Raw genomic sequence first — 57,671 nt, 5'->3', positions numbered from 1 at the left:
TGTTGTAGACCATGACCACGCAGAACGTGGCGTGGCCCACGGCGATGGTCCAGAAGTTGGGGGACACGTCCGCCAGCCGGAACGCGGACAGCAGGGCGATGCCGGTGATGATGCCGGGCAGGGCAATGGGCAGGATGACCAGCAGGTTGAGGGCCTCCTTGCCGAAGAAGCGGCGGCGGTAGAGCGCCCCGGCCAGCAGCGTGCCCAGCACCAGCGCCACCGCCGTGGAGGCCAGGGCCACCCGCAGCGACAGCTGGATGGCGGCCAGCACGTCCTCGCGCTCGGCGGCCGCCCGGAACCAGCGCAGGGTGAGCCCCTTGAGCGGGAAGCTGAAGGCGCTCTCCTCCGTGTTGAAGGCGTAGAGCCCCACCATGAGGATGGGGAAGTGCAGGAACACCAGCCCGCCGTAGGCCAGCACCCGCAGCCACACCGGCGCCCGGGGGCCGTCGTCCCGCCGTGCCTCAGAGTGCATCGAACGCCCCCAGCCGGCGCGCCACCGCCAGGTACAGGCCGATGATGACGATGGGCACCACCGTGAAGGACGCCGCCATGGGCATGTTCCCGATGGAGCCCTGCATCGTGTAGACCATGTTGCCGATGAAGAGGCCGGGCGGGCCCACCAGCTGGGGAATGATGTAGTCCCCCAGCGTGAGCGAGAAGGTGAAGATGGAGCCCGCCACCACGCCCGGGAAGGCCAGCGGCAGCAGCACGGTGCGGAACGACTGCGCGGGCCGCGCCCCCAGGTCCGCCGCCGCCTGCAACAGGTTGCCGGGCACCCGCTCAATCGCCGCCTGGATGGGCAGAATCATGAACGGCAGCCACACGTAGGTGAAGACGAGGAAGCGGCCGAGGTTGGAGGTGGACAGCGACGAGCCGCCCACGCCCGGCACGGACAGCACCCACTCCAGCGCGGACAGCAGATAGAGCCGCTCCACCAGCCAGTAGACGATGCCGCCCTTGGAGAGGAGGACCGTCCACGAGTAGGCCTTGACGATGTAGCTGGCCCACATGGGGAGCATGACGGCGATGTAGAAGAAGCCCTTGCGCCAGCCGGTGGCATACCGGGCCATGTAGTACGCCACGGGGAAGCCGAGCACCGCCGAGGCCACCGTCACCGCCGCCGCCATGCCCAGCGTGCGCAGGACGATGTCGTGGTTGGCCGCGTCCAGCAGCGCGCGGTAGTTCGCCCACGTGAAGTCGGACGTCACGCCCATGGTGAAGTCGTCGAAGGTGTAGAAGCTCTGCACCAGCAGCGACAGGAGCGAGCCCAGGTACACCACGCCGAACCACAACAGCGGCGGCGTCAGCAGCAACAGGAGATAGAGCGTGCCGTGCCGGTAGAGCACGTTGGCCACGGCCCGGGACAGCCGGCCGCGGGGGCGTTCGGGCGCGGGCAGCGCCATGGTGGGCAAGGTCTCCATGCCCTACCCTCCCCCCGGCTCCAGCTGCACCATCGCCTCGGGGGCCCAGGCCACCCGCACCGTGTCGCCCCGGCGCGGCAGGGCCGCCTCGTCCGTCTCGCCGTTGAGCAGGCTGAGGGTGAGCACGTGGTTGCCCTCCACCTGCACCTCATAGCGGCTGGTGGCGCCGTGGTACTGCACCTCCGCCAGCCGGCCCTCCACGCACACCCGGTTGCCGGCGTCGGCGGGGGCGAAGCGGACATGCTCCGGACGCACGGAGAAGGGGCGCTCGCTGCCGGTGAGCCGGCGCGCCAGCTCGCCCCTCACCACGTTGGCGGTGCCCACGAAGCCCGCGACGAAGATTGTCCTGGGCCGCACGTAGAGGTTGCGCGGGGTGTCCACCTGCTCGATGCGGCCCTGGTTGAAGACGGCCACCCGGTCCGACATGGACAGCGCCTCGCCCTGGTCATGCGTGACGTAGACGAAGGTGATGCCCAGCCGGCGCTGGAGCGACTTCAGCTCCGCCTGCATCTGCTCGCGCAGCTTGAGGTCCAGCGCGCCCAGCGGCTCGTCGAGCAGCAGCACGCGGGGCTTGTTGATGAGGGCGCGCGCCAGGGCCACGCGCTGGCGCTGTCCGCCGGAGAGCTGCCCGGGCCGGCGCTCGCCGAAGCCCCCGAGCGCCACCAGCTCCAGCGCCGCTTCCGCCTCCCGGTGGCGCGCCGCCTTCGCCCCCCCCTTCACCATCAGCCCGTACGCCACGTTGTCCAGCACGCTCATGTGCGGGAACAGGGCGTAGTCCTGGAACACGGTGTTGACGTCCCGCTCGTACGGCGGGAGCCCGGCGGCCTGCTTGCCGTGCAGGAGGATGCCGCCGGCCGTGGGCTGCTCGAAGCCGGCGATGAGGCGCAGGCAGGTGGTCTTCCCCGAGCCGGAGGGGCCCAGCATGGAGAAGAACTCACCGTCCTGGATGGACAGGGACACGCCATCCACGGCCTTGACGCTGCCGTAGTGACGACTGACGTTCTGGAGCTCGACGGCGGTGCTGCTCATGGCGTGTCCCTGGCTCCCTGCTACCGACCGCCCATGATGGCGATGTAGTCCTGCGTCCAGCGGCTGTAGGGCACGCACGTCGCCTGGGTGGTGCACTTCGCCACCGGCGTCTTCCAGAAGTGCACCTGCGCGAAGCGCTCGAAGCCGTTCGTCTTGCAGAAGTCCGTGCCGCCCGGCGCCTTCGTCTTGCACGCCTCGGGCACCACCGGGTTGGAGCCGAACCACTCGGCGAGCGAGGCCTGCAGGTCCTTGTTCAGCGAGTGCTCCATCCACTTGTACGCGCACACCGGGTTCTTCGCGTTGGTGTGCAGCATGGTGGTGTCCGCCCAGCCGGTGGAGCCCTCCTGCGGAATCACCGAGTCGATGGGCTGCTTCTCGCCCTTGAGCGCGTTGACCTGGTAGCCCCAGGCGCTGGAGGCGACGACGCCCTCGTTCTTGAAGTCGCTCATCTGCACGGTGGTGTCGTGCCAGTAGCGGTGCGCCAGGGCCTTCTGGGCACGCAGCAGCGCCACCGCGGCGGCGTACTGCTTGTCGTTGAGCTCGAACGGGTCCTTGATGCCCAGCTCGGGCTGCTTCTTCATGAGGTACAGCGCGGCGTCCGCGACGTAGATGGGGCCGTCATACGCCTGCACACGGCCCTTGTTGGACTTGCCGTCCGGCAGCTTCTGCTCCTCGAACACCACGGCCCACGACGTGGGCGCCGTCTTGAAGACGTGGGTGTTGTACATGAGCACGTTGGGGCCCCACTGGTAGGGGACGCCGTAGTGCTTGCCCTCCACCGTGTGCCACGGCGCGTTCTTCAGCCGCTCGTCGACGGTGTTCCACGAGGGGACCAGCGCGGTGTTGATTTCCTGCACCTTCTTGCCGTGCACCAGACGCAGGCTGGCGTCACCGGAGGCGGTGACCAGGTCATACCCGCCCTGGTTCATCAGGGAGACCATTTCATCCGACGTGGCCGCCGTCTTGACGTTGACCTTGCAGCCGGTGTCCTTCTCGAACTTCGTCACCCAGTCGTACTTCTTGTCCGTCGCACCGCGCTCGATGTAGCCGGGCCACGCGATGATGTTGAGCTGTCCCTCGGGCTTGCCGAGCTTCTGCGGAGGAGCGGCCAGCGCCTGCGTCGCCGCGACCATCACTGCACCCACTGCGAGATGCTTCAGCATGCGGATCTCCCTCCCGTTGGTGTTGTGAGGCCGGAGGACTCTAGAGGAGCGCTCCAGGCCGTCAAAGGGCTCCCCGGCCGGTTCCAGCAACGCAGCGGGTCGTGCGTTCAGGGTGTGACTCGAACCGGTGGACAGCGGGGTACGCTGGGCGGTAGGGACAGAGGACGAGGCCCCTGCTTCCCCCGGAGCGACCATGGATTCCAATGAGCTGGCGAGCGTGCCAGGCGTCAACCCCCTGATTCCGGACGCCTCCCGCATCTACGACTACACCCTGGGCGGCACCCACAACTTCGAGGCCGACCGGCAGGCCGCCGAGTTCATGTTCTCGATGGTGCCTTCCACCCGGAAGTGGGTGCGCATGCTGCGCGCCGGCCTGCAGACCGCCGCCCGGCGCCTGGGCGCGGAGGGCTTCACGCACTGGGTGGATTTCGCCTCGGGGCTGCCGACGGCGGACCACGTGCACACGGTGCTGCCGGACGCGCGGGTGCTCTACAGCGACCTCAGCCCGCTGACCATCAGCTCGGCGAAGCACCTGCTGGGGGACAACCCGCGCGTGCGGTACCTCGAGTGCGACATCCGCCGGGCAGGCGACTTCCTGAAGCGGCCCGACGTGGAGGCCTTCCTGGAGGGCCAGCGCCGCGTCGCCTTCGGCGCCAACGCCATCACCGTGTTCCTGTCCGCCGAGGACAACCGGCGGTTCTTCCGAGACTTGTACGACTGGGCCGCGCCGGGCTCGAAGCTCTTCACCACCTTCGAGACGAAGGAGGCGGCGAAGACGACGCCACAGTGGGAGCAGTTCATCGGCATGTTCGAGCGGATGGGCGAGCCGTTCCATCTCTACTCGCTGCCCGAGTACCTGGACATCTGCGGCCCCTGGGCGCAGGACCGCATGGGCGTGGTGCCGGTGCGCGAGTTCCTCGGCCTGCCGCCCGAGTACATCACCGAGGCGGACCGAGAGAATATCGGCGTCGAGTTCTACGCCGTCATCCTCGAGAAGCGCTGAGGCGCCCGCCAGGCCGCCTGCTCCCTCCGTGTCCTGACGTGAGCCCGGACGTGGGGCGGCCGTGCGGCCGTCCCTCCGCTCCGCACGGCGTCCACGTGGCGTGACTACCGTGTCCGTCAGGTAACGCGCGCAACGGAAGGAGACGAGTGCATGTTCCAGGCGAAGAGGCGGGTCCTCGCAGGCGTGGTGATGGGAGCGGCCCTGGCGGTGCTGGGCAGCGGGTGCGCTTCCAGCAAGGCGGCGAAGGTGGATGAGTCCTGGCTGGCCCGAGTCCCGGAGGACCAGCTCGGCGACGTGCGCGCCGCCCAGTCCGAGCGGCGCAAGGCCCAGGATGAAGTCACCCGGGCCGACGTGGCCCACAAGGACGCGGAGCGCGCGCTGCAGGTGGCCAAGCGCAACGCGGATGCCTCCCGGCTTCGCAAGGAGGCCAACGAGGCGGCGCTGGAGGCCGCCCAGTCCACCGGCCAGCGCGCGGACATCGAGCGGGCGCAGGCCGAGCTGATGAACTCGGAGACGGGCGTCACCGCGGCCCAGGCGCAGGTGAAGTGGCGCGAGCAGTCCATCGAAGCGCTCCAGGCGAACAAGGAGCTGCGCGAGCGGGAGCTGGCGGTGGTCGACGCGCGCCTCAATCAGGCCGAGTACAAGGCCCTGAAGAAGAGCGGGGACGTGCGCGCCGAGGAGCTCTCCGAGGCGGACTTCTCGTCCGCGCTCGCGGATGCCCAGCGCCGGGTGGAGGAGTCCCGGAAGAAGGTGGACTCTCAGTCGCGTGAGGAGCAGCAGGCCCGCGCCCAGTACGAGCGGCTGCGCACCCAGGCCCAGGGCTACGGCGGCAGCGGCGTTCCCGTCGAGGAGTAGGGCCCGGGTGGCACGGGGGGCGGCGGACGCGGGAGAGGCTTCCCCGCCGCGCCCACCCGTGCGAGGGTGCCCCCGCCACGCGCCCCCCGGCGCGGACGGCCGGGTGCGGGCTTGGCCGCAGCCGTGACGCGCGGAGCCCGGACGTGACTCCCTACGAGCGGATCTTCGAGAACAACCGCCGCTGGGCCGAGGAGCAGCGGCGGACGGACCCGGAGTACTTCTCCAAGCTCTCCATCGAGCAGCGCCCGGACTTCCTCTACATCGGCTGCTCCGACAGCCGCGTGCCGGCGAACCAAATCATGGGCCTGCCGCCCGGCGACGTCTTCGTGCACCGCAACGTCGCCAACCTGGTGAACAACGTCGACCTCAACGTGATGTCGGTCATCACCTACGGCGTCGTGCACCTCGACGTGAAGCACATCATCGTCTGCGGCCACTATGGCTGCGGCGGCGTGAAGGCCGCCATGCAGCCGAAGGACCTGGGCCTCCTCAACCCCTGGCTGCGCAACATCCGGGACGTGTACCGCATCCACAAGGCGGAGCTGGACGCCATCAAGGATGAGACGCAGCGCTACGACAGGCTGGTGGAAATCAACGTCACCGAGCAGTGCATCAACATCATCAAGACGGCCGCGGTGCAGAAGTCCTACCTCAAGCAGGGCTACCCCACGGTGCATGCCTGGGTGTTCGACATGCGCAACGGCGTGCTCAACGACCTGAAGCTCGACTTCCGGGAGACGCTGCGCAACATCCAGCAGGTCTACGACTTGACGGGCACGCTCCTGGAGTAGGAGGGCGCCGCCCGGGCCGGGAAGCCGCCGCGCTCACAGTGAGTGGAGCAGCGCGCGGAACGCCTCGTCCTCGGGGATGGGGTGGAGGGCGGCGTCATTGAGCCCCGTCTGCCGCACGGACTCGCCGCCCAGGCGCAGGGCCTCCGTCAGCAGCGAGCGCGCCTCGTCATGCCGGCCCTGGAGGAAGGCGATGTAGCCCGCGTTGCCCAGCGCCAGCGGCTCGCCCGGCCGGCGCTCCAGCGTCGCCGCCACCCGCTGCCGCGCCCGCTCCAGCACGGCCAGGGCCCGCTCCTGCTCCTGGGCCCACAGCCGCTTGGCCTCGTGGAGCAGCGCGAAGCCCGCGCTGTTGAGGGCATTGGCCACGCGCTCGCGCAGCGGGGGCTCCGCCGCGTCGGCGTACCGGCGCACCACCTCGTCGAAGCCCACCAGCGCCTCCTCCACCCGCCGCAACTGCCCCAGCAGCTCCGCCCGGCACACCAGCGCCCGCGCCACCTCCACCCGCAGGTCCAGCGCGCGCTCGTCGCCGAAGCGCCGCGCCACCTCCTCGAAGGCGACCAGCGACTCCTCGTCCCTGCCCAGCCGGCCCAGCAGGGACGCCTTGAACATGAGCGACTTCGCGGCCTGCATCCGCAGCTCCGCCTCGGGCGCCTTGCTGAAGCGCCGCACCAGCTCGTCGTGGACGGGCAGCGCCTCCTCCGCGCGGCCCAGGAAGCGCAGGAACACCGCCTTGCGCAGGAGCGCCTCGGACATCAGCTCGCGCTGGATGAGCTCCGTGGTGCCCTCCAGCCGCTGGAGGGCCTCGTCGCAGACGGCGACACCCTCCTCGGAGCGGCCCAGCTGCCCCAGGGCCACGCACTTGTAGAGGAGCACCCGGACCACCCCCTCTCGCAGCATCGGCTCGGGGGAGCCGCCGAACTGGTGGAGGGACTCGTCACAGGCGGCCAGCACCGCCTCGGGCCTGTCCAGCTGCACCAGCGCCAGCGCCTTGTTGACGAGCGCTCGGAGGACCTGGAGGCGCACGGCCGGCGACAGCGTCCCTCCGAACCACTGGATGACCTCTTCGTAGAGGGAGAGCGCCTCTTCGAACTGCCCCGCCTCGCCCAGCTCGTTGGCCCTGTCGAGCATCCCCCGCACCACCTGCTCGGGGCTCGCCGTGTCATCCATCGCCATGGGTCCTTCCCTCCCGTCTCCATTGGAGCATAGGCCGGACGGCCGCGGCTCCGCTGGGACTCACTTCGGCGGGCGGAAGACGTACTGGAAGACAGGCGTGTCGCGGCCGGGAGGGTACTGCGCGTCCAGGAAGGCGAAGTAGGCGTGGCCGGCGAGGAGCGCGTCCTTGAGGCTGTCGTACACCACGGACACCTGGGTGGCGCGCCCGGCCTCGTCCACCTGGACGCGCACCTTGAGGTTGCCCTTGAGCTCCGGCACCTCCTTGAGCCGCTCCATGTAGAGCGCCACCAGCCCCAGCGACACCCGGTTGTAGATCTGGTCCCCCGTGCCCCGCGCCGGGGTGGCGGGCAGGCGGAAGCGCCGGACGAGCGCGGCGGCCTCGGCCTCCGCCTCGGGTACCCGGCGCTCCGGGGCGGAAGCCGAGGCCGCCGCGCGGTACGCCGCCAGCGCGTCCTGGGGCCGCTCCTGCTTCAGGCACAGCCGGGCCCGGCGCACGTGGAGGTCCGAGCGCTCCGGCGCCCGCTCCGACGCCTTCACCAGGAAGGCCTCGGCGGCGGCGCCGTCTCCCCGCGCCTCGGCCAGCTCCGACAGGCGCAGCGCCGGCTCCGCGTCCTTCGCGTCCGCGTCCATGAGCCGGGCCAGGGCCTTCTCCTCGTCGGCGGCCCGCCCCAGCTCCGCGTACAGCTTCGCCCATTGCGCCAGCGACGCGGGCTCCGCGCCGCCCAGCGCGACGTAGCGCTCCAGGGACGCGGCGGCCTTCTCCTTCTCCGACGCGGCCAGCCACAGCCCGGCCTGGAGCCGGTGGGCCTCCCTGTCGCGGGGCTTGAGGCCGACGAGCTTCTCCCCCGCCACCGCCGCCGCGCGCACGTCCTTGCCCGTCTGCGCCAGCCGCGCCAGCGTCTTGAGGGCCTCGGGTTGCTCCGGCCAGGCCTCCACCGCGCGAGTCAGCTCCGCGCGCGCCTCGGCCTCGCGCCCCGGCTGCTGGGCCAGCAGGAGCCCCAGCCCGGTGCGAATCTGCGGCGCGTCCAGGCCCGCGAGCGCCTCGCGGAACCGGGCCTCCGCCTCCCGGGGCTTGCGCTCGGCCTGCAGGAGCACCGCCTCGCCCCACAGCGCGGGCGGAAAGCCGGGCGCCTCGCGCAGCGCGGCGGCGAACACCGGGCGGGCCTCCGCCAGCATCCCCCAGCGCACGTAGATGAGCCCCATGCCCACGTGGGGCCAGGGGTTCTCCGGGTAGAGGGTGGAGATGGCCTTGAGCTCGTTCCAGCACCCGTCCGCGGGGAACGTGAGCCACGCCCGGTAGATGCGGGGCATGGCGTCATTCGGGCGCGCCCGGGCCTGGTCCTCCAGCTCGGTCTCCAGCGCGCGGGCCCGGCCCAGCACGCGGGCCGTCTCCAGCTGGCGGAGCACCCCCATCACCTCGTCGGCCGGCGGCAGCGCCGTGGACCGCGCCGCCGCGCCCGGCACCGGGACGGCCAGCACGAGGAACACGAGGGCCAGGAGACGGAGGAACGGACGGGGGGCCATGGAGCTCGCGCGGACCATACCAGACGGCCCTTCGCGTACGGCCTGCTCTGTCCGGGAGCGTCTGCTCCCCTGCTCGTCCCCCACGCGCCCCTCTCTAGCCCAGCGGCCGGGGGTCGCCAAGGCCCGGCTGGAGAGGGGGCTGGGAGGACCCGCTCCGGGAGTCAATGCTCCCGGAGCGGAACCTTCAGCTTGCGACTGCTACCGCGAGCGCCGGCTCAGCCGATGATGAGCTTGCAGGTGTTGTCGCAGCCGTCGCGGGGGTTCGAGTTGGCGTCGTCGCACTCCTCGCCGTTGTCGGACTGCTGGATGCCGTCGCCGCAGCGGGGACCCCAGACGCAGCCACGGCCGCACTGCCCGTAGCCGCCGTCATTGGCGATGTCGTCGCACTCCTCGCCCGAGTCCACGGTGCCGTTGCCGCACGTCGCGGTGCACACCGTGCGCTGGGTCTCGAAGTTGTTGAGCGTGAGCTTGTAGGAGGAGCCGGTGGTGTGGCGCTCGGCCTGGAGCACCACGACCTCGTAGATGCCGCCCACGTCCAGGTCCAGCGCGGTGGCCTGCGAGGACAGGGTGATGGTGCCTTCCAGCGGCCCGTGGACGCCGCCCAGGTCCAGCGCACGGCGGCCGTTGATGAACACCCACACGTCGTCGTCACCGCGGAAGATGAGCACCTCGGTGCCCTTGTACTCGAACCAGTAGCGGGCCTCGCTGGTGAAGTTGAAGTTGTGCCCACCGGAGCGGAGCGACTCCCTGCCCGCGGCCACCCAGCCCGCGCTGTCGAGCGGGAAGAAGCTCTGGTCGTCGAACACGTACGAGCCATTCGCCTGGCGCGCGAGGTCCAGCGTGCTGACGACGGTCATGTTGACGTTCGCCACGTCGCGGTACCACTGGTCGAACGCCGCCCTGCCATGGGTGTTGCCGGAGGTGACGCCCTCCTTGCCGTACACGGGCTTGCCGTCGCTGCCCAGGGTGGCCGCAACGATTCCCGTCTCATGGCCAGCGTTGCTGTTCTCGAAGTCGATGTGGCCCCTCGGCAGGCCGTTCCCCGCCGGCAGGTCATAGCCGCGGAAGTCACGGTAGACGACGGGGATGGACACGGTGGCCGGCGGGGCGTCCTTGATGACCTGGCACGCGTAGCCATCCTCGAGCACACAGGTCGGCGAGCAGCCGTCGTTGGCGCGGGCGTTGCCGTCGTCGCACTCCTCGGCGGTGCTGTTGGGCAGCATGACGCCGTCGCCGCACACCGCCTGGCAGACGCCGTCGGTGCAGTCCGGCTCCTTCACGCACAGGGGCGAGCAGCCGTCACCCATGTCATGGTTGCCGTCGTCGCACTGCTCGGTGCCCTCGCGCACGTTGTCGCCACAGTTGGTGCGCGCGCAGGCCTGGCCGACGGTGGGGCACTTCCAGCCGGACTCCAGGCGACACACGTTGCTGCAGCCGTCGCCCGCGGCGCTGTTGCCGTCCTCGCACTCCTCGTCGCCGGCGATGATGCGGTCACCGCACGCCGCGGCCTGGCAGCGGCCACCGGACTGCGGGCAGTTCCAGCCCGCCTCCACCGTGCAGGTGGCGCTGCAGCCGTCATTGGAGGTGATGTTCCGGTCGTCGCACGCCTCGGGGGCCTCGACGCGGCCGTTGCCACAGCCCTCGGTGCGGATGCAGGGTCGGCCGGCGGTGTCGCAGGACCAGCCGGACTCCACGACGGAGCAGTCCGCGTTGCAGCCGTCGCCGCTCACCGCGTTGCCGTCGTCACAGGCCTCGGTGGGCTGGCGCTCGCGATCACCACAGGTGAGGGTGCCCGAGTCCACGCCGGAGTCCGTCGGGTCCGGGGTGGAGCCGCCATCCGGCTTCGAGGAGCCACCGCCGCCTCCACATGCGGCGAGGGCGACAAGAAGAGAAGCGAGCACGAGTCTCGCGATTCGGGGGGTATGCCTGGAGGGGGTCCGCATGACCATGGATGCTGAAATTGCTTGAGCCATGTGTCAATGCATCCGAGCAGCCCGGCCCCTCGGTGCCCCCCATACAGTCCAGGGTGCACGCACATGTGCAGGGCGAGCGGACTTTCGCTCGTTACGCGTGACTCGCGCCCACATCCACATGCATGCCGAGGAGAGCAGCCAGCCTTGGCTTCCCCGCTGTCTCACAAATCGAAGCAAGCGCTCCGGGACGCCTGTTTGGACATGTCTCGCAAGTCTTTCAGCCGGCGGTGTTGCGCAGGTATTGAGCGTAGAAGCGCACCGCGCCCGCGTAGCCCTGCACGGACACGCGCTCGTCGCGGCCATGCAGGCGCGGGAGGTCCTCGCGCTCCAGGCGCAGGGGCATGAAGCGGTAGACGCTGTCGCTCAGCCCGGTGAAGTAGCGCGCGTCGGCGGCGCCCACCATGAGGTAGGGGGAGACGAGGGCCTCGGGGAACACCTGGCGGATGCTCCGCTGCAGCACGCCCCAGGCCTCCGAGTCCGTCCGTGACACCGGCGAGGCCTCGCTCTGGAAGTCCAGCGTGCGCAGCTTCACCCGGGAGTCCTCCACCACGCGGCGCACGTGCGCGAGCACGCCCTCCACGGTGTCGCCGGGGAGGATGCGGAAGTTCACCACCGCGCGAGCACGCGCCGGCAGCACGTTGTCCTTCACGCTGCCCTCGAACATGGTGGCCGCGGTGGTGGTGCGCACCGCCGCGTTGGTGGAGGGCTGGGCGCTCAACTGGCGCAGCACCAGCGGCTCGAAGAGCCACAGGTTGGCGAAGAGCAGCCGCAGGCCGAAGGGCATCTCCGGCCCCATGTACTCGAAGAGCGCCCGGCTGCCCCCGCGCAGCTCCGCCGGCATCGGATGTTCCTCCAGGCGCGTGACGGCGCGGCTGAGGATGCCCACGGCCGTCTGCTTCGGGGGCATGGACGAGTGGCCGCCCTCCCCCTCCACCCCCAGCTCCACGCTGACGAAGCCCTTCTCCGCCACGCCCACCAGGGCCACCGGCGCCGCCACGCCCGGGACGGTGCCCGTCAACATCATCCCCCCCTCGTCCAGCACGGACTCCAGCGTCACGTTCCGCTCGCGGAGCAGGCGCGCCATGGCCTCCGCGCCCGCGTGGCCGCCCACCTCCTCGTCCCCGCCGAAGGCCAGCAGCACCGTGCGCTTCGGCTGGTACCCCGCGGCCAGCAGCGCCTCCACTGCCTCGAGGATGGCCAGCACGCTGCCCTTGTCGTCCAGCGAGCCCCGGCCCCACACGTACCCGTCCGCCACGTCGCCGCTGAACGGAGGGCGCGTCCAGGCCGCCTCGGTGCCGGGCTCCACGGGCACCACGTCCAGGTGCCCCAGCAGCAGCGCGGGCTTGAGGGACGTGTCCGTGCCCGCCCAGGTGTAGAGGGCGGAGTGCGGGCCCACCGGCTCGCGCCGCAGCGCCGCGTGGACGCGGGGGAACTGCGCCCGCAGGTAGTCATGGAGCGCGGTGAAGGCGGCGTCCTCGGCCGGCACCCCCTCTGACGCCGCGACTGTCTTGAGCCGCAGCGCCCCCGCGAGTCGGGCCGCCGCCGCGTCCGCGTCCACGGAGAACGGCGCCGCGGACTCCGGGACGACCTGGCGGGAGGTGAAGCGGAGCGCCCGCACCACGAGGACGCCAGCCAGCAGGCAGAGGCCAAGGAGGAGCAGCAGGAGGAGGCGTTTCATCGGTGGGCTCGCGAGAGGGGGGCGGAACGCTAACAGACCGCGCGAGCCCGGCTTCGCCCACCGCCCGGAATGGGCCCCCAGGCACCCTCCAGAATTCTCACACCCTGAGACAGGTGCAACGGGTATTCAGGTCGGAGAGTCCCGGAAATCGCTGATATACAACTTTCCGCTGTAAGTGTCAGGGAGTCGTCCTATATAGCGCTTGCTCAGAGGGGTGCGCCAATGACAACGCGGTCAGCGACGAAGCCGTGGGGGGCGGTTCTGCTCGGACTCTGCACGCTGCTGGGAGGCTGTGGAGGCGGGAAGCCCGACGCCACGGGGCTGCCTGGTGCCCCGCAGGCGGTGACGGCCGAGGCCGCGGACACCCTCGCGCTGGTGCGGTGGACGCCTCCCTCGACGGATGGCGGCAACCCGCTCATGTATTACATGGTCCGCTGCGAGCCCATCTGTGGCGGCGCCATCGTCACGTCGGACGTGATGCAGGCCACCGTGCGCGGGCTCAACAACGGCTTCTCCTACGTCTTCAAGGTGTCGGCGGTGAACGTCATGGGGGAAGGCCCTTCCTCCCTGCCGACGGAGACTGTGACGCCGCGGGCTGGCACGGAGGTGGCGAACCCCACCGTCCCCGGCCAGCCCCGGGCCATCCGCGCGACGGCGGGCAACAAGGCCATGTACCTGAGCTGGGTGCCACCCGCGAGCTTCGGGGGGCGCCCTCTGAGTTCCTACCGCATCACCGTGGAGCCGGGCGGCGCCACGGTGACGGTGCCTCCGACGGAGGTGAAGGTCCTCATTCCCGACCTGCTCAATGGAGTGCCCTACCGCTTCAAGGTGGTGGCCACCAACGAGGTGGGGGATGGCCCCGAAGCAGCCACCCCGTTGGTGCGGCCCCAGGCAGGCGGAGCGCCTGCGAGCTGGGTGTCGGGCTACTGGGTCGGCTATGCGGCGGCGGTGGGCTCCGAGCTCCCGGTGGAGGAGGTGGACCTGTCGGGCCTCACCCACCTCATCGTCGGCCGCTTCAAGCCGGGAATCTATGGCTGGGTGAACCCAGACCTGGACATCCACCCGAACCCCGACCACGGGCGCCGCGTCGCGAAGGAGCTGGCGCAGCGGGCGCGTGAGCATGGACGCAAGGCCTTGATGCTGCTGGGCGGCGAAGGCGAGCACGACAACTTCGTGCTGGCCACCGCCCCCGAGTCGCGCGCCACCTTCGTACACAACCTCATCCGGCTCATGGACGAGCTGGGCTTCGACGGCATCGACGTGGACTGGGAGCCCATCGACCTGGCGGCCGAGAGATCTCCCGCCAGGGAATGCACTCCCAACGAGGACTGCCCTGAGGAGACGCCCCGGCCCGATGACGGTGAGCGACTGCTGGCGCTGCTGGATGACCTGCGCGCGGCGCGGCCCGGCATCATCCTCACCGTGCCGGTGTACCCGGAGAACCTCAACTTCGGGATAAGCCGCGCGAGGGCGGAGTTCATGGCGCAGCTCGCGGCGCGAGTCGACCAGCTGAACATCATGACCTACGCCATGAGCTACCACTTGTCGGGCTGGGAGAGCTGGCACACCAGCCCGGTGCTGGGCCATACGCCCAACCGCCCCGCCTCCGTGGATGGCTCCGTCCAGCTCTACCTGGCGGCGGGGGTTCCCGCGGGGCGGCTGGGGGTGGGCATCGGCTTCTTCGGGCAGTGCTTCCGGGGCGTGACGGAGCCACGCATCCCGTTCGCCAACCGCCCGGGCGCGTACGTGGGGCCGGGCGACAACCGGATGAGCTTCAACTTCATCATGAGGGACTACTACGAGCCCCGGGCGTACCGCTGGGACGACGAAGCGCAGGCGTCGTACCTGTCCTTCAACCTGCCGGCCGGCCCCGAGCTCTGCGACTACATCTCCTATGAGGACGAGCGGTCCATCGCGGCCAAGGGCCGGTATGTGAGGGACCAGGGCCTGGGCGGGGCCATCATCTGGACCATCAACCAGGGCTATCTCCCCCGGGAGCCCGAGGGGCAGCGCAACCCGCTCATCCAGTCCCTGAAGCGCGCGTTCCTGGACCCGTGAGCCCGGGGCGGGCACCTCACCGCTTGAGGCAGATCTCCCCGCTCGCCTCGTTGATGAACGTCGAGGTGCCGGTGCCCTGGAAGAGGATGTAGCCGGTGGCACCGGCGAAGATGCCGGTGCCGCCCACGACGACATCCCTCGCCCCGATGAGCCCGTTCGCGGTGTCCAGGATGCCGGTGTCGCGGGTGGTGAGCGTGCCGTCCTTGGTGCGGATGGTCAGCAGCCCCGAGTAGACGAGCGTGGTGGGCTCCTCGGTCGCCGCCGCTGGCTGGAGCGAGTCCGCGACGAAGGTGGTCCGGCCCTTCAGCAGCCCGTCTCCCCTGAACTCCCCCGTGGTGCAGATGCCCACCGGGCTGGCGCAGGCCCCCGTGCTCATCGTGCTCGTCAGCGTGCCGGAGATTTTCACGCACTTCGGCCTGGGACGCTCCCTCGCCGAGGCCGAGACGCCCGCCATCACCGCCGCTCCCACTACGACTGGAACCGCGAACCGACGTACATTCCGCCGCATAGCGCACCCCCCGTGCGAACGGAAAGCTACAGCACGCCCATTATTTGTGTAGTGGGTCGGGACTGATTCGAGACCTGCGCCCACCCCTCGGGTCGGGAAGCCAACCCCGGGGGCGCCGCCTCGTGGACACCCCGCTCCCGTCCAGAGTGCTGGCCCTGACGGGAGCGCTGCCGCACCATGGGGGCATGGAGACCCTGAAGCCCGTCCCGACAGCGCTCACCATCGCCGGCTCGGACAGCGGTGGCGGCGCCGGCATCCAGGCCGACCTGGCCACCTTCGCGTTCCACCGCGTCCATGGCACCAGCGCGGTGACGGCCGTCACCGCGCAGAACACGCTGGGCGTCACCCGGGTGGACGTACTGCCCGCCGCCTCCGTCGCCGCGCAAATCGACGCGGTGGCGGTGGACCTCGGCGCCGGCGCGGTGAAGACGGGCATGCTCGTCAACCCGGACATCATCTCCGTGGTGGCCGCGCGGCTGCGCGAGCTGAAGCTGGGCCCGCTGGTGGTGGACCCCGTCATGGTGTCCCGGGCCGGGGCGCGGCTCATCGACGACGCGGCGGTGGGGGCGCTGAAGGAGCTGCTGCTGCCGCTGGCCACCGTCGCCACGCCCAACCGGTACGAGGCCGAGCTGCTCGCGGGCCTGGAGCTGCGCACGCTGGAGGACATGCGCGCGGCCGCGCGCCGCATCCACCGGCTGGGCCCCCGGGCGGTGCTGGTGAAGGGCGGGGGCATGGAGGGGGCGCTGCGCGGAACGGACGTCTGGTTCGACGGCGAGCACCTGGTGACGCTGCACCTGCGCGCGGTGGAGACGCGCAACACCCACGGCACCGGCTGCACGCTGTCCGCGGCCATCGCCGCGCACCTGGCGCTGGGACGGGACGCGCTGGAGGCCACGCGGCGCGCCAAGGCCTACGTCACCGCCGCGCTGGAGCACCCGCTGGCGCTGGGCAGGGGCCCGGGGCCCTTCAGCCACTTCTTCCCGCTGGACGACCAGGCCCCCGGGACGACTCCCCAGGGGCCCTGAGCGGACAGCGCTACTTCGTGTCCTTCGCCTGCGCCGCCGCGCGCGGGACGGGGAAGCCGCGCTTGCGCATCAGCGCGTCGATGCCCGCGTCACGGCCGCGGAAGCCTCGGTAGGCCTCGGCCGGGTCCAGCGTGTTGCCCACGGAGAAGACGTTCTTGCGCAGCTTCTCGGCCACCGCCTTGTCGTAGGCGCCCTTGCCCGCCGTGAAGGCCTCGTAGGCGTCCGCCGTCAGCGTGTCGGACCACAGGTAGCTGTAGTAGCCCGCCGAGTACCCGTCGCCCGCGAACACGTGGCCGAACTGCGGCGTGCGGTGGCGCATGACGATTTCCTTCGGCATGCCCAGCGCGTTCAGCGTGTCGCGCTCGAAGGCGTCCGGGTCGATGGGCGTGGCCCCCGCCAGGTGCAGCTTCATGTCGATGAGCGCGCTGGACAGGTACTCCACCGTGGCGAAGCCCTGGTTGAAGGTGGAGGCCTTCTCGATGCGGGACACCAGCGCCTTCGGAATCGCCTTCCCCGTCTGGTAGTGCAGCGCGTAGGTGTTGAGCACCTCGGGCGTGGCCAGCCAGTGCTCCAGCAGCTGCGAGGGGAACTCCACGTAGTCACGCGCCACGGCGGTGCCCGCCAGCGACGGGTACGTCACGTTGGAGCTGAGGCCGTGCAGCGCGTGGCCGAACTCGTGGAACAGCGTGGAGGCGTCCTCCCAGCTGATGAGCACCGGCTCGCCGGGCCCGCCCTTCACGAAGTTGGAGTTGTTGGAGACGATGGTCGTGACTTCGCCGCGGAACCGCTCCTGGGTGCGGTAGGCGTTCATCCACGCGCCGGAGCGCTTGCCCTGGCGGGCGTACGGGTCGAAGTACCAGAGGCCCACGTGACGGCCGCTGGCCTGGTCCTTCACCTCCCAGACGCGGACGTCGGGGTGGTAGACGGGCACGTCGCTCACCGGGGTGAAGGCGAAGCCGAACAGCTCGCCCGCCACCCAGAACATGCCCTCGCGCAGCTTCTCCAACTGGAGGTAGGGCTTCACCTCGTTCTGGTCCAGGTCGTACTTCGCCTTGCGGACCTTCTCCGCGTAGTAGCGGTAGTCCCAGGGCTCGATTTTCAGCTTCGCACCCTCCTTGTCCGCCACGGCCTGCATGTCCCGCACCTCCTCGTGGACACGGGCCACCGCGGGCTTCCAGACGGCCTCCATCAGCGCCATGGCGCGCGCGGGCGACTTCGCCATGGTGTTCTCCAGCCGCCAATGGGCGTGCGTCTCGTAGCCCAGCAGCTTCGCGCGCTCGGCGCGCAGCTTCAGCACCTCGGCGATGGTGGCGTTGTTGTCGCGCGCGTCCTTGTTGTCGCCGCGGTTGACGTAGTTGCGCCACACCTTCTCACGCAAGTCCCGGCGGGCCGAGTACGTCAGGAACGGCTCCATGGAGGAGCGCGTGTTGGTGATGACCCACTTGCCCTTCAGGCCGCGCAACTCGGCCGCGGCCGCCGCGCCGGCGCGCACGGAGTCGGGCAGCCCCGCGAGGTCGGCCTCGGACTCCAGGACGACGGTGTAGCCCTCCTCGTCGGCGAGCACGTTCTGGCTGAAGGACGTGTAGAGCGACGCGAGGCGCTGGTTGATGGCGGCCAGCTGCTGCTTCGCCGCCGTATCCAGCTTCGCGCCCATGCGGGCGAAGCGCGTGTAGAGCAGCCAGGTGAGCCGCTGCTGCTCGGGCGTCAGCTTCGCCTTCTCGGGCGAGTTGTAGACGGCGTCGATGCGCTTGAAGAGCGCCGCGTTCTGGTAGATTTCGTCGTCGAAGGCCGCGAGCTTCGGCGCCAGCTCCCGCTGGAGCGCCTGGACCTCCGGGTTGCTCATGGAGCCGCTCCAGATGCCGTAGAGCGTCTCCACGTCGGAGAAGGTCTTCCCCGTGGCCTCCAGCGCGACAATCGTGTTCTCGAAGTCAGGCGCGGAAGTCTCGGCGACGATGGCGGCGATTTCGCGGCGGAGCTCCTCCATGGCCACCTCGAACGCGGGCTTGAAGTGCTCCACCTTCACCTGGGCGAACGGGGGGACTCCGCCATAGGGGCCGGCCCAGCTCGCGAGCAGCGGGTTCGAGTCGGTGGCGGCGGGGGTGCCGGGAGCGGCGGGGGTGCTGGGGACGGAAGCCATGTTCCGGGACTCCTGGGCGGGCTGGGCGGTTGTCGCGCAACCGGCGGACACGAGCACGGCCATGCCCGCGCCGGCGAAGAAGAGCTTACGCATGAGAAAGGGGGTCTCCCAACGAAAGGGTGGCTGTCTGGTAGGGGCGGAGCCTGGCGGCGGCCCGCCGCGAACCGTAGGACGGAATCGCGGCGCCCCCAACACGCCTGCCTGGCCTCCTCTTCCCGAGCCGTCCGCCGTGAGTCGCGCCCCAGACAAGCGCGGGGCCCGCCCCCCACCTCGTCCCCCAGAGGAGCACGCACCGTGTCATCTTCCCGCGTCGAGAACGGCCGTCCCACCCCGGGCGTTCCCACATGGCCATGACCGCGACGAGCTCCCTGAAGGACCGCATCGAGAACCCGGAACTGCTGGCCAGGGTCGTCCCCGTCGAGGAGGCGGTGAAGCACGTCAGCGACGGCAACACCCTGGCCATCAGCGGCTTCACCAAGTCAGGGGAGCCGAAGACCTTCCTCCCGGCGCTCGCCTTTCACTTCTCCGAGACGGCGCCGCACTCGCGCATCACCCTGCTGACCGGCGCCTCGCTCTCCGAGGACGTGGAGGGCCCCCTGGCGCCCTTCATCCGCAAGCGCGGCCCGTACATGTCCTCGGCCGCCTCGCGCCGGCGCATCCACGCGGGGGAGATGGACTTCACGGACGTGCACCTGTCCGCCTTCGCGCGCAACCTCATGTACGGCTTCTACGGGGACGTCGACGTGGCGGTGGAGGTGTCCCGCATCCGTCGCAACGGCAGCGTCATCCTCACGTCGTCGGTGGGCATCAGCGTGGAGGCGCTCACCCGCGCGAAGAAGATTGTCCTGGAGGTGAACACCTCGGCGCCGGACTACACGGGCTTCCACGACATCGTCGTGCCAGCCGTGCATCCGCACGTGGGCTGGCCGCTGCCGGTGGTGAACGTGAGGGACCGCATCGGCAGCCCGTATGTGGAAATCGACCTGAGCAAGGTGGTGGCGGTGGTGGAGTCGCGCACGCCGGACCATCCGGTGCCCTTCAAGCCCGCGGACGAGACGGACAAGCGCATCGCGAGGAACGTCATCGACTTCCTGCTCCAGTGCCGGGAGCAGTACGGCTGGGGCAAGCGGCTGCCGCCCATCCAGTCCGGGGTGGGCAACGTGGCCAACGCCATCATCGGCGAGCTCTACGACTCGCCCTTCCAGAAGATCCGCTTCTGGACCGAGGTGTTCCAGGACGGGATGCTGCGCTACGTGGAGGACGACGCGAAGTTCGAGTACGCGTCCTCCACCGCGGTGTCCTTCTCCGCCGAGGGGCGCCAGCGCTTCCTCCAGATGTTCGAGCGCTGCCGGGACAGGCTGGTGCTGCGGCCCATGTGGCTGTCGAACAGCCCGGAAATCATCTCCCGGCTGTTCGTCATCGCGATGAACACGCCCATTGAGGTGGACATCTACGGGCACGTGAATTCCACGCACATCGACGGCTCGCGCATCGTCAACGGGCTGGGGGGCTCTGGGGATTTCTTCCGCAATGCCTACCTGAGCATCGTCCACACGCCGTCCACGCGCAGGCTGAAGGACGGGCGGACGGTGAGCTGTGTGATGCCGTACGTGCGGCACATCGACCACACGGAGCACGACATCAAGTGCGTCGTCACGGAGCAGGGGTACGCGCTCAACATGGACATCCGCTCGCCGAAGCGGCGGGCGCAGGACATCATCGAGCGCTGCGCGCACCCGCACTTCCGACCGCTGCTCACCGCATACCTGGACATGGCGGGCCCCGGGGACGAGCCGCGCGCCACGGACATGCAGGCGCTGAACGGCTGGTGGCGGGACTATGAAGTCGCATGCCGCTCCTTCCCCGCCGGTGGATGAGTCCCGAATGATGGAGCGGAACGGGCGCGAGCCGTGGCCTCCGGAAGTGTCCGAGCAGATGCGAGAGGTGGACCGGCTGCGCAGGAGCGGGCGGTACGCGTCGGCGCTCGTGCTCATCCGTCAGCTCGCGGAGAAGTACCCGAAACAGGTGCGCATCCTGAGCGAGCTGGGGCAGACGCTGGGTATCTGGGGCGGGGCTCCGGCGGAGGCGCTCGTCTGGTACGAGCGCGTGCTGGAATTGGCGCCCGGGCACAACACGACGCGGCTGCACCGGGCGTTGTCGCTGGCGCGGCTGGGGCGGCATGAGGAGGCGGTGGCGGACTTCGACGCGCTGGTGGCGGGGGGGTATCGCAAGGCGCTCGTCATCCACATGAAGCGCGCGGAGTCGCTGGCGGCGCTGGGGCGGGACGTGGAGGCGGAGCGGGACTGGACGCTGGCGATTGAGGAGGACCCGGTCAATCCGTGGCTGTTGCAGCAGCGTGCGGGGGCGCGGGCGCGGCTGGGACGGTTGGAGGAGGCGGTGACGGACCTCACGGACGCGCTCGCCACGCAGGAGGGCGAAGACGTGGACCCGGAGCTGCTGCGGGAGCGTGGGGGGCTGCGGGCGCGGCTGGGGGATGGGGAGGGTGCGCGGGCGGACTTCGAGGCGGGGCTCGCCGCGTTCCGTGAGGGGGATTCGCCCGGGCTGCTGGATGAATTGCGAGCGGGGCTCGCGGAGTCCGCACGCCGGTAGGGCTGTCAGCTTCAGTCAGTATGCCCCGCCCTGCGGCACCCGCCCGAGCTTGTCTGGCACCTTGCCCATCTCCAGGACACGGGCGTCTGTGCAGGTGGACTCGAATGACCACATGCGGAACGAGTCTCCGGGCCGTGTCTGCTCCTTCAGGTATGCCGAGAGTGCTTCGAAATCATCGAAGACCCTACGACTGGGAGCACGGCTTCCCCGATAGAAGCGGTGCTCCACAATGACGGAGCCCTCTTCCGCAAGAACCGTGCGCAGCCGCTCGAGTACTTGCACGTCAGTGATGCGTGCGCCGGTTTCGCTCCATGCGTCAGCTTCGGACATCTTGCACCCCTCGCGACGGATCCTCATCTCCGCAGAGCGACTCGTCATCTTCCTTGGGCCCCACCATCGAATCCACAAGGGCTGCAACGGCGGGGACGGTCATGATGCCGGAGGAACTTCCAGGACGCACACATCGGCGCAAACAGGGAGGAGATGTACCGGTACGCGCGAACTCATCATCTGCTTTGATCTGATTGGTCCCAGCTTGCCCTACCATCTCCTGGCAGGGCCTCCGATTGAGTACTGACGCCATGCGGCTCTACAAGCTGGACCGTGGAGACATCGATCTTCAGCAGGGGACATACGACGCCGCCCCCAAGTGGAAGCTGCCGGGCATCTCATGTCCTGCATGCAAGGCGACCTGGGGCGGAGCAGGCACCAACTACCCGGCCGTCGACTTGTCCGTGCTGCCGGAGGCTCGGAAGTACTTGAAGGCCCGACTCGAAGAAAACTTCGAGGAGTACGAGCGGCTACGCGACCAGGTCCGCCCCCTGCTCCCTCCAGATTACCCGCTTCGACCCGGAACCACTTTTGGTCCCCTGATGGGAAAGGCCCGAGGCCCCTTCTCCGCCTTCATCCATCAGTACGGGCACACCCTGCTGGTCCTGCCAGAGGCCCTGGAAGTGTTGCAGGGCGGGGGCCTTCGCGGCCTCCGCAGCTGTCGCTCCGGGGTGCGGTCGCCATGGTTTCAGCCTCCCCAAGGAGCCCATCCTCGACGCAGCCTCGCTCCCTTCGGACCTGGACCTCTTCCGTCTGCGCAACTTCGCGACCGTGCTCATCGTCACCGAGCGCTTCAAGAATGCCGTCGAGCGCTTCGAGTTGGACGGCCTGATCTTCCGCGAGCTTCCGGTCCGCTGACACGCCCACGGCCTCTGGCCAACCGTGGGCAACGGCCACGTGTGGGTTCCGGGGATGAGAGCACCACTCCCGGGCCTGCGCGGAGCTGCCTGTTCCATCGGTCAGTCGTCAGGGCAACCCGCTGGACTCGAGGTAGACGGGCGCGGCGGTGGGTAGGCGGGCGTGTAACACGCTCCCTTGTAGACGATGTCACCCTCGCCGCAGTCCTTCGCGTCCAGAGCCAGCTTCTTCCAGCATCCACCATTGATGGGAACCTGAGACTGGGGGCAGCGGCCAAGGGCATTCGGCCGGGTCTGTCCTGGGACGGGCTGGGGCGGCACCTCCTCGGCGATGGCCGGCCCAGCAAAGGGGGTCCGCTTCAGAGACACCGGGGCTGTCAGTGCGGAGTCCCCGACGGCCACCGCGCCGCCATCCCTCGCATCCTCGGGCACTGAAGCGTGCACCTTCCCGGCCCCGTCTCCGGAGTGGACGCCCAGCAGCCACCCGGCTCCCAGCGCAAGTGCTCCCAGGCTGGCTGCCACGAACCAGGGCCGCCGGGTGCGCCCAGTTGCTCGCCGCACGGTGTGCCGGGGAGCGGCCCTTGCCTCCACGAGCCGAGGTGCCTGCCTGACGAAGAGCGGAACATCCGCCACCAGCCGAGGCGCCTCCCAGACGAAGAGCGGAACATCCGCCTCTGGCCCAACCTCGTCCGCGGCCTCCTCCAGCGCCTCGGCCAGCTCGCGAGCACTGCCACGTTCCTCGGGGCTCACGGAGAGCATCTGGGACGTGAGCTCACTCAGCGCCTCGCAGCAACGGGCGTTGACCGCTCGCGCGGACGAGGAGCCGGCTCCCTCCACGTGCCCCAAACGCGACGCCGGGTCCGCCAGGGAAGGGTACTCGTTGGTCACCAGCCGGAAGGCGGTGACGCCGAGCGCGAAGACATCATCTGCCGGCCCTGGCGCGTAGGCCACGGCCGAGTCCTGGAGGGGGAGCCGCACGGAGCTCCACGCCTCCGGCGAGCGGTAGGGCGGCGTGCCGGGAGGAAACGGCGGTTCCGTGAGTGTGGCGGCCCCCAGGTAGTGCCCGGAGCCGAAGTCGGTCAGGAAGACCCGACCATCCGCATCACTCACGAGCACGTTGTCGCCCTTCACGTCACGGTGCACGCCCCCCGCGCCATGCGTGGCTTCCAGGGCCCGCGCGAGGCTGGCGAGGACCCGAAGCACCTGCCGGGAAGTGGGCCGGTGCTCCCGAGCCCAGTTGTAAAGCGACACGCCGTCCACCAGCTCCATGGCGAGGTACGGATTGCAGCGGCCCGCCGGCTGTTGCCAGACTCCATGATCCACGAGGCGCGGGACGCACGGGTGGCGGATGCGGGAGAGGAGCTCCACCTCGCGTGCGAAGCGCTCATCCCCGGGGTGCAGGGCCACCTTGAGGGCCACGGAGCCTCGTGCAGTCTCCACGTCGACGGCACGATAGACAGCGCCGTAGGTTCCCAGCCCGCGTCGCTCCACCACGAACCATGGCCCTACCCTCGTTCCCAAGGGAAGGCGCGCAGGGTTCAGGTAGCCAGACTGCATGGGGTGCCTCGCGTGGAGTTGCGCGGTTCGCTCCGCTCTCCGGGAGGCTACTCTCAGAGTAGGTGCGTGTCAGCGCAATCTCCCAGGTCAACGCCCGCCATCGGGCCCCATCCCGCCGCGAACACGTATGCCGTGCAGCGCCCCCACGGACATGCGCGTGAAAGGGCGCCTCGTGTTCATCAATGCACGCCGTCCGGGGCGAGGAGGCGATTCCTGTCTGGATGGGGATGTCCGAGGCTGCGCCCATGCCGGTCATCATCCGGGGCCGCCGCGTCATGTTCCTTCCCTCCCGCCCGGGGGACGGGCCACAGCCCCTGAAGCGACCGCCGTGCAGCTACTGCGGCAAGCCCGGCCATGCTTTCGCGCCGACGTGGGGGAGCCACCTCGGCAGCTCCGGTGTGCTGCGTGACAACATCCTGGGGAAGCGCGAGGCGGATGCACACCGGTGGTACACGGGGCGCTGGTCCATCTCCGCGCACCACCTCATCTGCTCGGAAGCCATGGCGGACGACGACGACTGGGCCACGTACTGCCACGAGTTCGGCTACGACATCAACCGGAGGGAGAACGGCGTCATCCTCCCCTCGCGCATGGGCGTGGCTTGCGAGCTCCATGTCCCCGTCCACCGAGGCAACCACGTCGAGGGCTGGGCCTATGACGTCCAGCTGGCCTACCCGAAGGCCGTCATGGCGGAGCTGAGGCGTATCCGAGCCCAGGTTGCACACGGGGCCTATTGCAGCAACCCGGCAGCCCTTATCCAGCGCCTCGATGAGCTGAGCGCGAGGATCCTGGTGAAGGTCGCGCGCTTCCGCTGGACCCTCTCAAGCGACGGGCTCGACTACCAAGACGATGGAGTGGGATGTGCTGGGGTAACGAGCATCACCGACAAGCCCCGGCGCCCATGTCCTCATGCCCGGAAGCATGGCAGCAAACATGGCGTCACGGGAGAGGCGCTCACGCGCCATCCACTGAGCGTTGGAGGCTAGCCCCATGCAGAGTGAATACTTCATCATCGAGCGAGCCGCGTCCAACAGCCACCCATTGCTCGGATGGGCCCAAAGCGGGAGCGCCTTCTACAAGGGGAAGCCCGTCACGGTGACAGAGCCCATCAGACTTCGTCTGAATGAGCCCATCCCCGCCGTCCCCGTCATGGTGGACCACCACAGCCTTCCCGATCCGGTGTTCTCAACCCGTCTTCGAGATGTGCTGGAGCCACTCCAGCTTCACCGCGTGCAGCTCGTGCCCGCTGACGTGCGGGTGAAGGAAGACGATGTGCGGCGCTACTGGCTCCTGCACGTCTTCAATGAGATTGCCTGCCTGGATCGGCAACGCTCGGTCTTCGACTCCTACTCGGATGGCGATGTCGCCGACATCGAGAAGCTGGTGCTCCATGAGGAGACGCTTCGTGAACTGCCTCTGGAAAAGCGCCTCGTGTTCATCCTGGCCGAGGTCACGTCGATGTGCCTCTTCCACCGCTCGGTCGTGGACCGGGTGTTGTCGCTCTCCCCTCCCGCGGAAGGGGTGCGCTTCATCCCGGTAGAGGCCTGGAACGACTCCGCCGGGTTCAGCTGAGGAGCTGCCAGCACCCGAAGCAACGCGCTACGCCGCCACCTCGGCCTCGGGCGCGCGGCGCACCTTCGCGAGCGCGGCCACGAGCACCTCGGGCCCCGCGCCGGACTTGTGCGCGTTCTCACTCAGGTGCCTGCGCCACGCGCGCGCACCGGGCAGGCCCTGGAACAGCCCCAGCATGTGCCGCGTCATCGCCCCCAGCGGCGCTCCCTGCTTCATGCGCCGCTCGATGTACGGGAGCATCGCCTCCACCACCGCATGGCGCTCGGGCGGGGCCTCCTCGGCGCCGAAGAAGCGACGGTCCGCCTCGGCCAGCAGATACGGGCTCTCGTAGACGGCGCGGCCCAGCATCACCCCGTCCACGTGCTTCAGGTGCTCGGCGGTGGCGTCCAGCGTCTTGATGCCGCCGTTGATGCTGATGTCCAGGTGCGGGAACTCGGACTTGAGCCGGTACACCAGGTCGTAGCGCAGCGGCGGCACGTCCCGGTTCTCCTTCGGGCTCAGCCCCTGCAACCACGCCTTGCGCGCATGGATGATGAAGCGCGTGCAGCCCGCGGCGGACACCTTCCGCACGAAGTCCTCCAGCGTGGGCCACTCCTCCAACTCGTCGATGGCGATGCGCGACTTCACCGTCACCGGGATTCGCACCGCCTCGCGCATCGCGCCCACCAACCGTGCGACCAGGTCGGGCTCGGCCATGAGGCACGCGCCGAAGCGGCCGGACTGGACGCGGTCACTCGGGCAGCCGACGTTGAGGTTGATTTCGTCGTAGCCCCACTCCTCGCCGATGCGCGCCGACTCGGCGAGCGCGGCGGGCTCCGAGCCTCCCAACTGCAGCGCCACCGGGTGCTCCGCGAGCTCGTAGCCCAGCAGTCGCTCCCGGTCGCCGTGCAGGACGGCGCCGGTGGTCACCATCTCCGTGTAGAGGAGCGTGTGGCGGCTGAGCAGCCGGTGGAAGTACCGGCAGTTCCGGTCCGTCCAGTCCATCATCGGCGCGACACACAGCGGCATGGGGCGAGGCGGCATCATGGAAGAACCCGGGGGAGCGCCTGGAGCGTCCCTCGAAGCAGGCCGCTCCCCTGACGGCTGCATCTACCCGGCTTTCCCGCCCCTGCCCACCCCTCTTTGCCGCTCGCATGCACGGAGAGGGAGGAGGCGGACGCCCGTCCCCTGTAGGCTGCGCCCGTGTCCCCGAGCCCTCCCCTCCTGGATGACATGCTCCTCTTCGCCGAAGTCGTGGCGACGGGCGGCATCACTGCCGCCGCCGAGCGGCTGGGCCTGCGCAAGTCCACCGTGAGCCGCCGGCTCTCCGCCCTGGAGGCGCGGCTGGGCATCCGCCTGCTCGAGCGCAACACGCGCCGCCTGCGCCTCACCGAGGCCGGGCGGGACTACCACGCCCACTGCGCGCGGCTCGTCTCCGAGGCCCGCGAGGTCAACCGCGCGGTGAGCGAGTCACGCGGCACGCCCCAGGGCACGCTGCGCATCGCCACCCTCTCCCTGCTCGGCGAGCTGCTCACGCCCCTCATCTCCGAGTTCCTCCTCCGCCAGCCGCTGATGCGCGTGGAGCTGTCCCTCGCCGAGGCCCACGTGGACCTCATCGCCGAGGAGTACGACCTGGCCCTGCGCACCGGGCCGCTCGCGGACTCCACGCTGGTGGCCCGCCGCCTGGGCCGCCTGCGCACGGGCTACTACGCCAGCCCCACCTACCTCAGCCGTCACGGCACGCCCCGCACCTCCGAGGAGCTGAAGGGCCACGAGTGCGTCCTCCTCGCCGAGCCCGGCACCGACGAGGTCTGGTTCTTCGGCGAGGGCAAGCGCGCGAGGACGGTGCCCGTCTCCGGCCGGCTGCGCGTGCCCAGCGTGCGCGCCGGCCAGTCCGCGGCCCGCGCGGGCCTGGGCGTGGTGCGACTGCCGGCGTCACTCGTCGTGGACGACGTGCGCGGAGGAATGCTCGTCCCCGTCCTGGAGGACCAGACGCCTCCGGGCATCCCCGTGTTCGCCGTCTACCCCAGCAGCCGCCAGCTCCCGCCCAAGGTGCGCGCCTTCCTGACGCTGCTGTCCGAGCGCAGCGCCTCACTCCCGTGGGAGGGCATGGGTTAGGGGCGCTTCGCGGAACGAAGCGTTGCGCCAGGGGCTCTCGTCCTCACGTCCCACCGCCATTACACCTTCCTGCGTACCGAGGCGCGGCACCGAGGCCGTCGCCACATGAGGAGGACACGTCATGGCAGGGGAAGTCATCGAGCTGGGGGATGCGGACTTCAAGCGCGAGGTCCTCGAGGCCCAGGGGCCGGTGGTGGTGGACTTCACCGCCAACTGGTGCCCTCCGTGCCGCATCATCTCGCCCATGCTGGACGCGCTGGCGACGGAGTACGAGGGGCGGATGAAGTTCACCAAGATTTCCACCGACGACCACATGGCGACGGCGCAGCAGTACGGCATCCGCTCCCTGCCCACCCTGCTCATCTTCAAGGAGGGCAAGGTGGTGAAGCAGCTCGTCGGCGCCATGCCGCGCAAGCGCCTGGAGGAAGAGCTGCGCCCGCACCTCTAGCCGCTACACCTCCTCCAGCGCCTTGTTCCGGGTCTCCGTTGGAAACGGGTACGCCTTCCACCAACTACCACCCACATGAAACATGACACTCCGAGTGCAATACGCACCCCCGGGGTCGTCCCTGCCCTTCCGCGCTGGCGGACCCGCACGGCGCTGGCTACTCATGCGCACATGAGAGCCTTCGAACTACGAGGAACGGGCGGCATCGACAGCTGGGTCCAGGCGGAGCGGCCGGAGCCGAAGCCGGGTCCGGGGCAGGCCCTCGTCCGAATCCGGGCGGTGTCCCTCAACTACCGGGACCTGTTCATCGCGCTCGGCAGGTATCCAGGCAACCGTCCCCTGTCCCTCATCCCCGCCTCGGACGGTGCGGGCGAGGTCGTCGCCGTGGGGGCCAACGTCACGCGGGTGAAGCCCGGGGACCGCGTGGCCCCCACCTTCTTCCAGACGTGGACGGACGGTCCGAGGACTCCCGAGAAGACCGCCAATGCCCTGGGAGGCAGCGTGGACGGCGTGCTCGCGGAGTACGTCGCCGTGGACGCGGAGGGCCTGGTGCACCTGCCGGAGCACCTCACCTTCGAGGAAGGCGCCACCCTGCCCTGCGCGGCCGTCACCGCGTGGAACTCGTTGGTGTCCGAGGGTGGGTTGAAGGCGGGGCAGACGGTGCTGGCGCAGGGCACCGGTGGTGTCTCCATCTTCGCGCTGCAGCTCGCACGCGCGCTGGGTGCCCGCGTCCTCATCACCTCCAGCCAGGACTCGAAGCTGGAGCGCGCGAAGGCGCTCGGGGCGGACGGCACCATCAACTACAAGAAGCACCCGAACTGGGAGGAGCAGGTCCTGGAGCTGACGGGTGGGCAGGGCGTGGACCACGTCCTGGAAGTGGGCGGCGCGGAGACGTTCCCCCGCTCCATCCGCGCCACGCGGCCCGGCGGGCACATCTCCCTCATCGGCATGCTCAGCGGCGGCGGCGCCAGGCCGGACCCCGCCCTGAGTGGACCGAAGAAGCTCGACGTCCAGAGCACCTATGTGGGCAGCCGCGCCATGTTCGAGGACATGAACAGGGTCATCTCCCAGCGCCAGCTCAAGCCCGTCATCGACCGCGTCTTTCCGTTCGAGCAGGCCCGCGAGGCGCTGCGCCACATGGAGGCGGGCGCCCACTTCGGGAAGCTCGTCATCAGCGTCTGACGGGGGCCGGGCGCCGCCCCTGCCGAGCCGTGCCCAGGCCTGCTCTCTTGCACCAGCAGTGAAATGAAAGGAAGTGTGGCGATTCTCTCCAGGTAGGGTAGTCACGGGCGCGCCACGGGAGTGTCACACCCAGGTTACGACTCCCGGGCAGACCTCACCTGCACATCCAGGTGACTGGAGGGACGGATGCTCGAGAAGTTGATGCCCAAGTCGGATGAGTTCTTCGACGACTTCGACGCGCAGTGCGCCGTCACCGTGCAGGGCGCGAAGCTGCTGCACGAGCTGCTCAGTGACTACCGCGACGTGCCGGAGCGCGTCCGTGCGCTCAAGGACGTGGAGCATCGCGGGGACGAAGTCACGCACACCGCCTTCAACCGGCTCCACAAGCAGTTCATCACCCCGTTCGACCGGGGGCAGATCCACACGCTGCTGTCGCGCATCGACGACGTGCTGGACCTGGCCAACGCCGCCGCGTCGCGGCTGCACTACTACGAAATCCAGAGCAGCCTGCCGGACGCCACGGAGCTGGCGCGGCTGCTGGTGCTGAGCGCCCAGAAGGTCCAGGAGGTGGTGGCGGCGCTGCGGCTCATCAAGAAGCCGGAGCAGATCCTCGCCGGCTGCAAGGAAATCAAGCGGCTGGAGTCCCAGGCGGACGAGGCGCTGCGCGCCGGAGTCGGCCGGCTCTTCAAGAGCGGCGTGGATACCCTCACCGTCATCAAGTGGAAGGAGATCTACGACCTCATCGAGACGGCCACGGACAAGTGCCAGGGCGTGGCCAACATCATCGAGGGCGTGGTGCTGGAGCACTCCTGAGATGCTACTCACCGCCGTCATCGTCATCGTCGCGGTCGCGCTCATCTTCGATTTCATCAATGGATTCCACGACGCGGCGAACTCCATCGCCACCGTGGTGTCCACGCGCGTGTTGTCACCCAACCTGGCCGTGGCCTGGGCCGCGTTCTTCAACTTCATCGCGGCGTTCGCCGGTGGCGTCCACGTGGCGAACACCATGGGCAAGGGCATCATCAACTTCGACATGCTCCGTGCCGAGGGCTCTCCCGCGGTGCTCGCGGTCATCTTCTCCGCGTTGATGGGCGCGATTGCCTGGAACCTGCTGACGTGGTGGTGGGGACTGCCCTCCTCCTCGTCGCACGCGCTGGCGGGCGGGATGATTGGCGCCACGCTGCCGGTGCTCGGCGTCGCGGGGCTGGTGGGCTCGGGCATCGCGAAGATTGCCGCCTTCATCGTGCTGTCGCCGCTCATCGGCATCATCCTGGGTGTGTTGATGATGCTGGCGAGCACGTGGGCGGTGCACCGGCAGACGCCGCTGCGGGTGGACGCGTGGTTCCGCCGGCTGCAGCTCGTGTCGTCCGCCATCTTCTCCTTCAGCCACGGCACCAATGACGCGCAGAAGGTGATGGGCATCATCGCGGTGGTGCTCTTCGGCACCATCTGGAAGGACCGGCCGTTCCACATCGACTGGTGGATGATCATCTCCTGTCATGCGGCCATCGCCCTGGGCACCTTCTTCGGCGGGTGGCGCATCGTCCGCACCATGGGGCACAGCCTCACCAAGCTGGCGCCCATCGGCGGCTTCAGCGCGGAGACGGGCGGCGGCGTCACCATCATCGCCCTGGCGCACTGGGGCATCCCCGTGTCCACCACGCACACCATCACCGGCGCCATCGTCGGCGTGGGCTCCACCAAGGGCTGGCGCGCCGTGAAGTGGGGCATGGCAGGGCGCATCATCTGGGCGTGGGTGTTCACCATCCCCGCCGCCGCGCTGATGGCGGTGCTCGTCTACGGGCTCACCCAGCTGGTCGTGAAGCTGGTGAGCTGAGCAGCGACGGGGCCCGTGAAGGTTCGCGGGCCCCTGCCCTCCTGGCCGCCCGGCCCGGGTATGCGGGAGGCGCCATGGCGGAGCGGAGCAGGCGTGTCGTCCTGGCCCACGCCGCGAAGCGAGCCCCTACCTGGCAGGCGGCTGACGCCCCAGGTCGGTGGCTTGACTTGCGTCGAGGGTTTCAGCCAGCCTTCCACTTCGTGAGCCACCGGAACGTCAACATCGGGCTGAGCGAGGGACTGACGTCCTCGGCCTCCGTGCGCCCGGTGACGGCTCCGTCGACCACGACCACCACCACTACGACCACGACTCCGCGCGGAGCGCGGGCGGTCTAGCTCGGAACCTTCAGGTTCCCCAGCTCGGCCCCGCGCTCCCCGGCGCGGGGCCTTTTTGTTTTTCACGCCCTCCACCCCAGGAACCCCATGCAGCCCACCCCGCAGACGCCCCTCCCGAAGTTCCGCCCCTCCGCTCCCGCCCACCTCCGCGAGGTCGCGCCATGCGAGTGATGAAATTCGGCGGCACCAGCGTGGGCGGCGTCGAGCAGATGCGCCGCGTGGTGGACCTGGCCGCGGCGGCGCGCCAGCAGACACGGGTGATGGTGGTGGCCTCGGCCGTGTCCGGCATCACCAACCTGCTGGTGGAAGCGGCGCGCGTGGCGCAGGAGGGTGGCGCGGTGGAGGCGCTGCGCGCCCGCTTCGACGACACGCACTCCGCCATCGTCCGGGAGCTGGGCGGTGAGCTGGGCGCGGCCCGGCAACGCCCGCTGGAGGAAGGACTCGCGGCCCTGTCCTCGGAGCTGCGCGGGCTGTTGCAGGGCGTGGGACTGCTGCGGGAGTGCTCCCCCTCGGTGCTCGCCCTCCTGTCGGGCCTGGGCGAGCGCGCCTCGTGCCTCATCCTGGGCGCGCTGATGGAGGCCCGGGGACTCGCGCCCCAGGCCGTGGACCCTCGCGAGGTGCTCGTCTGCTCGGGAGACCCGCTCCAGGCCACGCCGCACATGGAGGAGAGCCGCGCGCGCTTCGCCCCGCTGAGAGAGGGCGGCCCGGGGCTGATGCTGATGCCGGGCTTCTTCGGCGGCGACGGCAAGGGCAAGACGCTGTCGCTCGGGCGCGGCGGCTCGGACTACTCGGCCGCGCTGGCGGCGGCGCTGCTGGACGCGGACCTGCTGGAAATCTGGACCGACGTGGACGGCATCTTCAGCGCGGACCCCCGCCTCGTCCCCGAGGCCTTCCCGCTGCCGGAGGTGAGCTTCGAGGAGGCGATGGAGCTGGCCTACTTCGGCGCGAAGGTGCTCCACCCCAAGACGATTGCCCCGGCGCGCGAGCGTGGGATTCCGGTGCGCGTCTGCAACAGCTTCAAGCCCGAGCACCCCGGCACCCGCGTGACGGCCGCCGCCGCGCCGCCCCAGCACCCGGTGCGCGGCCTGTCCTTCCTGCCCGACATCTCCCTCGTCAACATCTCCGGCGCGGGGCTCAAGGGCGTGCCCGGCACCGCCGCCCGCGTCTTCGAGGCGATGGCCCACGCCGGCATCTCCGTGGTGCTCATCACCCAGGGCTCCAGCGAGTGCTCCATCAGCTTCTGCGTGCAGCAGGCCGACGCGGAGCGCGCCGTGCGGGCCCTGGAAGCCGCGTTCGAGGTGGAGCGCGAGGCCGGCAAGGTGGACGCCATCGAGCGGCAGGGCGGGCTCGCCGTGCTCAGCATCGTCGGTGACGGGATGCGCCACCGCGTGGGCGTGGCGGGGACGTTCTTCAGCGCCCTGGCCGACGTGGGGTGCAGCATCGCCGCGATTGCGCAGGGCTCCAGCGAGCGCAGCATCTCCGCCGTCATCACCGAGGCGGACGGCCCGCGCGCCATGGCCCATGTGCACGGCCGCTGCTTCGGCACCACGGAGGTGGTGGAGCTGCTGGTGGCGGGCGTGGGCAGCGTGGGCGCGGAGCTGCTCCGGCAGGTGCGGCAGCAGGCCCCCAAGCTGCGCGCCCACGGCGTGGACCTGAGGGTGTGCGCCATCGCCAACAGCAAGCACTGCGTGGTGGCCAGCGAGGGCGTGCCGCTGGAGGGCTGGAAGGAGCGGCTCGACGCGGGCGGGGACGGCCCGGCGCTGGACACCTTCCGCGACTGGGCGCGCGCCAAGCGCCCCGGCCGGCCCATCTTCGTGGACTGCACCAGCAGCGAGGACGTGGCGCTCGCCTACCCTTCGCTGATGGAGGCCGGGCTGCACGTGGTGACGGCCAACAAGAAGGCCAACGCCGGCCGGTGGAGCCACTGGCGGGGAATGCGCGAGACGGCGTCGCGCCACCAGCGCCGCTTCCTCTACGAGACGAACGTCGGCGCGGCCCTGCCCGTCATCGACACGCTCAAGAACATGCTGCGCACGGGTGACCAGGTGCTGCGCATCGAGGGCATCCTCTCCGGCTCGCTCTCGTTCATCCTCGGCCTCGTCGAGGAGGGCGTGCCGCTGTCGAAGGCGGTGGGCGCGGCGATGGAGCGGCGCTTCACGGAGCCGGACCCCCGCGACGACCTCCACGGCACGGACGTGGCGCGCAAGGTGCTCATCCTCGCCCGCGAGCTGGGACGCACGGTGGAGCTGGAGGGCGTGGGGCTGGAGTCGCTCCTCCCCTCGGACTTCGACGCAACCGGACCCCTCGACGACTTCCTCGCCCGCCTGCCGCAGGTGGATGCCGCCTTCCAGCGCCGCGTGGACGCGCACCGCAAGGAGGGCAAGGTGCTGCGTTACGTGGGCAGCGTCAATCAGGACGGCTGCTTCGTGGGGCTGGTGGCCGTGCCGCTGGAGCACCCGCTGGCGGCGGTGAAGGGCGGGGAGAACGCGCTCAGCTTCCTGTCGGAGCGCTACAGCCCCACGCCGCTGGTGATTCGCGGCTACGGCGCGGGCGCGGCGGTGACCGCGGCCGGCGTGCTCGCGGACGTGCTCCGGCTGGTGGACGTGCCGCTGCCCTGAGCAGCCCCCGCCCGGCGGTGCCGCTACCGCCGGGCTCCCCGCCTCCGGCGGTGGCGCTCCAGCGCCAGCACGGGCAGCCAGGGCAGCACCGCCAGCGCCGGGCCGAGGGCCCTCCGGCCCGGTGTGAGACGTCAGCGGGCCCGATTTTCAGGCCCTGGAAGCGCCCTGCCCCGCGGCCTCCGCGTCCGCCATGAAACGCCTCGGCAGCGTCACCGTGAAGGTGGAGCCCTCTCCGGGCCGGCTCTTCACGGCGATGGAGCCGCCGTGGGCCTCCACGATTTGACGGGTGATGAAGAGGCCCAGCCCCAGGCCGCCGTAGTTGCGCGGGGAGACGGCGCGCTCGAAGCGTCCGAAGATGCGCGAGACATCCTTCTCCGGGATGCCGATGCCCTGGTCCTGGACGATGAGCCGGGCCACGTCGCCCGCATCCTCCACGCTCACCGTCACCGGCCTGCCGGACGCGTACTTGATGGCATTGGAGAGCAGGTTCGCCAGCACCTGCTCCAGCCGGAGCCGGTCATACCGCCCCGTCACCGGCCCGGACGTCCGCAGCACCAGCTCGCAGTGCGCGCGCGCGGCCTCCGCCTGGAACTGCTCCGTCACCTCGCTCGCGAGCTGGCTCAGGTCCAGCTCCTCCAGGTTGAAGCGGAGCTGGCCCGTGCTGATGCGCGACACATCCAGCAGCCCGTTGATGAGCTTGTCCAGCCGGTGAATCTGCTTCGTGGAGACCTCGAGCTTCTGACACAGCGCCACCTCCTGCGTCCTCGAGCAGAGGCGCTGCAGGTGCTGGAGCTGGAGGTGCAGCGTGGTGATGGGGGTGCGCAGCTCGTGCGAGGCGATGGAGAGGAACTCGTCCCGCAGGCTGATGGCCTTCTGCGCCTCCTGGTAGAGGCGCGAGTTGTCCACCGCGTAGGCGGTGCGCCGCGCCAGCTCCTCGGCCAGGGCCTGGTCCTCCCGGCGGTAGGGGTTGCCGGGCTCGTCGCGCAGGAGCGTGAGCGTCCCCAGGGGACGTCCCCGGGCAATGAGCGGGACGACCAGCAGCGAGGCCGGGCGCAGCCGCTGGAGCAGGGGGAAGCGGACGCGGCCGGAGTCCCCCGCTCCGAGCCGATGGAGCAGCTTCGTGGTGTCCGGGAGCAAGCGCGAGCGACCCGTGCGCAGCACCCGGTCCAGCTCCGGAAGCGGCCGGGCAGCCTCCTCCGGGCCGAGCAGGTCCCCACAGAGGGGCTCCGCGCGGCTCCCGGGCGCATGCTCGCAGGCCACCCGCCGGACGACGCCCTCCTCCTGGAGGTGCAGCAGGCACGTGTCTCCCAGCAGCGGGACGGCACGGTGGGCCACGGCGGTCAGCGCCGCCTCCGGGTCCAGCGAGGACACCAGCGCCGCGCTCGCCTCGGCCAGCAGGCGCTGCCGCTGTGCCGCGGCGCTCGCCTCGGCCAGCAGGCGCTGCTGCTGCTCGGCCCGCTTGCGCTCCGTCAAATCGCGGCTGACCTCCGCGAAGCCACGCAGCCGGCCCTCCGCGTCTCGCAGCGAAGTGAGCACCACGCCCGCCCAGAAGCGCGAGCCATCCCTGCGCAGCCGCCACCCCTCCACCCCCACGCGCTCCTGATCCACCGCCCCCTGCAGCTGCGCCTGGGGACGGCCCCTCGCCACGCTGTCCGGTGGGTGGAAGGCCGAGAAGTGCCGGCCGAGCGCCTCCGACGTCTCGTAGCCGAAGATGCGCTGCGCGCCCGCGTTCCAGCTCACCACGTGTCCGTCGGGGTCCAGCATGATGAGCGCCTGGTCCCTCACCCCGTCCACCAGCAGCCGGAAGCGCTCCTCGCTCTGGCGCAGCGACTCCTCCGTCCGCCGCCGCTCCGCCGTCTCCAGGGCCATGGACACCACGTGGCCGATGGAGCGGGCGAACGCCTGCTCCTCCACCGTCCAGGGCCGGGGCGGGCCGATGTGCTCGTGGCACACCACGCCGCCCAGCCTCCCGCGGACCCAGACGGGGACGTCCAGCATGGAGGTGATGCCCTGCGGCTCCAGGTACGACGCAGCGAACTCGCGCGTCCGCTCGTCCCGGCGGGCGTCCGCCGCGTCGATGTACAGCTCGTCCAGCAGCGCCTGGAAGTAGCGGGGGTAGTCGCTCTTCAAGAGCCGGGCGCCGCCGTCGAAGGCGTCGGCGTCCCGCAGGTACATGACGTCGCAGTGGATGGCGTGGGCCTCCGGCGCGAGCGACCAGTAGCTCACCCGCGCCACGCCCAGCTGCTCGGCGTCACTCTTCAGAATCTGTCGGAGGCTCGCCTGGAAGTCCGGCGCCTTCGCCGCCGCCAGCTCCAACAGCACGGATTGTTCCAGGAGCACGGACTGGCGATGGAGCATCCGCTCCCGCTCCGTCCGAGCGACCGGCCCTTCCTGGCCCATGTCCTCTCCCGTGCCCCAGGTGACTCTCACCCGTGAAAGGTGCTGCCGGCCCGTGGGCGCACCAACCAGCCCCCGGACACCCGGCGGCACCCCGCTCGCCTGCCCGGAACGCCCGGCGCTCCCAGACTCTGCTCCACTGAGAAGGATTCCCGTACATGTCCGCACCTTGCCTGGGCATTTGAAGTTGCCTGGAGAACTGCCCAGAATGCCCCCCTGCCCTCGACAAGCGAGCGGCAGGGGGAGAACGGAATGTTCGTGTCTCGCAAGTCACACTGGGGCCACACCACGAGCAAGGTGCTGGCACTCGCGCTCACCCTCGCATTGGCGGGGTGTACCGGCGATGACGATGACGACGATGATGATGATGATGAGCAGCCGAACTGCACCGCCGGCCAGGCGGTGACGCTCAGTGGCAAGGTGACGTACGACTTCGTCCCGGCCGTCTATTCGGCGTCCACGCGGGCGGGCACGCTGGACTTCGCCCAGGCCTCCGCGAAGCCGGTGCGCAACGCCGTCGTGCAGGTGCGCCAGGGGTCCAACGTCCTGGCCACCGGGGCGACGACCGAGCAGGGTCAGTACCAGCTGACCTACACGCCGAGCTGCAGCGGCGCGCTGTCGCTCGTCGCGCTCGCGAAGACCACCACGCCGGACATCCAGATCGAGGACAACACGGACAGCAACTCGGTCTGGGCGCTGGGTGACAGCATCACCACCACCACCACGGCCAAGGACCTGCACGCGGGCCATGGGTGGAATGGCTCGGGCTACACCGCCAACCGGCGGTCCGCGGCGCCCTTCGCCATCCTCGACAGCATGTACACCGCGTCCCGCGCCTTCCTCGCGGTCCGCCCCGCCGCCGCCTTCCCGGCGCTCAAGGTGAACTGGAGCCCGGACAACGTCCCCCAGGGGGGAGACAAGGCGGCCGGCTTCATCAGCACGTCGCACTTCTCCTTCACGGAGAACGAAATCTACATCCTCGGCCGGGCGAGCATCGACACCGACGAGTTCGACTCGCACGTCATCGTCCACGAGTGGGGGCACTACTTCGAGGCCAACCTCTCGCGCTCGGACAGCCCGGGCGGCCCGCACAGCTCGGGTGACGTGCTCGACCCGCGCCTGTCCTTTGGCGAGGGCTATGGCAACGCCCTGGCGGCCATGCTCCTGCCCGAGTCCATGTACGTGGACACGCTGTGGGCGGGCAGCTCCGGCGGGCTGACGGCCTTCGGCTTCGACGCGGAGACGGCGCCCAGCCCCACGGACGACCCGACGCCCGGACCGTTCTCCGAGTCCACCGTCATGCGCCTGCTCTATGACCTGTACGACTCGGGCTCCAACGAGTCGGGGTACGACAACGTCGCGCTGGGCCTGGGGCCCATCTATGACGTGCTGGTGGGGCCGCAGAAGTCGACGGAGGCGCTGACCACCATCGGCTCCTTCATCGCCGGCCTCAGGACGCAGGCGGGGGTGAACGAGACGGCGGTGAACGCGCTCCTGGCCCACTATGACGTCGGCCCGGTGACGTCAGGGTTCGGCGACGGGGATACGGACCTGCGCGCCATGTACAACGTGGTGCCCAACACGTACCCGCACAGCGCCAGCGTCTCCTTCCGCGGCGGCCCGTCGACGTTCAACAAGCAGCAGCAGAACCGCTACTACGTCTTCACGGGCACCGGCCGGATGATGAACATCTCCGCGTCGAACGCGTCGGAAGACGTGGGCATCGAGGTCTACCAGCGGGGCGAGGTGGTGGGCTCCGCGGACAAGTTCCTCGCAGGCACGGAGTCGGTCAGCATTCCCACCCAGAGCGGCACGACGTACGTGCTGGCGGTGATGGGCTTCAAGGAGAACTCGGGCACCTACTCCGTCTCCATCTCCATCACGAGCCCTTAATCGAGGAGCACACATGAATCGCACGGCACTCGCAGTCCTCTCGGGTCTCCTCGCGCTGACGGCGCCGTTGGCCTGCAGCTCTCAGTCGAAGTCCACTCCCTCGGCGGGCGACCAGGCGGACGTCGCCACGTCGAAGGTCAGCGCCCCCGTGGCGGTAGACGCGAAGCTCGACGGTGAGCGGGCCCACGTCACCCTCCGCTTCGACGCCCCGGCCACCGACGTCCAGGTGAATGTCTCGGGCGCGGACGGCCTGTCGGTCCGGAGCGCGGCCACGCCCGTGGCCGGCACCAGCTTCATGAAGGCGGGCGAGACGTCCTTCGACGTGGAGTTCACGCCCGGGCCCGGCCGCTCGCACCTGGTGGTGGCCGTCACCGGCAGCTTCCAGGGCAGCCACATGTCCAAGGTGGCGAGCTTCGCGGTGGGCACGCCCTCCGCCGAGCAGCAGAAGTCGTCTGGCACCACCGTGACTGGCAGCGACGGCGAGCGCATCAAGGTCATGCCGTCGAGCGACGCGCAGTAACCGCTGTCGCAGTCCTCCACGTGAGGCCCGGCAAGGCGGGCCGGGATGGACCGGAAGCAACCGGTTCGTCCCTGCCCGCCGCGCCGTTCGTCCCAGGCCCCGTGGAAGCCGTCCCCGCGCCCCGTTAGCCTCCCTGGCCATGCGCGAGCCCCTGAAGGACCCGCCGGTGCCCTGGCCCGGTGAGGTGCCCCCGCTCCCCTCCTGGGCCGTCTGGTGCGGGACGACGGCCTGGTGGCTGACGGATGGGCTGGTCACCGTCAGCCAGATGCGCCTGCTCCGGAGCCTGGGCGAGGTGGAGGGTTCCGAGGGCGCGATGTGGCGGATGGCCCTGGCGAGCGCGCTATTGTGGGTGCCCTTCACCGTGCTGGGCCTGCGGCTGGCAGAGCGCCTTCCCCTGGGGCGTGAGCGACTGGGCCGCGCCGTGGCCGCGCACCTGGGAGCGCTGGCGCTGGTGGTGCTGGGGCGCGCGGCCTTCGTCCTCCTCACGCAGGACGTCTTCGCCTGGTACGAGCGGCCACCGGGGGCGGGCGTGGTGCTCGTGCAGAGCGTGGCCAACAACCTCCTGACGTGGCTGCTGCTGACGGCCGGGGCGCATGCCCTGGGGCTGGCGCGCCGCGCGCACGTGCGCCAGCGCCGCGCCGACCAGCTCCAGGCGCAGCTCGCGGAGGCCCGGCTGCAGGGGCTCGCGGCCCAGCTCCGGCCCCACTTCCTCTTCAACGCCCTCAATGCCGTGGCCTCGCTGGTCCACCACAACCCGGACGGCGCCGAGCGGATGTTGGCGCGGCTGGGCGACCTGCTTCGCCACAGCCTGGAGTCCGGAGGACGCCAGGAGGTGACGCTGCGCGAGGAGCAGGCGGCGCTGGCGCCATACCTGGACATTGAGCGCACGCGCTTCGGGCCCCGGCTGGAGGTGGAGTGGCAGCTGGCGCCGGACGTGCTGGAGGCCTGCGTGCCCCACCTGGCCCTGCAGCCCCTGGTGGAGAACGCCATCCGCCACGGACTGGCGCCCCGGGCCGAGCCCGGCCGCGTGCGCATCAGCGCCGAGCGGGACGGCGAGGCGCTGCGCGTGCGTGTACGGGACGATGGGCTGGGGCTGCCCGGTGGAGTCGCACCGGCGCGCGGCGGGGGCGTGGGCCTGTCCAACCTGCGCGCGCGCCTCGCCACCTTGTACGGCCCCGGGGCCGCGCTGGAGCTGAGGCCCGACACCCCGCGCGGCACGGTGGCGGAGCTGCGCCTGCCGCTGCGCGCGGCACCGGGAGGGAAGGCGGCATGAGCGGCGGGACGGGCGAGGCCCCCCTGCGCGTGGCGGTGGCCGACGACGAGCCGCTGGCCCGCGAGCGCCTGCGCGCGCTGCTGGCCTCCGAGCCGGACGTGGCGCTGGTGGCCGAGGCCTCCAGCGGCGCGGAGGCGGTGCGCGAGGTGCTCACCCACGCGCCGGACGTGCTGCTGCTGGACATCGAGATGCCGGCGGGAGACGGCTTCGAGGTGCTGCGCGCGCTGCCACCCGAGGCCGTCCCCGTGGTGGTCTTCGTCACCGCGTGGCAGCGCTACGCGGTGCAGGCCTTCGAGGCGCAGGCGCTGGACTACCTCCTCAAGCCGTATGACCGGGAGCGCTTCCGCGCCGCCCTGGCCCGAGCCCGGCAACAGGTGGAGCTGGTGCGCCGGGCCGACGCAAGGCCGCGCCAGGAGGCGCTGCTGTCGGGGCTCGCGCTGGCCGAGGTGCCCCCGAGACGGCTGCCCGTGAAGGAGGACGGTGTCATCCGCTTCGTCGACTGCGCCGCCATCACCCACGCGGAGGCCGAGGCCAACTACGTGCGCGTCCACACGGCGGGCGGGCAGCACGTCCTGCGCGAGACGCTGACGCGCCTGGAGGAGCGGCTGGACGTGCGGCGCTTCGTGCGCGTGCATCGCTCCGTGCTGGTGAACCTGGACCACGTGCGCGAGCTGGAGCCGCTCTCCCAGGGCGAGTACCTGCTCGTGCTGGACACCGGCACCGCCGTGCGCACCGGGCGCGCCCACCGCGCGCGCGTGGAGCAGGCGCTGGGACTGGGCCCCGGCGATCCCGGCGCGCGCTGAGGGCCGTCCCCGCCCCGCGCCCATCCATCCCTCGCTCCGCTCGCTTCGTCCCCGCGCCCCGGACAGCCCCACGCGGCCCGGCTACCTGTGGGCCACGGCGCGAGAGGGGCATCGCCTCCTCCGCCCCGTGCGTCACCCTCACGAGGAGAGAGAGCATGTCCCCGAAGTTCCGTCACGTCCCCGCGCTGCTCGCCGCGCTGGCCCTGCTGCAGACCCCGTCCGCGTCCGCCGCGCCCCGCGTGCCCGAGGTGTTCCTCCCCGGCCTCGTCTCACTGCCGGGGCAGGAGGAGTACCGCATCGCCTTCACCCCGGACGGGCGCACCGCCTTCTGGGGCGTGGGCGAGGAGCTGTTCCCCGTCTCGCGCCAGGCCACCATCGTCTACTCCGAGTGGCGGCATGGCCGCTGGAGCGAGCCGCGCGTGGCCCCCTTCTCCGGCGTGCACAGCGACATCGACCCGTTCATCTCCCCGGACGGCCGCCGCCTGTTCTTCTCCTCCATCCGCCCCGTGAATGGGGCGCCGCGCGCGGACGTGGAGCTGTGGGTGGTGGAGCGACGGGGGAACGGCTGGAGCGAGCCGCGCCACCTGGGCGCCGCCGTCAACAGCACCTCGGACGAGCTGTACCCCAGCGTGGACGCGTGCGGCACGCTGTACTTCGGCTCTGACAGGCCGGGCGGCTACGGCATCTGGGACATCTGGCGCGCCTACCCGAGGGCGGACGGCACCTACGGGCCCGCGGAGAACCTGGGCCCCGCCATCAACACGGAGAGCCTGGACTTCAACCCCACGATTACGCCCGACGGCGACACGCTCCTCTTCGCCTCCATCGGCCGCGAGGACGGCTTCGGCTACGGAGACCTCTACATGGCGGAGCGTGTCAGGGGACGGTGGCGGCCTGCGCACAACCTGGGCCCCCAGGTGAACACCGCGCAGGACGAGTACCACCCCTCCCTCTCACCGGATGGGCGCACCCTCTACTTCGTCCGACACGAGTACGAGCCCGAGTACCTGCCCGCGGACCTCTTCCACGTCCGGACCCGGGGGCTGCTGGGCCCACACGTGGCGCATGACGCGGACGCTGACTCCGAGGAGTAGCAGGCCCCAAAAAAACACAGCGGGAAGCGCGCCCCCCGACGCACTTCCCGCCGTATGAGCCACTCTGACGAGGGCTCCAGGACTTCAGACTCCAGAAAAAAAGCATTGGGAGCACGCCCCCTCGACGTGCTCCCAATGACCACGCGCTCCCACTTTGGAGCGCCCCCTGCCCCGTTTGAAGCCAGCCCCCCCGGGCCAACTTCCCCCCACCCTCAGACGCTGAGCGTCCGAAACCTTGAGTGCCGTCAACGGCCCGGCCCTCCGCGACCACCTCTCAGACGCTCTGCGTCTGAACCCTTGGGCAACAGCGGCTCTGCCCCTGTGCCCCCACCCTTCAAAAATAAATACGCACGACGCCCGGATTCTTGAGTGCGGCCCTATTTATTTTTTCGAACCCCACAGCGGAACACACCCGCCGACGCCTCCACCCGCTCAGCCCGCGGCCTGCGCCTCGGGCTCCAGGTGAAGGGGCGCATCCGCCAGCTTCCGGACCAGCCGTCGGCGCACCACTTCGACGTGCTCCCGGAAGAAGTAGAGATTCTCGGAATATGAGAGCGGCATGGGGATGCGGTTCACCTCGCGCTCCGCCTCGTCCAGCCGGCGCATCATGTCCGCCAGCATCTCCCGGTCCGGATTCTCCTCGAGCTGGAGCTCGATTTCCTTGAGGCGCGCGTACCAGCGGAAGATGCGCGAGCGCACCCGCCACAGGAGCAGCGCCGGCACGGCGCGCACGAGCGGCACCAACACGGCGATGATGGGAACGAGCATGACCCACAGCCGGTCCACCAGGTTGGCGGCCCAGAACGGCAGGTAGCGCTGGAGGAGCGGGACGCCGGACTGGTAGTAGCGGCGGGCCTCGCTGCTGAGCGTGAAGCCCGTCTCCAGCGGCGCGGGGAACTCGCCCGTCTTGTCCAGCATGCCCGCCTTGCCGTGGACGTCGCTGGCGGCGCGCAGCAGCAGGTACGCGAGCGCGGGGTGCAGCGAGTCCTTCGCCACGAGGTTCGCGGTGGGCGAGATGAGCGCCACGTCCTGCGCCGGGATGTCCGCCGCCAGGTCGAACACGCCGCGCGGCAGCACGTGCCGGGAGAGGTACGTGTACCGGCGGGCATAGGCCTCCGCGCGGGCGAAGCTGAGCAGGTGGATGCCGGGCACCGCCGCGAGCTTCTGGATGGCCGGAGACTCCGCGGTCGACACGAGGAACACCGCGTCGAGCTTCCCCTGCTTGAGCTGCTCGATGGACTCGTCGCGGCTGAGCGCCAGCAGCTCCGTCGGCGCGGCGTCCACCTTGTTGGCCTTCAGCATCGTCAGGGCCAGCGAGCGCGTCCCGCTCTCCTCCGGGCCCACGGCGATGCGCCGACCGCGCAGCTCCCGCACGTCCTCAATCGGCTCGCCCCGGTAGAAGACCCACAGCGGCACATAGGACAGGGCGCCGAGCGAGACGACGCGCGTGGCAGCCTCCGCGCTGACGGCGCCGCTCTGGACGAAGGCCACGTCGACCCCGGCGGTGTCGTCGGCGAGCAGCTCGATGCTGGTGATGGAGCCCTTCGTCGGGCGAATCTCCAGGGTGACGCCGTGCTTCGCGAGAATCTCCTGGTACTTGCGCGCGAAGTACCGGAAGCCTCCTTCGTCCTGCGGCGTCGCGATGACGAGCGTCTTCGGGGGCGCGGGCTTGACGAAGTAGAACGTCCCGGCGAACGCAAGGCTGAGGAGGGCAATCGCGGGGCCGAGTGTGAGCCACAAGTCCCGACGCTCCGTGCGCCGGAGCTGGGCCTTCAGCAGGTCCGTCTTCTTCATGGTGGCGCGGAGTATAGACGCCACCCGCGAGTCTCCGTCGTGCCAGGCCGTCAGGAGCCCGGGCGGGCATGCGGACGCCAACGGCCCCTGGCGGCGGGACGCGCCCCCACCGCCAGGAGCCCCACTTCACTCAGTCGTCGCCGCGGCGCTTGGCGCGCCCCCGCGCCCGACCTGCCTGGGTGAGGGTGCTCTCGCGCCGCTTCTGCTCCCGCCTCGCGAGGGGGTCCGTCTTCTGGGCCAGGTGGGCCCGCTCGCGCCGCAGCTTCTCGAAGCTGTCGAGCCGCGCCTGGGCGAGCGTGCCCCCGGCCACGGCGGCACGCACCGCGCAGCCCGGCTCACCCTGGTGCTGGCAGTCCGTGAACCGGCACCCGGGGGCCAGCGCGAGGATGTCCGCGAAGGCCTGGTCGAGGCCCTCCTCCTCCCCCCACAGCCCCAGTTCGCGCACGCCGGGGCCGTCGATGAGGAGCCCACCGCCGGGCAGCACGAAGAGCTCGCGGTGGGTGGTGGTGTGACGGCCTCTGTTGTCCTCCTCGCTCACCGCCTGCGTGGCCAGGCGCTCCTCGCCCAGCAGCCGGTTGACGAGGGTGGACTTGCCCACGCCCGAGGAGCCGAGCAGCACCCCCGTCTTCGCGACGGGCAGGTGTGAGCGCAGCACCTCCACGCCCTCGCCGGTGCGCGCGCTCAGGGCGAGCACCGGCACGCCGGGAGCGAGCGCCTCGACTTCCAGGACGCGCTCGGCGGCGTCGGCCAGGAGGTCCGCCTTGCTCAGCACCACCACGGGCTCCGCGCCGCTGTTCCACGCCAGCGCGAGGGCCCGCTCGATGCGGCGGGGGTTGAAGTTGTCATCCAGCCCGGCCACCAGGAACACCACGTCCAGGTTGGCGGCGATGAGCTGCGCCTCGCGCTCGCGGCCCGCCTCGCGCCGCATGAGGACGCCGCGGCGTGGGAGCACGGCCTGGAGCAGCGCCTCGCCCTCGCCGGCCGGGAGCTGGAGCGCCACCCAGTCGCCGATGGCGGGCAGCGCCTCGGCTTCCGAGGCATGGTGGAGGAGCCGTCCCGCCGTCCGCGCGAGCAGGACGCGGTCGGAGGTCTGGACGGAAAGCAGCCCCCGTGCCTGCCGCACCACGCGGCCGGGGACGAGGGACAGGGAGGACTGCGAGACGACGACGGAGAATGCGTGGGCGAGGTCTGGACCCCAGCCAAGGGACTCTAGAGACACGGGAAGGAACTCCGGACACGGCGGTGCCTGAGGCGCACCTGGTTCTTCAGGGCACCCGGAGGGAAGCGGACCGCGTAGCGCCGGACCTTCGTGGCCGTCTAGGCGGCCCGCATCCTCGGGGCGAACAGGGCTGTCACCACAGGGACAAGGGGGGCATCCACAAACGCCTCCAGAGGTGCACGGGGCGGCGGCCATCACCACCCGGTGAGCCCTGACATAGCAACTCTTCCGGGCCGCCGCACGCGCCGCGCGGCCGGAATCCGCTCCTTCGACTGTCCGGAACCGGGCAGCGACCTGGAAATGACAAAGGGGGGTGGCGCCCCCTGAATCAAGGTCCCATGTTGCCGGCGGAACGAGCGCCCCTGGCCCAGTGCCCCCAACATCCAGGCCGCTCCCCAGCAGCTCTTCATCTTGGAGGGCCACCCATTGAGTGCCGCAGTCGACGTGCGCGGCGTGACATCCCGCCAGCCTGGTCCCGCCGTCCTCCTGGTGGAGGACTCGGAGGCCGACGTGCTCGCGCTCCAGCGGGCCTTGCAGCCGCTCGGCCTCGCCCTGGTGTGCGTGACGTCCGGCGAGGAGGCGGTGCAGACGCTGGCCCACCATGACTTCGTGGCGGCGCTGCTGGACGTCCGCCTGGCGGGGGCGTGGGACGGCTTCGAGACGGCCCGGCGCATCCGCGAGGACCCGCGCCACCCCGCCGTGCCGCTGCTGTTCATCACCGGCGCGGCGGAGGACTCGCTGCTGGCCGTGCGCGCCTACCGCGCGGGCGCGGTGGACTTCCTGCAGAAGCCCCTCTTCCCGGAGCTGCTCGCCGCCAAGGTCGGCGTCTTCCTCGAGCTGTGGCACGCAAGAGACGGAGAGCGGCGGGAGTTGCGCGCCCGCGAGGCCCTCGCGCAGGACCGCGCGGAGGAGGAGCGGCGGCGGGTGGACTCGCTCAACGCCACGCTGGTGACCCAGCAGGAGTGGCTCCAGTCCGTCCTGCAGCGGCTGCCCGTGCCCCTCATCCTGGTGGAGTCCGGCACGGCCCGCATCCTCTTCGCCAATACGAAGGCGGACGAGCACTGGGGTGCCCCCTTTCCGACGGCGCTGACGGAGGACGACTACGCGCGCGCCTTCACCTTGAGGGACATGGAGGGCCGTGCCCTCGCCGCCACGGAGTACCCCGCCGTGCGCGCCGCCCGGGGAGAGACGCTCACGGGGCTCCAGTACCTCGCCGATACGCCCCGGGGACGGCGCGCCCTGCTGGTGGACACCGCGCAGGTGCCGGCCATGGGCGAGCGGCACGCCTGCGCCGTGGTGACGTTCCAGGACATCACCTCCCTGGAGGAGGCCGAGCAGGCGCTGCGCAAGCAGGAGCAGGAGTACCGCAGCCTCGCCGAGTCCATGCCCCAGGTGGTGTGGACGGCGGGGCCGGACGGCCGCACCGACTACATCAACCGCGTCTTCGCGGACTTCATCGGCACAAGCGTGGACGTGGCGCTCGGGACGTCGTGGTCGGAGCACATCCACCCCGAGGACCAGCCCCGCGTGTCCGAGCGCTGGCGGGAGACGCTGCGCACCGGCGACCCGTACGACATGGAGTACCGCATGCGGCGCGCGGACGGCCAGTACCGCTGGTTCCTCGTGCGCGCCCTGCCCATGCGGGACGAGCAGGGCCACGTGGTCAAGTGGTTCGGCACCGCGACGGACGTCGACGACGCCCGGCGCGCGGCGGAGGACAACGTCCGCCTGTACCAGGCCTCGCAGCAGGCCGTGCGCCTGCGCGACGAGTTCCTGTCGGTGGCCAGCCATGAACTGAGGACACCCCTCACCCCCATCCGGCTCAAGGTGCAGGGGCTGCAGCGGCAGGTGCAGGCCGGAGTGGCGATTCCGGTGGAGAAGATCTCCTCCGCGCTGGAGGCGGTGTCCACGCAGACGCGGCGGCTGACGAACCTGGTGGACGGGCTGCTGGACGTGTCGCGCATCAGCGCCGGGCGGCTGGAGCTCAACCCCGAGCCGATGGACCTCGCCCTGCTGCTGCGCGACATCCGCGCGGCCTTTGAGGCGGAGTGCACGAGGGCAGGGTGCGACCTGCGGCTGCATGCGCCCGCGGCGGTGGTGGGGCCCTGGGACAGGCTGCGGCTGGAGCAGGTCGTCACCCACCTGCTGGCCAACGCCCTGAAGTACGGCGCGGGCCGCCCCATCCACCTGCGCGTGGAGGAGCTCCACGGGAGCGCGCTCCTCACCGTGGAGGACCACGGCATCGGCATCGACCCCGAGGCGCTGCCACGGCTCTTCGGCAAGTTCGAGCGGGCCGTGTCCGAGCGCCACTATGGCGGGCTGGGCCTGGGCCTCTACATCAGCCGGCAGATTGTCGCGGCGCACGGCGGCACCATCCGAGTGGAGAGCCAGCCCGGCCAGGGCGCCCGCTTCGAGGTGATGCTGCCGCTCGGCCCTGCTCCGACCTGAGTCGCCTCATACAGGAATTCCGGGTGTGGGACAGGCGGCTCCGACTATCCTGCGGGGCCCCCACCCCTGTCGGCGTCCCCCACCCACCATGACGACTCCCCCTCCCGAGGAATCCGCGGTACTGGCCGTCCAAGCGTCGCCTGCGACGGCACCCGCGGACCTCGGAATGAAGCGCGCGGTTTCCCGCTGGGAAATCGTGGGCTTCTCCATCAACGACGTCATCGGCAGCGGCGTGTACCTGCTGCCCGCGGCGGCGGCGGCGACCCTCGGCTCGGCGAGCGTGGGCGCCATCGTCCTCGCGGGGCTGGGCGTGTTCCTCCTCGTGCTGTGCTTCGCGGAGGCGGCGAGCTACTTCGACCGACCCGGCAGCGCCTACGTCTACACGCGCGAGGCCTTCGGTGGGCTGGTGGGCTTCGAGGTGGGGTGGATGACGTGGCTGGCCCGCGTATCCTCGGTGGCGTCGCTCTCCGTGGGCTTCTCGCGGGCGCTGGGCTACCTGTGGCCGCAGGCCAACGCGGGACTGGGGCAAGGGCTCGCCATCGCCCTGCCTCTGTTGCTGCTCACCGCCATCAACGTGGTGGGCGTGAAGTCCGGTGCGCGCACGGCCGTGTTCCTGGCCATCACCAAGACGCTGCCGCTGCTGCTCTTCATCGGCGTGGGCTTCTTCTTCGTGTCCGCGCCCCTGGCCATGTCCGTGGAGCCGAAGGCGGATGGCGGCCTGGGGGCGGCGGTGCTGCTGCTCCTCTTCGCCTACGCCGGCTTCGAGAACACGGCCGCGCCGGCCGGTGAGTTCAAGAACCCGCGCCGAGACGTGCCCTTCGCGCTGGTGGTGCAGATTGGCGTCGTCACCTTCATCTACACCGCGGTGCAGTGGGTGGCGCTGGGCACCCTGCCGGGTGTGGTGGACTCGAAGACGCCGCTCGCGGACGCGGCCGCGCGCTTCCTTGGCGGTTGGGGCGGGCTGCTGATGACGGTGGGCGCGGTGCTGTCCATCCTCGGCACCAACAGCAACACCGTGCTCGCGGGGCCGCGCTACCTCTACGCGCTGGCCCGGGACGGCTTCGGGCCGGCGGCGCTCGCGTCCCTGCACCCGCGCTTCCGCACGCCGACGGTGGCCATCCTCACCCAGACGGCCATCGCCCTGCCCCTGGCCTTCTCGGGCTCGTTCGAGCTGCTCGCCACGCTGTCGGTGGTGGCGCGGCTGGCCACCTACTTCGGCACGGCCCTGGCCATTCCCGTGCTGCGGCGCAAGCTCCGCCAGCAGCCGGGCGCGTTCCGCATCCCCGGCGGGCCGGTGGTGCCCGTCGCCGCCGCCGCGCTGTGCGTCGTCTTCGCCCTGAGCGCACAGCCGCGCAACCTCATCGCCGGTGCGGTGGCGCTCGCCGTGGGCGGCGTGCTGTACGCGCTGCGCAGTCCGCCCCGAACGGAGACGCCGGAGTAACGGGCCTCAGCGGCGCTTCCACCGCGCGTCTTCCTTCTCCACCGTGAGGAGGATGCGGATGGCGGTGATGGCGGACTCGACGTCCACCGGGTCCCCCGTCAGCGCGTCGCGGTAGAGGAAGGACTCGCCGATGCGGATGATGACGTAGGCCAGCGCGTCCAGGTCCATCACCGGCCGGATGAGTCCCGCGCGCACGCCGTCCTCCAGCGCCGCGCGGATGCTGGCGGCGCAGCGCTGCTCCACCGTGCTGCTGCGCGACATCAAGATGCGCATCGCGTACTCGGCGTCCTGCTGGACGAACGTCCGGAGCGGCGCATCCGTCACCAGCAGGTGGAACAGCCGCTGGGTGATGTCCGCGAGGAGCTCCGGCCCCTCGCCCAGCGCCTGCTTGCGCGCGGTGGAGAGCGCCACCTCGAAGAGGGACGAGATGACCTCGCCATAGAGCAGCTCGCGGGTGCCCACCCACCGGAACACCGTGGCCCGGTTGACGTCCAGCGCCTGCGCCATGCGGCCGATGTCGAAGCGCTCGCCCTTGTTCCACCAGTCCAGCGCTAGCGCGAACAAGTCCTGGGGCGTGGCCTTCGACGGCGCATCCAGCCGGCGCGCCAGCGGCGTCACACGGGCGGGCGACTGTCGCGTGCGGCGGGCCGGTCGCTCCGGAGGTCCGGAGGGGGCGTGGCGCCTGGGCGCGCGGGGTGGCTTCAAGTCGTGCCCTCCAGCAGCTTGCGCCGACGGCGCCGCGCTCCCGCCACCACCAGCCGCTGGTAGAAGGTGGGCAGCAGTCGCTGCATCAGGTCGATGAAGACGGCGTCACCGCCGATGAGCTGGCGCCGCCGGTTCTTGAGGATGGCGGCGAGGATGTCGGAGGCGGCCCGCTCCGGCGTGGTGGAGAAGGACTTCTCGAAGTCCTTGTTGGAGCGCTCGTCCACCCACCCCTTGCGCTGAGTCACCCGCGCATTGCGCGCGATGTTGGTCTTGATGCCACCCGGGTGGACACAGGTGACGCCGATGGGAACGCCCTCCACCTCCAGCTCCTGGCGCAGCGCCTCCGTGAAGCCCTTCACCGCGAACTTCGCCGAGTTGTACGCGCCCTGGGTGGGGACGCCGATGAGGCCGAAGACGCTGGAGACGTTGATGACGTGGCCCTCGCCCGCCGCGCGCAGGTGCGGGAGGAAGGCCTTGGTGCCGTGCACCACGCCCCAGAAGTTGATGTTCATCAGCCACTCGAAGTCCTCGTACCGGGTGTCCTCGATGGTGGCGCCCAGCGCGACGCCGGCGTTGTTGACGATGATGTGGACGGAGCCCAGCTCCCGCACCACCTCGTCCGCCCAGCCATGGACGGCCTCGCGCTGGGCCACGTCCACCCGCGTGGTGCGCACCTGGACGCCGTGGCTGCGGCACTGCTCCGCCGTCTCCGCCAGGCCCAGCTCATTCACGTCGGACAGCGCGACATGGCAGCCGTTGCGCGCCAGCAGCGCCGCCGTCGCCCGGCCAATGCCCGAGCCCGCGCCGGTAATCGCCGCGACCCTGTCCTTCACCGTCTTCATGGGGTGCCTCCAGTGCGTCGTGCGGAAGACGAGGGCGGGCGCTCAGGCATGGGCCAGATTCCGGGACGGCGCGGGCAGCGCGGCGAGCCTGTGGCCGTGGGGGAAGATGGCGACGTACTCGGAGGGCTCGAAGCGCTCCACGCGGCGCCGGTACGTGAAGGTGAAGCCCGGCCAGAGGGTGGAGTTGCGCCCCGTGGCGTCCAGGTACCAGCTCACGCAGCCGCCCTGCATCCAGACGGTGTCCGCCATGCGGGTGTCGACGTGCTGGATGAACTCGGCCTGCGCCTCGGGCGTGGGCTCCACCGCCGCCAGCCCCCGGCCCTCCAGGTAGCGCAGCGCGCCGAGCACATGCTCCAGCTGGCTCTCAATCATCAGGATGACGGAGGTGTGTCCCAGCCCCGTGTTGGGCCCCAGCACCAGGAAGAGGTTGGGGAACCCGCTCACCGACGTGCCAAGGTGCGCCTTCATGGTGCCGCCCCAGACTTCCACCAGCGAGCGCCCTCCGCGCCCGTGGATGTGGTGGGCGATGGGCATGTCCGTCACGTGGAAGCCGGTGCCGAAGATGATGGCGTCCACCGGATGCTCGGTGCCGTCCGCCGTGACGAGGGAGTGCTCGCGCACCTCACGGATGCCGTGGGTGATGACGTCGACGTTCTGCTTCGCGAGCGTGGGCAGGTAGTCGTCCGACACGAGGACGCGCTTGCAGCCCAGCGTGTAGTTCGGCGTGAGCTTCGCGCGCAGCGCCGGGTCGGGAATGGCCTGCTTCAGGTGCCGCAGCGCGCGCCGCTGGGCCAGCTTGAGAATCCAGGGGTTCATGAACCCCAGCGCCAGCACCTCGCGAAGCGCATAGATGAGCCCTCGCGTGAGCCGCTGCGCGCCTGGCATGCGCTGGTACAGCCGCCGCAGCCCCTCGCTGATGGGGCGGTCCTTGCGGGGCATGACCCAAGGGGGCGTGCGCTGGAAGAGGAGCAGCCGGTCCACCTGGGGCTGGATGGCCGGGACGAACTGGACGGCGGAGGCGCCGGTGCCGATGACGGCCACCCTGCGGCCCGACAGCGCATAGCCGTGGTCCCACCGCGCCGAGTGCATCACCTTGCCCTGGAACCGCGCCAGACCGGGCACCTCTGGAACGGCGGGCTCGCTCAACCCGCCCACGGCGGAGATGAAGACGTCCGCGGTGTAGGGCCCCTCGGAGGTCTCGATGTGCCAGCGCTGCCGGGTGTCATCCCAGCGGGCCTCGCGGACCGCGTGCTGGAAGCGCACGTGCGGTCGGATGCCGAACCGGTCCGCGCAGTCGCGCAGGTAGGCGTGGATTTCTCCCTGGGGCGAGAAGGCGCGGGACCAGGCAGGGTTCGGCGCGAAGGAGAACGAGTAGAGGTGGGACTGCACGTCGCACGCGCAGCCCGGGTAGGAGTTGTCGCGCCAGACGCCGCCCACGTCGTGGGCCCGCTCGAAGATGACGAAGTCCCGGAGGCCTTCCTGCTTGAGGCGGATGGCCATGCCGAGGCCGCCAAAGCCGCTGCCCGCGATGGCGATGTGGAAGTGCGGCGGTTGAGGGGGCACTGGAACCTCCAGGAGGGGAGCCCATGCTACGCGGGGGCATCATGAAGCAGGATGCGTCAGATTGGAATGATGACGCATCCGGGGCGTCAGGCAGCGAACCTGCCGCGCGCCTTCCCGTCGGCCCCTGGAGGGAACGGGCGGTGGGGGACTCCCGAGGCATACTGCGGGCTCATCCCTCATGCAGGGAGCGCGATGCCGCTCACAATCCAGCCCGCCAACGCCGAAGTCCTCCTTGGAAAGAGCCTCCGCTTCACCGCCCGGGACACGTCCACCTCACCGGCCACCACGCCCGAGGACATCACCTGGAAGGTGGTGGACCCGCCCGGCGCCGGCACCATCGAGAGCGACGGCACGTACACCGCTACCTCGGACACGCGCTTCCCGAAGCCTCATGAGAACCTCGTCACCCTCGAGGCGACGAACGCCGCCACCGGGGAGAAGGCCACCACGTTGGTGGAGCTGGTTCTCTCCTGGCCCGAGGGCTGGCCCTGGCTGTCCGACGAAAAGCTCCCCTGGGAAGAGCCGGAGCGGAGCTGGGTGGGACGCATCCTCTACGACGTCTTGAAGGCGCTGCCGGAGGAGCTCGTGAAGGAGATGGGCCCCATCCCCATCCGGCGCGTCCCGGCGATGGCGAACGCGGGCGGCCACTACTACTACGACCACGAGACCGACCATTACATCGACATCTCGGACGCGACGCTCATCTACGTGCGGAAGCTGCAGCCCCCGACGCCCGAGGACTACCGGGCCATGGGAGACATCCTGCTGCACGAGCTCGCACACGTGGTGATGTCCAATCGCTGCGGGGGCTATCCCAAGCGCCGCGCGGATATCGTGGGCGTGGTCAACGGAGTCGTGTCCTCGTTCGGAACGCAGGTGCTGGCCGCCGGGAGGTTCTTCGCCTGGCCGCTGCTTCTCTTGGAGATAGGGCTCGGGGCTACCACCTCCGCGCTGGATGCAGCCGTCTCCCGCGACTTCATGTCGAAGTATTGCGAAGCCACCGGCTGGGTCATGAACAACTGGAGCGCCACCAAGATCCCCCTGCTCGGGCTGTTCCTTCCGTGGTTCCAGACCGAGTCGCCCAACTACGTCGCGGCGACGCTCCCGTCCGGACTCATCAACATGAGGAACACGGTGCTCGGGCATCGCGAGCAGGTGCTCCAGAAGGAGATGGCTGAGCACAAGGCGGAGGTGAAGCGGCGCGAGGAGGAAAAGAAGAAAAAGGAGGAGCAGGAGAAGAAGGACAAGGAGGAGGAAAAGAAGAAGGCCACGACGCCTCCACCGGCCACCACCACTCCGCCGGCCACCACCACTCCGCCGGCCACCACCACTCCACCGGCCACCACCACTCCGCCGGCCACGACGACACCCGCGTCCCCATCTACGTCCACGCCCCAGCCCCCACTGCTTCCGGGCAGGTCGGAGCAGGACGTGGAGGCGCTCCTTACCGCCGCCGGCATGCCTTCGTTCTACGCGACGCACTCCCCCCAGGAGGACTTCGCGGATTCGCTCCTCTTCGCGGTGGTCGGCGACGCCAAGCGCATTCGCCACACCGCGAAGCCCATCGCGAAGCTCGGCAGCGTCCGCAGGGACTTCCTCTCCGAGCACGGCCTCCTTGCGAAGGATTGGGACCCCACCCAAGGGCCCGTGTACGACCTGCCCAACCTCGGAGGTGCCAGGACCGCCACCTGGTGGAAGGTCGACACGACGCCTGCCGCGGGCACGAGCACCGCGGAGCCCGCGGCCGTCAAGGCACGCGCCCTGCTGCAGCAACAGAAGGAGACGGTGACTCGGGCGCTGGCCGACTGGGAGAAGGGCCCGGGCCGGCACATCGCGCGCAACCGCGACATCCTCCAGGCCATCGTCCCGGCCACCGAGGAGCCCACGACACTCACCCTCGCGCGCCGCGCCGAGCTGCACGGCGACGGGCTGCGCCGGTACGCGGACACCGAGAAGGCACCCCACCCCACCACGGCGGGAGACCTGCTGCTCGACCGGGACGCCACCGTCTGGATGGTCACCCACGTGGACGAGCGGGGCCGGATGGCCGCCGCCACCGGCCGGCTGGGACTGGAGCCCGGCATGACGGCGAAGGACCTGGAGGTGCCTCGGGAGCAGCTCGCCTACCACTGGCCTCCGAGCACCGAGCCGCGCGTCCTGGCCTCCGGCGACTCCGCCTCCCCCGGCTATGCGGACGTCAACGCCGCGCTGCGCGAGCTCATCGGGCTGTGGGGCACCGAGGAAATCACCGGCGACACGGAGCCGCGCGGACTCCAGACGGTGGGCGGCTTCCTCCGGGAGCTCGTCGCCGTGGCGAAGCTTGGAGACAAGGGCCAACCGCTCACGGGCACCGAGGACCTGCACGGCACGCTCGCCTACCTGGACACGCACGGCGCGGGGCTGGTGCCCTACGTGCCGGGCGAGGTTCGCGTGCGCGTGGGCGACGTGCTCATTCCCTACCATCGCAACACGCTCGCCGTCGTCACCCGCGTCAACGCTCGCGGTGAGCCGGTGGACGTCCTCACCGGCGGCACGCACACGCCGGGACTCATCGGCGAGTCCGCGTCCGCCGTGAAGCTGTGCCACGCCGTGGCCCCCGCCGACTTCCACTTCATCTGGGTGCCGTCCGCCCACTCCCGCTCCTGGACGCAGTCCTCCGAGGAACCCATGCGCGCTGTCTTCACCGACCTGAATGCCTCGCTCAACCACGTCCGAAGCCACGCGGGACGCGACGAGGCCCGGCGGGGAGAGCAGGCGCAGGACTTCTCCAAGCACGCCCCACACCAGGTCTTCCTCGGCCTGATGCTGGAGAAGGGCTGCACCCCGGAGGCCCGCAAGGCGCTCGCGCCCCTGTGCTGGCAGGCGCCCCGCTCCGCCCTCCCCAACTTCTTCTACCGCCATGAAGGCGCGCGCGGGCGCTCCCCCGTGAAGCCCGGTGACCTCCTCTGCTGGACGGATGCCGGCGGCACGAAGCGGGAGGGGCTCGCGCTCGAGGTCCACACCGACGGCGCCACCACGAAGACCATGGTTCTCACCGACCAGGGGGTGCTCGAGGTGTCCGACACACCCGTCGCGCTGGCGTCCCTCACCGAGGTGTTCACTCCCTCACTCCAGCCCCGGGAGCTGGCGGGGAACGCGGCGGCCCGCGAGTTCTATGGCACCCCTTCCGCGCTGGCGGAGTTCGTCGCGCGGAGGGACCCGGACAAGAGCTGGGAGGACCGCACGGTGGAGGGAAGCCAGCGGACCTTCTTCTACAAGGAGCCCACGGACGTGGCGGCGCTGCTCTCCCTGAAGGCGCCCGCCTGGGTCCGCACGCGCATCCTCCAGCGCCATGACTTCAACGGTGTGCGCGCCGCCTTGGACACCCTGGGCACAGGGGTGCACCGCTACAAGCGGGGCACGCCACTGCCCCCGGGCACCTGGCTCTTCACGGACCACACCCTCGGCGTGGTGGTGGCCACCACGGAGGAGGGCCAACCGGCGGTGCTCCTCACCTTCTCGCAGGAGGCGCTGCGCTACGAGCCCTTCGACGCGGCCGAGCCCCACGACTTCTGGGAGCCCTCCGCCACCGCGCGGCGCTACACGGAGGACCTCAACGACGAGGCGTACACCGACCTGGGAGCGGAGCTGGGCCGGCTGCGGCTGTGGGCGCAGGACCTGGGAAACGACACCCTCCCTGACAGCCCCTTCTTCAACCACGACACGTATCTGGCCGAGGCGAAGCTGAAGCCCGAGCTGAAGACACTCCTGCGCAAGGGCCCGTCCGACCTGAATGCCTGGCTCGTCTACTTCCTGGAGTACGGAGACGGAGTCCGGTACGGCGCCGAGCCCCGCCCGGGGGACTTCGTCTTCCTCGAAGGAGGCGGCCACGGGGTGGCGCTCGACGGGGGCGAGGTCCTCAGCTTCTCGCGCCAGACGCTCGACATCTCACCGGCCCGGAAGGTGAAGCACATCTGGCGTCCCACGGCGCGCAAGCGGGCCTAGCGCGCGCGAGCCGCGGGGAGCCTGTCATGGCTTCCCGCGGAGTCTCCTGGAGGCCCATGGCTGGAGCAGGAGGGGGCCCGGCTGCTTTCCTGGTTCGGGTGGATATGTTGGGGTCCGGCTGTTAGTGCAGGCGTTCGCCAAGGAGCCGTCGTGTTTCGATTCGAGAACGACCGGGCGCTCATCGAGTCCTTCCGCTCGCGAGACCGCCGGGTCATCGAGATGCCCGAGGGCATCACCTTCCCGCTCTTCGTCCGGGACTACCTCGCGTGGATTGAGACGTCCGGCGCGCGCGTGTACCTCATCTTCTCCGCCCCCGGCAGCCGCAAGCCCATTGGCATCATCTTCCGCCGCGAGCCTCCGGGCGGGGAGCCGACCTACCGCATGTGCGAGTGGTGCCACAGCTATGGCTCGTCCAGCGAGGTGGGGATGCTCACCACCGACGTGGACAACAGGCGCCGCGTCGGCGTGACGCTCTGCAATGACCTGCGCTGCAAGGAGAAGCTGGAGGACGCGGCGGACCGCTCCGGGCGCCACCCGCTCCAGTACTTGGAGCAGCTCAACGCGCGCATGTTCCGCTTCGCGCACGAGGCACTCGGCATCGAGGCACAACCCCAGCCCACCGTGTAGTCGCGCGGCGGGCGGCGGAGAGCCGGGAGTGCGGTCCCCACGCTATCAAGGGTTGGTGGCTTGCCGTACTCCCCTCGCCCGACCGTGGAGTCCGAACCCGCGGTCGCACTGGGAGGAGTCACGCATGAATGCAACGCAAGCCACGCGCACGGCCACCGTCGAAGGCGTGCAGCTGCACTACGAGGTGCACGGCCAGGGCGCCCCGCTCGTCCTGCTGCATGGGTTCACCGGCGCTGGCGCGGACTGGCGGCACGTCTTCGACTTCGACGCGCTGGCGCAGCGGTACCAGCTCATCGTGCCGGACCTGCGCGGCCATGGCCGGAGCGACAACCCCTCGGGCGCTTTCACCGTGCGGCAGTGCGCGACGGATGTCCTCGCGTTGCTCGACCAGCTCGGCATCCCACGGTTTCGCGCCATCGGCCTGAGCCTGGGTGGGAACACGCTCCTGCACATCGCCACCCGGGAGCCGGCGCGCGTGGAGCGGATGGTCATCGTCTCCAGCCCGCCCTACTACCCCACGCAGGCTCGCCGCATCATGGCGACGCTGACGGAAGAGACGCGCACGCCGGCCGAGTGGGCCGAGATGCGGGCGCGCCACTCACTGGGGGATGAACAGATTCGCGCGCTGTGGCGATACGGGCGCGGCTTCGCGGACAGTCACGACGACATGAGCTTCACGCCGCCGCTCCTGGCCACCATCACCGCGCCCACGCTCATCGTCTACGGTGACAGCGATCCGCTCTACCCCGTGGAACTGGGAGTGGAGCTGTACCGCTCCATTCCCCAGTCCCGCCTGTGGGTCGTCCCCGGTGGGGGCCATGGCCCCATCTTCCAGGAGCATCGCGACGCCTTCGCGCGCACGGCGCTGGCGTTCCTCTAGAAAGCTTCCGTGGAATTGACGCAACTGGATTGCGACAATCGCGCCTGGGTTCCCGGCGCGAGCGCTGTGTCGCTGGAGCGCCAGTAATCACTGGCGCCGCGCGGTTCAGATGAGGCGAACCGGCCCTCGCGAATGCACTCCTCCGCTGAGGACCGGCTCCCTCCTTCCCCATCTCCCACGCCCGAGCCGTCCGACCGAGCGAGCCGTGCTGCCCCGCCCTCACTGCCGTGCTGCCCCGCCCTGCCCGCCGCCCTTGCTGCCCATACCGCAGTGCCGCCCCGACCTTCCCCCCGCCCGCACCACGGTTGCTGCCTTGATTGACCCGATGCCTGTGCCGCCTTGCTGCCCCGTCCTACCCGCCGCCCGTACCGCCTTGCTGCCCCGTCCTACCCGCCGCCCGTACCGCC

General features: G+C 70.4%; 44 protein-coding genes and 1 pseudogene (1 of these 45 running past the window's edge). 26 read left to right on the top strand and 19 right to left on the bottom strand.

Annotation, left to right across the window (positions count from 1 at the left end; all coding sequences use genetic code 11):
* The 4 genes in view from G4D85_RS47150 to G4D85_RS47135 are tightly spaced (at most 20 nt apart) and all read right to left on the bottom strand, a layout consistent with a single transcriptional unit that may run on beyond the window.
* Window positions 1-472, bottom strand: partial view of an ABC transporter permease gene (locus tag G4D85_RS47150; protein WP_164021460.1) — the 5' portion only. The gene continues 356 nt to the left of window position 1, outside the view; the window shows 472 of its 828 coding nt (coding positions 1-472); it begins with the start codon at window positions 470-472; its stop codon lies beyond the left edge, outside the window.
* Window positions 462-1,421, bottom strand: coding sequence for an ABC transporter permease (locus G4D85_RS47145; RefSeq protein WP_240359935.1), 960 nt, complete (start codon window positions 1,419-1,421; stop codon window positions 462-464). Before G4D85_RS47145 ends, G4D85_RS47150 begins: the two co-directional genes overlap by 11 nt.
* A 3-nt stretch (window positions 1,422-1,424) precedes the next feature.
* Window positions 1,425-2,450 (bottom strand): ABC transporter ATP-binding protein, encoded by a 1,026-nt coding sequence (locus tag G4D85_RS47140; protein ID WP_164021458.1) that lies wholly within the window; start codon window positions 2,448-2,450, stop codon window positions 1,425-1,427.
* A gap of 20 nt (window positions 2,451-2,470) precedes the next feature.
* A complete protein-coding gene (locus tag G4D85_RS47135) occupies window positions 2,471-3,613 on the bottom strand; it encodes an ABC transporter substrate-binding protein (protein WP_164021457.1) in 1,143 nt (380 codons plus the stop codon).
* Between the two features lie 193 nt (window positions 3,614-3,806).
* Between G4D85_RS47135 and G4D85_RS47130 the strand changes: the two genes are divergently transcribed.
* From G4D85_RS47130 to G4D85_RS47120, 3 genes are all read left to right on the top strand, one after another.
* Complete coding sequence (locus G4D85_RS47130; RefSeq protein WP_164021455.1) at window positions 3,807-4,616, top strand: SAM-dependent methyltransferase; 810 nt, start codon at window positions 3,807-3,809, stop codon at window positions 4,614-4,616.
* 150 nt (window positions 4,617-4,766) lie between these two features.
* Window positions 4,767-5,471, top strand: coding sequence for a hypothetical protein (locus G4D85_RS47125; RefSeq protein ID WP_164021453.1), 705 nt, complete (start codon window positions 4,767-4,769; stop codon window positions 5,469-5,471).
* A gap of 143 nt (window positions 5,472-5,614) precedes the next feature.
* The gene (locus tag G4D85_RS47120) at window positions 5,615-6,262 is read left to right on the top strand and encodes a carbonic anhydrase (protein WP_164021450.1); all 648 of its coding nucleotides are present in this window, start codon (window positions 5,615-5,617) and stop codon (window positions 6,260-6,262) included.
* A 33-nt stretch (window positions 6,263-6,295) separates the two neighbouring features.
* On the opposite strand, the gene G4D85_RS47115 is transcribed toward G4D85_RS47120, so the two are convergent.
* The 4 genes from G4D85_RS47115 to G4D85_RS47100 all read right to left on the bottom strand — a co-directional run bounded on the left by G4D85_RS47115 (window position 6,296) and on the right by G4D85_RS47100 (window position 12,607).
* The gene (locus G4D85_RS47115) at window positions 6,296-7,432 is read right to left on the bottom strand and encodes a tetratricopeptide repeat protein (RefSeq protein WP_164021448.1); all 1,137 of its coding nucleotides are present in this window, start codon (window positions 7,430-7,432) and stop codon (window positions 6,296-6,298) included.
* A gap of 60 nt (window positions 7,433-7,492) precedes the next feature.
* Window positions 7,493-8,956, bottom strand: coding sequence for a hypothetical protein (locus G4D85_RS47110; RefSeq protein WP_164021446.1), 1,464 nt, complete (start codon window positions 8,954-8,956; stop codon window positions 7,493-7,495).
* Between the two features lie 215 nt (window positions 8,957-9,171).
* Window positions 9,172-10,899: a DUF4215 domain-containing protein gene (locus tag G4D85_RS47105; protein ID WP_164021444.1), complete on the bottom strand. Its 1,728-nt coding sequence runs from the start codon at window positions 10,897-10,899 to the stop codon at window positions 9,172-9,174.
* 247 nt (window positions 10,900-11,146) lie between these two features.
* Complete coding sequence (locus G4D85_RS47100) at window positions 11,147-12,607, bottom strand: M20 family peptidase (RefSeq protein WP_164021442.1); 1,461 nt, start codon at window positions 12,605-12,607, stop codon at window positions 11,147-11,149.
* Between the two features lie 222 nt (window positions 12,608-12,829).
* On the opposite strand from G4D85_RS47100, the gene G4D85_RS47095 reads away from it, so the two are divergent.
* Window positions 12,830-14,665 carry a glycosyl hydrolase family 18 protein gene (locus G4D85_RS47095; protein WP_164021440.1) on the top strand — a complete coding sequence of 612 codons (1,836 nt, stop codon included), beginning with the start codon at window positions 12,830-12,832 and terminating at the stop codon, window positions 14,663-14,665.
* Window positions 14,666-14,681: 16 nt separating this feature from the next.
* On the opposite strand, the gene G4D85_RS47090 is transcribed toward G4D85_RS47095, so the two are convergent.
* A complete protein-coding gene (locus tag G4D85_RS47090) occupies window positions 14,682-15,119 on the bottom strand; it encodes a hypothetical protein (RefSeq protein WP_164021438.1) in 438 nt (145 codons plus the stop codon).
* A gap of 239 nt (window positions 15,120-15,358) precedes the next feature.
* On the opposite strand from G4D85_RS47090, the gene thiD reads away from it, so the two are divergent.
* Entirely contained in the window at window positions 15,359-16,198 is an 840-nt protein-coding gene (thiD, locus tag G4D85_RS47085; protein WP_164021436.1) for a bifunctional hydroxymethylpyrimidine kinase/phosphomethylpyrimidine kinase, read from the top strand.
* A 10-nt stretch (window positions 16,199-16,208) separates the two neighbouring features.
* Here the strand turns inward: thiD and G4D85_RS47080 are convergent, their stop codons facing one another.
* Entirely contained in the window at window positions 16,209-18,428 is a 2,220-nt protein-coding gene (locus G4D85_RS47080; RefSeq protein ID WP_164021434.1) for a M3 family metallopeptidase, read from the bottom strand.
* Between the two features lie 257 nt (window positions 18,429-18,685).
* Here G4D85_RS47080 and G4D85_RS47075 point away from each other — a divergent pair, with 257 nt between their 5' ends.
* Window positions 18,686-20,212: an acetyl-CoA hydrolase/transferase C-terminal domain-containing protein gene (locus G4D85_RS47075; protein WP_164021432.1), complete on the top strand. Its 1,527-nt coding sequence runs from the start codon at window positions 18,686-18,688 to the stop codon at window positions 20,210-20,212.
* 7 nt (window positions 20,213-20,219) lie between these two features.
* The gene (locus G4D85_RS47070) at window positions 20,220-20,945 is read left to right on the top strand and encodes a tetratricopeptide repeat protein (RefSeq protein WP_240359934.1); all 726 of its coding nucleotides are present in this window, start codon (window positions 20,220-20,222) and stop codon (window positions 20,943-20,945) included.
* 15 nt (window positions 20,946-20,960) lie between these two features.
* Here the strand turns inward: G4D85_RS47070 and G4D85_RS47065 are convergent, their stop codons facing one another.
* Window positions 20,961-21,275, bottom strand: coding sequence for a hypothetical protein (locus tag G4D85_RS47065; protein WP_164021430.1), 315 nt, complete (start codon window positions 21,273-21,275; stop codon window positions 20,961-20,963).
* 251 nt (window positions 21,276-21,526) lie between these two features.
* On the opposite strand from G4D85_RS47065, the pseudogene sitI6 reads away from it, so the two are divergent.
* A pseudogene (gene sitI6 / locus G4D85_RS47060) lies at window positions 21,527-22,133 on the top strand (SitI6 family double-CXXCG motif immunity protein).
* A 101-nt stretch (window positions 22,134-22,234) separates the two neighbouring features.
* Here sitI6 and G4D85_RS47055 read toward each other — a convergent pair.
* Window positions 22,235-23,626, bottom strand: coding sequence for a serine/threonine-protein kinase (locus G4D85_RS47055; protein WP_338052956.1), 1,392 nt, complete (start codon window positions 23,624-23,626; stop codon window positions 22,235-22,237).
* 284 nt (window positions 23,627-23,910) lie between these two features.
* On the opposite strand from G4D85_RS47055, the gene G4D85_RS47050 reads away from it, so the two are divergent.
* Complete coding sequence (locus G4D85_RS47050; protein ID WP_240359933.1) at window positions 23,911-24,675, top strand: AHH domain-containing protein; 765 nt, start codon at window positions 23,911-23,913, stop codon at window positions 24,673-24,675.
* 4 nt (window positions 24,676-24,679) lie between these two features.
* On the top strand, window positions 24,680-25,261 hold the full coding sequence (locus tag G4D85_RS47045) for an imm11 family protein (protein WP_164021426.1): 582 nt from the start codon (window positions 24,680-24,682) through the stop codon (window positions 25,259-25,261).
* Between the two features lie 27 nt (window positions 25,262-25,288).
* Here the strand turns inward: G4D85_RS47045 and dusA are convergent, their stop codons facing one another.
* Window positions 25,289-26,287 (bottom strand): tRNA dihydrouridine(20/20a) synthase DusA, encoded by a 999-nt coding sequence (dusA, locus tag G4D85_RS47040; RefSeq protein ID WP_164021424.1) that lies wholly within the window; start codon window positions 26,285-26,287, stop codon window positions 25,289-25,291.
* Between the two features lie 186 nt (window positions 26,288-26,473).
* On the opposite strand from dusA, the gene G4D85_RS47035 reads away from it, so the two are divergent.
* The 6 genes from G4D85_RS47035 to thrA all read left to right on the top strand — a co-directional run bounded on the left by G4D85_RS47035 (window position 26,474) and on the right by thrA (window position 33,781).
* Window positions 26,474-27,358: a LysR family transcriptional regulator gene (locus G4D85_RS47035; protein WP_205526021.1), complete on the top strand. Its 885-nt coding sequence runs from the start codon at window positions 26,474-26,476 to the stop codon at window positions 27,356-27,358.
* Between the two features lie 121 nt (window positions 27,359-27,479).
* Window positions 27,480-27,806 (top strand): thioredoxin, encoded by a 327-nt coding sequence (gene trxA, locus G4D85_RS47030; protein ID WP_164021420.1) that lies wholly within the window; start codon window positions 27,480-27,482, stop codon window positions 27,804-27,806.
* 171 nt (window positions 27,807-27,977) lie between these two features.
* Entirely contained in the window at window positions 27,978-28,988 is a 1,011-nt protein-coding gene (locus G4D85_RS47025; protein WP_164021418.1) for a zinc-dependent alcohol dehydrogenase family protein, read from the top strand.
* Between the two features lie 186 nt (window positions 28,989-29,174).
* The gene (locus G4D85_RS47020; protein WP_164021415.1) at window positions 29,175-29,801 is read left to right on the top strand and encodes a DUF47 domain-containing protein; all 627 of its coding nucleotides are present in this window, start codon (window positions 29,175-29,177) and stop codon (window positions 29,799-29,801) included.
* A 1-nt stretch (window position 29,802) separates the two neighbouring features.
* Window positions 29,803-30,828 carry an inorganic phosphate transporter gene (locus G4D85_RS47015; protein WP_164021413.1) on the top strand — a complete coding sequence of 342 codons (1,026 nt, stop codon included), beginning with the start codon at window positions 29,803-29,805 and terminating at the stop codon, window positions 30,826-30,828.
* Window positions 30,829-31,324: 496 nt separating this feature from the next.
* Window positions 31,325-33,781: a bifunctional aspartate kinase/homoserine dehydrogenase I gene (gene thrA / locus G4D85_RS47010; protein ID WP_164021411.1), complete on the top strand. Its 2,457-nt coding sequence runs from the start codon at window positions 31,325-31,327 to the stop codon at window positions 33,779-33,781.
* Between the two features lie 147 nt (window positions 33,782-33,928).
* On the opposite strand, the gene G4D85_RS47005 is transcribed toward thrA, so the two are convergent.
* Window positions 33,929-36,181, bottom strand: a complete 2,253-nt coding sequence (locus G4D85_RS47005) for an ATP-binding protein (RefSeq protein ID WP_205526020.1) — start codon at window positions 36,179-36,181, stop codon at window positions 33,929-33,931.
* Between the two features lie 249 nt (window positions 36,182-36,430).
* Between G4D85_RS47005 and G4D85_RS47000 the strand changes: the two genes are divergently transcribed.
* The 5 genes from G4D85_RS47000 (at window position 36,431) to G4D85_RS46980 (ending at window position 41,761) form a co-directional block, all read left to right on the top strand.
* Window positions 36,431-38,071, top strand: coding sequence for a hypothetical protein (locus G4D85_RS47000; protein WP_164021407.1), 1,641 nt, complete (start codon window positions 36,431-36,433; stop codon window positions 38,069-38,071).
* Window positions 38,072-38,084: 13 nt separating this feature from the next.
* The gene (locus G4D85_RS46995; RefSeq protein ID WP_164021405.1) at window positions 38,085-38,591 is read left to right on the top strand and encodes a hypothetical protein; all 507 of its coding nucleotides are present in this window, start codon (window positions 38,085-38,087) and stop codon (window positions 38,589-38,591) included.
* A 139-nt stretch (window positions 38,592-38,730) separates the two neighbouring features.
* Window positions 38,731-39,864, top strand: a complete 1,134-nt coding sequence (locus G4D85_RS46990; protein ID WP_164021403.1) for a sensor histidine kinase — start codon at window positions 38,731-38,733, stop codon at window positions 39,862-39,864.
* Window positions 39,861-40,667 carry a LytR/AlgR family response regulator transcription factor gene (locus tag G4D85_RS46985; RefSeq protein WP_164021401.1) on the top strand — a complete coding sequence of 269 codons (807 nt, stop codon included), beginning with the start codon at window positions 39,861-39,863 and terminating at the stop codon, window positions 40,665-40,667. Before G4D85_RS46990 ends, G4D85_RS46985 begins: the two co-directional genes overlap by 4 nt.
* Window positions 40,668-40,822: 155 nt before the next feature.
* Window positions 40,823-41,761, top strand: a complete 939-nt coding sequence (locus G4D85_RS46980) for a TolB-like translocation protein (protein WP_164021399.1) — start codon at window positions 40,823-40,825, stop codon at window positions 41,759-41,761.
* 432 nt (window positions 41,762-42,193) lie between these two features.
* On the opposite strand, the gene G4D85_RS46975 is transcribed toward G4D85_RS46980, so the two are convergent.
* Both G4D85_RS46975 and rsgA read right to left on the bottom strand, forming a co-directional pair.
* A complete protein-coding gene (locus G4D85_RS46975; protein WP_164021397.1) occupies window positions 42,194-43,555 on the bottom strand; it encodes a TAXI family TRAP transporter solute-binding subunit in 1,362 nt (453 codons plus the stop codon).
* Between the two features lie 130 nt (window positions 43,556-43,685).
* Entirely contained in the window at window positions 43,686-44,774 is a 1,089-nt protein-coding gene (gene rsgA / locus G4D85_RS46970) for a ribosome small subunit-dependent GTPase A (protein WP_164021395.1), read from the bottom strand.
* 426 nt (window positions 44,775-45,200) lie between these two features.
* Here rsgA and G4D85_RS46965 point away from each other — a divergent pair, with 426 nt between their 5' ends.
* On the top strand, window positions 45,201-47,222 hold the full coding sequence (locus G4D85_RS46965) for a hybrid sensor histidine kinase/response regulator (RefSeq protein ID WP_164021392.1): 2,022 nt from the start codon (window positions 45,201-45,203) through the stop codon (window positions 47,220-47,222).
* A 166-nt stretch (window positions 47,223-47,388) separates the two neighbouring features.
* The gene (locus tag G4D85_RS46960) at window positions 47,389-48,663 is read left to right on the top strand and encodes an APC family permease (protein WP_164021390.1); all 1,275 of its coding nucleotides are present in this window, start codon (window positions 47,389-47,391) and stop codon (window positions 48,661-48,663) included.
* A gap of 6 nt (window positions 48,664-48,669) precedes the next feature.
* On the opposite strand, the gene G4D85_RS46955 is transcribed toward G4D85_RS46960, so the two are convergent.
* From G4D85_RS46955 to G4D85_RS46945, 3 genes are read right to left on the bottom strand one after another with little or no spacing between them, the layout of a single operon-like run.
* The gene (locus tag G4D85_RS46955) at window positions 48,670-49,368 is read right to left on the bottom strand and encodes a QsdR family transcriptional regulator (RefSeq protein WP_164021388.1); all 699 of its coding nucleotides are present in this window, start codon (window positions 49,366-49,368) and stop codon (window positions 48,670-48,672) included.
* Window positions 49,365-50,210, bottom strand: a complete 846-nt coding sequence (locus tag G4D85_RS46950; protein ID WP_164021386.1) for an SDR family NAD(P)-dependent oxidoreductase — start codon at window positions 50,208-50,210, stop codon at window positions 49,365-49,367. Before G4D85_RS46950 ends, G4D85_RS46955 begins: the two co-directional genes overlap by 4 nt.
* A gap of 42 nt (window positions 50,211-50,252) precedes the next feature.
* A complete protein-coding gene (locus tag G4D85_RS46945) occupies window positions 50,253-51,773 on the bottom strand; it encodes a flavin-containing monooxygenase (RefSeq protein WP_240359931.1) in 1,521 nt (506 codons plus the stop codon).
* A gap of 192 nt (window positions 51,774-51,965) precedes the next feature.
* Between G4D85_RS46945 and G4D85_RS46940 the strand changes: the two genes are divergently transcribed.
* From G4D85_RS46940 to G4D85_RS46930, 3 genes are all read left to right on the top strand, one after another.
* A complete protein-coding gene (locus G4D85_RS46940; RefSeq protein WP_164021380.1) occupies window positions 51,966-55,757 on the top strand; it encodes a hypothetical protein in 3,792 nt (1,263 codons plus the stop codon).
* 150 nt (window positions 55,758-55,907) lie between these two features.
* The gene (locus tag G4D85_RS46935; protein WP_164021384.1) at window positions 55,908-56,384 is read left to right on the top strand and encodes an FBP domain-containing protein; all 477 of its coding nucleotides are present in this window, start codon (window positions 55,908-55,910) and stop codon (window positions 56,382-56,384) included.
* 124 nt (window positions 56,385-56,508) lie between these two features.
* Window positions 56,509-57,264, top strand: coding sequence for an alpha/beta fold hydrolase (locus tag G4D85_RS46930; protein ID WP_164021382.1), 756 nt, complete (start codon window positions 56,509-56,511; stop codon window positions 57,262-57,264).
* Window positions 57,265-57,671 lie beyond the last annotated feature (407 nt).

Source organism: Pyxidicoccus trucidator, assembly GCF_010894435.1.
GTDB classification, from domain to species: Bacteria; Myxococcota; Myxococcia; order Myxococcales; family Myxococcaceae; genus Myxococcus; species Myxococcus trucidator.
This window is presented reverse-complemented; position numbering and strand designations above follow the sequence as displayed.

Bases quoted from the DNA above. Each gene is read 5' to 3' on its own strand.
- trxA (WP_164021420.1), top strand. From the start codon at position 27,480: ATGGCAGGGGAAGTCATCGAGCTGGGGGATGCGGACTTCAAGCGCGAG.
- G4D85_RS46940 (WP_164021380.1), top strand. From the start codon at position 51,966: ATGCCGCTCACAATCCAGCCCGCCAACGCCGAAGTCCTCCTTGGAAAG.
- G4D85_RS47145 (WP_240359935.1), bottom strand. From the start codon at position 1,421: ATGGAGACCTTGCCCACCATGGCGCTGCCCGCGCCCGAACGCCCCCGC.
- G4D85_RS47020 (WP_164021415.1), top strand. From the start codon at position 29,175: ATGCTCGAGAAGTTGATGCCCAAGTCGGATGAGTTCTTCGACGACTTC.
- G4D85_RS47080 (WP_164021434.1), bottom strand. From the start codon at position 18,428: ATGCGTAAGCTCTTCTTCGCCGGCGCGGGCATGGCCGTGCTCGTGTCC.
- G4D85_RS47130 (WP_164021455.1), top strand. From the start codon at position 3,807: ATGGATTCCAATGAGCTGGCGAGCGTGCCAGGCGTCAACCCCCTGATT.
- G4D85_RS46950 (WP_164021386.1), bottom strand. From the start codon at position 50,210: ATGAAGACGGTGAAGGACAGGGTCGCGGCGATTACCGGCGCGGGCTCG.
- dusA (WP_164021424.1), bottom strand. From the start codon at position 26,287: ATGATGCCGCCTCGCCCCATGCCGCTGTGTGTCGCGCCGATGATGGAC.
- G4D85_RS47005 (WP_205526020.1), bottom strand. From the start codon at position 36,181: ATGGGCCAGGAAGGGCCGGTCGCTCGGACGGAGCGGGAGCGGATGCTC.
- G4D85_RS47115 (WP_164021448.1), bottom strand. From the start codon at position 7,432: ATGGCGATGGATGACACGGCGAGCCCCGAGCAGGTGGTGCGGGGGATG.
- G4D85_RS47075 (WP_164021432.1), top strand. From the start codon at position 18,686: ATGACCGCGACGAGCTCCCTGAAGGACCGCATCGAGAACCCGGAACTG.
- G4D85_RS46995 (WP_164021405.1), top strand. From the start codon at position 38,085: ATGAATCGCACGGCACTCGCAGTCCTCTCGGGTCTCCTCGCGCTGACG.
- G4D85_RS46960 (WP_164021390.1), top strand. From the start codon at position 47,389: ATGAAGCGCGCGGTTTCCCGCTGGGAAATCGTGGGCTTCTCCATCAAC.
- thiD (WP_164021436.1), top strand. From the start codon at position 15,359: ATGGAGACCCTGAAGCCCGTCCCGACAGCGCTCACCATCGCCGGCTCG.
- G4D85_RS47105 (WP_164021444.1), bottom strand. From the start codon at position 10,899: ATGCGGACCCCCTCCAGGCATACCCCCCGAATCGCGAGACTCGTGCTC.
- G4D85_RS46930 (WP_164021382.1), top strand. From the start codon at position 56,509: ATGAATGCAACGCAAGCCACGCGCACGGCCACCGTCGAAGGCGTGCAG.
- G4D85_RS47095 (WP_164021440.1), top strand. From the start codon at position 12,830: ATGACAACGCGGTCAGCGACGAAGCCGTGGGGGGCGGTTCTGCTCGGA.
- G4D85_RS46975 (WP_164021397.1), bottom strand. From the start codon at position 43,555: ATGAAGAAGACGGACCTGCTGAAGGCCCAGCTCCGGCGCACGGAGCGT.
- G4D85_RS47070 (WP_240359934.1), top strand. From the start codon at position 20,220: ATGATGGAGCGGAACGGGCGCGAGCCGTGGCCTCCGGAAGTGTCCGAG.
- G4D85_RS47015 (WP_164021413.1), top strand. From the start codon at position 29,803: ATGCTACTCACCGCCGTCATCGTCATCGTCGCGGTCGCGCTCATCTTC.
- G4D85_RS46990 (WP_164021403.1), top strand. From the start codon at position 38,731: ATGCGCGAGCCCCTGAAGGACCCGCCGGTGCCCTGGCCCGGTGAGGTG.
- G4D85_RS46980 (WP_164021399.1), top strand. From the start codon at position 40,823: ATGTCCCCGAAGTTCCGTCACGTCCCCGCGCTGCTCGCCGCGCTGGCC.
- G4D85_RS47050 (WP_240359933.1), top strand. From the start codon at position 23,911: ATGGGGATGTCCGAGGCTGCGCCCATGCCGGTCATCATCCGGGGCCGC.
- G4D85_RS47000 (WP_164021407.1), top strand. From the start codon at position 36,431: ATGTTCGTGTCTCGCAAGTCACACTGGGGCCACACCACGAGCAAGGTG.
- G4D85_RS47135 (WP_164021457.1), bottom strand. From the start codon at position 3,613: ATGCTGAAGCATCTCGCAGTGGGTGCAGTGATGGTCGCGGCGACGCAG.
- G4D85_RS46985 (WP_164021401.1), top strand. From the start codon at position 39,861: ATGAGCGGCGGGACGGGCGAGGCCCCCCTGCGCGTGGCGGTGGCCGAC.
- thrA (WP_164021411.1), top strand. From the start codon at position 31,325: ATGCGAGTGATGAAATTCGGCGGCACCAGCGTGGGCGGCGTCGAGCAG.
- G4D85_RS47065 (WP_164021430.1), bottom strand. From the start codon at position 21,275: ATGTCCGAAGCTGACGCATGGAGCGAAACCGGCGCACGCATCACTGAC.
- G4D85_RS47125 (WP_164021453.1), top strand. From the start codon at position 4,767: ATGTTCCAGGCGAAGAGGCGGGTCCTCGCAGGCGTGGTGATGGGAGCG.
- G4D85_RS47035 (WP_205526021.1), top strand. From the start codon at position 26,474: ATGCTCCTCTTCGCCGAAGTCGTGGCGACGGGCGGCATCACTGCCGCC.
- G4D85_RS47140 (WP_164021458.1), bottom strand. From the start codon at position 2,450: ATGAGCAGCACCGCCGTCGAGCTCCAGAACGTCAGTCGTCACTACGGC.
- G4D85_RS47100 (WP_164021442.1), bottom strand. From the start codon at position 12,607: ATGAAACGCCTCCTCCTGCTGCTCCTCCTTGGCCTCTGCCTGCTGGCT.
- G4D85_RS47090 (WP_164021438.1), bottom strand. From the start codon at position 15,119: ATGGCGGGCGTCTCGGCCTCGGCGAGGGAGCGTCCCAGGCCGAAGTGC.
- G4D85_RS47025 (WP_164021418.1), top strand. From the start codon at position 27,978: ATGAGAGCCTTCGAACTACGAGGAACGGGCGGCATCGACAGCTGGGTC.
- G4D85_RS47045 (WP_164021426.1), top strand. From the start codon at position 24,680: ATGCAGAGTGAATACTTCATCATCGAGCGAGCCGCGTCCAACAGCCAC.
- G4D85_RS47110 (WP_164021446.1), bottom strand. From the start codon at position 8,956: ATGGCCCCCCGTCCGTTCCTCCGTCTCCTGGCCCTCGTGTTCCTCGTG.